We start from the raw sequence: 57,671 nt of genomic DNA on the forward strand, positions 1-57,671 counted from the left end.
CACGTCCGGGGCTGGGCCAGCACCGGGCGCACCGACATCAACGACCTCACCCTGGCTTGCGGGATCGACAACCGACTCGTCGAGAAAGGTTGGCGCACCCGCAAAAACGCCCACGGCGACACCGAATGGATACCCCCGGCGCACCTGGATCACGGACAGCCCCGCACCAACCCCTACCATCGCCCCGAAAGATTCCTACGCGGCGACGACAGCGACGATGACGAACCCGATTGACGCTTTACTGTAGATGCTGCGGCAGCATTTGGCGAGCACCGTCGCGCACAATCTCATTGAGCGCCGACCGACCCGCACCGCCGTCTTTACCGTCGGCCGATTCCGCACCGTGAATTATCGTGCGTAAGGGCGTACCTTCCCAACCAGCGCGCCAACGCCGGTCTTGATCAGAATACTTCGGACTTCAGATCATCCTCGGGAATGTGCGCCCGCTCACACCGCCTCGCCAAGGCTCATCCACGGGTTGTGAGCATTGCTCATTGGTGCCCAATTCGTGGGCACCGGTGTGGGATTCATATCGGCCAACAACCAGATCCTGTCGATCTGGCGACAAACCGGCTGACCTCTGCGGCTCAGAGTATTTCGCCATAGATCCGGGCCGTCTCCGCCGCGTTCTTGTCCCAGGAGAACGCCGGTAGCCGTGCGTAGCCACGCTGGCGCAGATCGGCGCGCAGGCTCTCCGTCGTCACCACGCGTTCCAGAACCCTACGCAGCTCCTCGGGGTTATCCGGATCGAAGAAGACGCCGGCATCCCCGACCACCTCTGGAATTCCGCCCGCATTGCTGCACACGACCGGGCAGCCCTGGCTCATCGCTTCGAGCGGGGGGATCCCGAAACCCTCGTACTGCGACGGATAGATGAATGCGGCGGCTGTCCGGTAGCGCGCCGCCAGCTCCTCGTCAGACCCGGACTCGAAGCGCACCCGGTCAGTGACTCCCAACCGGCTGATCTCTTTCTGCTCGTCGCGCAGGAACGGGGGGCCGCCGAAGGCGATCAGCTCGAAATCCCGCAGTACCGGCGAACTGCTGTAGGCGCGCAGCAGGGTGGCAAAGTTCTTGTATCCCCCGCGGCGCCCGACGTACAGGATCGTGGGCCGGCGCCCGCCGCTGTCGACTGTCGTGGTGTTTTCCTGCACGGGCAGCGAACAGGCAAGGTGCACAACGCTGGTGCGGGCCGGGTCGATGCCGTAGAGACGCACGAGGTCGTTGCGCGCGCTTTCGGAGACGCAGATCACATGGTCGGCACGATTGACGGACGCGCGTTTGGCGGCGATCGCGAGTTTGGCCATGGGCGGCTTGAACAGCTCGTGGATCATGTCGAAGATCGTCACCACCCGGCGTCGCGCCTTACCGACGGGCTTGAAGGGGTGCCAGGTCTCGTGCAGGATGTCCGCGTCCGACTTCGACCACGCGAACGGTGCCGCAACCTGGTTGGCAAGTTCGACGAGGACCGGCGCGCCTTTGAACGTATACGGCACATACTTGCCATGGGTGAAGCCGCGGGCGGACTCAGCGGCCAGATAGGCGTTGATGTACAACGGGGCGACGACGGACACCTCCGACACCGTGTCGGCAGGTAGGCGGCTTGCCAGCTCGAAAAAATAGCGCGACACGCCGCCGTATCGCTGGATGGCGAAGATTTGGTGATCGAATGCGACTTTCATACGCGCTCGGCGCCCACCATTGCCTCGACGACAGCGCTCATCCGGCACAGCACAGTATCAAACCTCCTGGATATCTCCCGCGGCATCGTCAAGCCCGGAAGAAGGACAATCAGAAGGTACGCCACGGTCGCCGCGATGAACGATCCAACCCACCCGGCCGCGGCACCCCCGGGCTTCACGTTGCCGGCCGCGTCTTCGAAAATTGTGCTGCCCTAAGGCAAATCGTTCTCCCACCGGCTCCCGATGCCGAGCCGCCGACATCCTCGAGCCAGGCCCAGATTGGTGCGGGAGGTGACCACCGGATGCCATCGCAGGTTTTTCTGCCGCAGCTGCCGCGTGCAGGCGACGGCGCTGCGGCAAGGCGGAACCACCCCGGGGCTCGCTGCGGCTAAGGCAGACGCACACCGAAGGTCAGTTACCATCTGCGGGTGGATCTGGATGCAAAGCTATGAGCTATCGCCTGTTGTTTAGGCAACTCGCACTGGAACTCTCCTACCGCACGGTTCGTCACTGGTTCGGCACGCGCGAGGTCATCCGCGATGTGCAAGGCGTTTCGCTGGCGATGCCGTGGTATCACCGGCTTCCGGACTATGCCCGCCTGTTCCCCACCTACGGCCAGAATCTGATCGACCTGGCGGTCGGCCTCGCCGAGACCGACAAGCCGTTGGGCGTCATCGACGTCGGAGCCAATATCGGTGACTCCGCCAGGCAGCTCCTCGCCAAAGTCGACGCGCGCATCCTCTGCATCGAGGGAGACCCGGAGTACCTGCCGTACCTGGAGCGCAACGTCGGGTCGGACGACCGCTGCGTGATCGAGTTCGGGTTGCTGCTCACCGACGCTGCCAAGGCCTCCGGTCTCGGCGCGGTCCGAAAGGGCGGCGACACCCGCTTCGCCCAGGGCGGCACCGGCGGGGCGGCCGCCGCGCTGACCGTGGCCGAGCTGCCGAACCGTCACCCCGAACTGCCGCCGATCAGGCTGGTCAAATCGGACACGGAAGGATACGACACGATTCTGGTCCCGGCGCTCGCACGGGCCTACGCGGATACCCGCCCGTTGCTGTTCTTCGAGTATTACCCGGAGCTGATCCGGATGGCCGGGGTGCCGGACCCGACCGTGGTGTGGGGGGAGCTGCAGACCGCCGGGTACTCGTATGTGGGCATCTGGGACAACTTCGGCAGGCCGGTTCAAGCGATGCCGATCGATGAGGTGCCGGCCACGGCCGCGGTGCTGGACAGGCGGTATGCCGAACGCGGATATCACTACTGGGACGTCGCGGTCGTGCACGCCGACGACCGCGCGGGCCGGGCCGTCCTGGACCGGCTCTTCGCCCCCGCCCGGTAAGGGACAGCCACAGTCACCGCCGCTACCGGCAGGCGTCGTCCTCAGAAACAGGGTTCTCCTCGGCGACTGACGTACCAAGCCCTTCCCGCTCCCTTCCCGCGCCCTTCCCGCATCGTCGGCCCGCGTCAGGTGCTAGCGTCGGTCCGTGTCTCGACAGGTCCGGATCGGTATCCTGGGCGCCGCTCGTATCGCACCGTTGGCGCTTGTCAAACCCGCCAAGGGAAATGCCGAAGTTGTGGTGGCTGCGGTGGCAGCACGCGATGCATCGCGTGCTCAGGCCTTCGCCGCCAAGCACGACATTGCCCGGGTGCATGAAAGCTACGACGCGCTGATCGCCGACCCGGACCTGGACGCGGTGTACAACCCCTTGCCGAACAGCCTGCACGGTCGGTGGACCCGGGCGGCCTTGGCCGCCGGCAAGCACGTGCTGTGCGAGAAGCCGTTCACCGCCAACGCCGCCGAAGCGCGCGAGATCGCCGAACTGGCCGCGAATTCCGGTCGCGTGGTGATGGAGGCATTCCACTATCGCTATCACCCGCTGACGCTGCGCGTTGAGGAAATCATCGCCTCGGGCGAACTCGGCAAGCTGACCCGGGTGGAGGGCAACCTGTGCTTCCCGCTGCCCAAGTTCTCCGACATCCGCTATAACTACTCGCTGGCCGGCGGTGCGACGATGGACGCCGGGTGCTATGCGGTCCACATGGTGCGCACCTTCGGCGGTTCGACCCCGGAAGTGGTTTCCGCGCAGGCGAAATTGCGCGATTCGCAGATCGACCGCGCCATGACGGCCGAGGTGCGGTTCGCCGACGGACACACCGGCCGGATGCGCTGCTCGATGTGGTCGACCGATCTGATGCAGATCAGTGCTCGCGTCGTCGGCGACAAAGGCGAGCTGCATGTGCTCAACCCGGTGTTGCCGCACTCTTACCATCGGCTCTCGGTTCGATCGGCCGACGGAAAACGGGTGGAGCGGTTCCCGCGCCGCGCCTCCTACGCGTATCAGCTCGACGCGTTCGCTGGCGCGGTGCTGCGCGGCGAACCGGTGAAGACCACCCCCGAAGACGCGATCGAGAACATGACCGTCATCGATGCGATCTACCGTTCCGCCGGCCTTCCGCTTCGCAAGCCGGCCTGACGCCTACCGTGCATCGGCCCGGATGAGGCTTTTATGATCGGCCCACGTCCGCGACCCAAGTACAACCCGTGGCAATACGTAAAGGAAACTCGCGACAGGTAGCCAGTAAGCATTCGCAGGCAGGTGCCAGCAATCAAGGTCGCGATCTATGGCTTGCGGCCCGAACCGTTTCTTGTCGCCAATTCAAGCCGGCTGTTAGCGTCTGGCCCGTGTCTCGACAGGTCCAGATCGGCATCCTGGGCGCAGCCCGTATCGCGCCCTTGGCGCTGATAAAGCCCGCCAAGCACAACGACGAGGTGGTGGTGGTGGTGGTGGCCGCGGTGGCCGCACGCGATGCCTCGCGCGCCCGGGCCTTCGCCGCCGCGCACCGCATCGCCCGGGTCCATGACAACTACGACGCGCTGATCGCCGACCCGGACCTCGACGCGGTCTACAACCCGTTGCCGATCAGCTTGCACGGCCGCTGGACCCGGGCCGCGCTGGCCGCCGGCAAGCATGTGCTGTGCGAAAAGCCGTTCACCGCCAACGCCGCAGAAGCACGCGAAATCGCCGAACTGGCCGCGCAATCGAATCGGGTGGTGATGGAGGCGCTCCACTATCCCTATCACCCGCTGGCCCTATCACCCGCTGGCGCAGCGCGTTGAGCAGATCATCGCCTCGGGCGAGCTGGGCACTCTGACAAGAGTGGAAGCCAACCTGTGCTTGCCGCTTCCCAAGTTCTCCGACATCCGCTACAACTACACGCTGGCCGGCGGCGCAACGATGGAAACCGGGTGCTATGCGGTCCACATGGTCTGCACCTTCGGCGGTTCAACTCCCGAAGTCGTTTCCGCACAGGCCAAACTGCGCGATCCCCGGATCGACCGGGCCATGACGGCCGAATTGCGGTTCGCCGACGGACACACCGGCCGGGTCCGCTGCTCCATGTGGTCGACCGAGCAGTTACGGATCAGCGCCCGAGTGGTCGGCGATCGGGGCGAGTTGCGGGTAGTCAATCTGGTATTGCCGCAGTCCTTCCATCGCCTCACGGTTCGATCGGCCGACGGGAAACGGGTGGAGCGGTTCCCGCGCCGAGCCTCGTACGCCTACCAGCTCGACGCGTTCGCCGCGGCGGTGCTGCGCGGTGAACCGGTGAAGACAACGCCGCAAGACGCCGTCGAGAACATGACGGTCATCGATGCGATCTACCAGGCTGCCGGCCTCCCGCTGCGTAAGCCGGCATGAACGCTCATCCGGGCCGCTCGAATTGGCGCCATTGTCGTCGCGCAGTGTACGTTGTGCGACGTGGTTGCGTCCCGGCTCGTTGACTCTTTCCTCAGATTTGTCCCGGTGCCTCTGCTGATCAAGGCCGGGCTATTCGTGCGGTATGCCCCAAGTGATGTGCTGGACAAGCTCAACGGCCGTAGCGACCCGCTGGTCCCACCACGCCGCATGGTGGGCGGCGGGTCTCGAAACCCCGCGGCACCCGGCCCATTTCGCGAATCCGGTGACGAGTTCTTGGGCCTGCTGCGCGACTACGGCCAGCTTGAACCGCACTACCGCGTCCTTGACATGGGTTGCGGAATGGGCCGCGTGGCTCGTCCGTTGACCACATTTCTCGACCCGGCCAAGGGGCGCTATGAGGGCTTCGACATCAATACCGCCGAAGTTCGCTGGTGTTCGGAGCACTACGCGTCGCATCCCAACTTCCGCTTCCAGCGCGCCGACATCTACAACAAGATGTACAACCCGAAGGGCACGGTACGGGCCGAGAAGTTCACCTTCCCCTACCCCGACGCGAGTTTCGAGCTGGCCTTCGCGTCGTCGCTGTTCACCCATATGCCCATACCGCAGGTGGCTCGCTACCTCGCGGAGACTGCACGAGTACTTGCCCCCGGCGGGCGCGCGCTGCTCACCCTGTATGTGTGGAATCAGGAATCGCGGGAGCTGGTTGCGCAGGGCAAGTCGGCTCTGCCGTTTCGTCCACACGACGACCTGATCGTGATCACCCCGTTCGTCCCCGAGGCCGCCATCGCGCTTCCGCAGGAAGACTGGGATCAAGCCGTCCGCGACGCCGGCCTCGAACAGGTTGGTGATGTGTTGTGGGGAAGCTGGTGCGGCAGAACGGCTTCCACCGCCTACCAAGACATGGTTGTGCTGCGTAGGCCGGAGTGACCTTCGTTCATCACAGCTGCTCTTCGGCGCCCGTCCGGGTGTTGACCACCGGCGCCCCGCGCAGCGCAGCCAGCCGCTGCTCCCCGCGGAGGTGGGTGCGCCGGCCCTTGGCGTCCCGGGAATCGACGAACTTCGACACCACGTAGCCTTCGGCGGCGGTGAGCGGCGTGAGACCGTGGGGCAGGTCGGATCGGAGGAAGTAGGCGTTGTTGCCCGCGCTGTTGCTGCCGACGAAGTCGTATCCCTTGGTCCGGGCCAGGTCGCACAGCGCCGGCAGGGACGCGCCGAAATACAGATTGCCGAATCGTCCCGCTCTGCTGAACTTCGGGTCGTACGGGACCGTGATCGCGCGCTCGGCCCCGAATACGCTGTTGTATTCGATGATGGTGATTCCGGGGCGCACCGCAGTCAGCCCGCGCCAGACCCAATAGTCGTTGCCGTCGATGTCGATGTGCAGAAGTCCGATGTCGCCTTCGAATCCGTGGTCCAGCATCAATTGGTCGATGTTCTCGGCGGTCACCACGGCACGGACGCTCTGCAGGTCGTGGAGCAGCGAAATCGGGTCGCGCCTGATGGCATGGATTTTACGTCTGGAGCTGTCCAGGACCAGCCCGCGCCAATTGTCGTTCAACAAAAGAAATCTCGTGTTGGCCTCCTGGTAGCACCCCACCCCGAACTCGACGAACGTCTCACTGAGGCCCGGCAGGCGGTGGATCAGCCATTGGATGATCCCGTCGTCGCCGAATTGGCTGAACACCGAGAATTCCACGTCGGCAAAGTCGTTGATCGATTCCAGCTCACGCACCCGCCAAGCCAATTGCCGTCCGATGAGCACGCGCTGCTTGGCCTCGCCGCTGCCTAACAACTCGGCCCACATAGCGAACTTGCTGAGAAGACTCACTTCTTCCTATCCGGGGCGTCGCCGAGATTGACGTTACCGCGGCAGTTTTCGGGGTGTCGTCGCGGTAACGTCGATGTCGCGGAGCGCAGGCTCAGCACATGAACACGGCGTCCCCAGGCACGCAGTCATTTCCGTACCGCGCCGGCGTTGGCCCGATACCACGCGACCGTGGAGTCGATGCCCTCGCGCAGCGTGATCCGGGATTGCCAACCCGCCCCCCGTAACACCGACACATCCAACAGTTTGCGGGGCGTTCCGTCCGGTTTGGTTGGATCCCAGTCGGTTTCGCCGTTGTAACCCACCGCGCTGGCCACCATCTGGGCGATCTCGCGCACGCTGTGGTCGACGCCGGTGCCCACGTTGACGGGATTGGGTCCGTCGAAGTGCTCCAGCAGGTACAGGCATGCGCTCGCCAGATCGTCGACATGCAACAGTTCGCGGCGTGGAGTTCCGGTGCCCCAGTTCGTCACCTTCGGCACGCCGCCGGCTCTGGCCTCCTCATACCTGCGGATGAGCGCCGGCAGCAGGTGCGACGTGGACGCCGAGAAGTTGTCACCGGGTCCATACAGGTTGGTTGCCATCGCAGAGATCCAGGCCAGGCCATGTTGGCTCCGCACCGCCTGGACCTGAAGGAGGCCGGCGATCTTGGCGATCGCGTAGGTGTTGTTCGTCGGCTCCAGCGGTCCGGTGAGCAGCGCGCTTTCCTTGATCGGCTGCGGGGCGAACTTCGGATAGATGCAGGAGGAGCCGAGGAACAGCAGCCGCGGCACCCGCGCGGCCACGGCGGCGTCGAGCAGGTTGACCTGGATTTGCAAGTTTTCGGACAGGAAATCCGCGGGATAGGTGCTGTTGGCCAGGATGCCCCCGACCTTGGCCGCGGCGTCGATGATGACCTGAGGACGCGACTCCACAATGAAGTCGAACGTCGCGGCCCGATCCGTCAGGTCGAGTTCCCGGTGTGAGCGCACCACGACATTGGTGAACCCCTCGGCCTGAAATCTGCGTAACAGCGCGGACCCGGCCAGCCCGCGGTGCCCGGCGATATACACCGGAGCGGCACGATCAAGGACGCCGGTGAAGGTGTTCATTCGCGTCCGCATGCCCGGTCGGTGAGCATCGGCTTGTCGATCCACGGCTTGCCTTCACACTCGAGGGCCGCGATGTCCGCGTCCACCATGATCCGTGCCAGTTCAGCGGTGTGTATCGACGCCTTCCAGCCCAGCGATTGGGCGGCCCTGGTCGCATCGCCGATCAGCGAATCCACCTCGGTGGGACGCAGATAGCGTTCGTCGAATCGCACATGCTTCTCCCAGTCGAGCCCGGCATGGTCGAAGGCGGTCTGGGCGAACTCGCGCACCGTGTAGCCGCGTCCGGTCGCCAGCACGAAGTCTTCCGGCTCGGCGGTCTGCAGCATCCCCCACATTCCGTCGACATACTCGGGTGCATACCCCCAGTCGCGAACGGCGTCGAGGTTACCCAGGTAGACGTGCGATTCGAGGCCGGCCTTGATCCGCGCCACGGCTCGGCTGATCTTTCGGGTCACGAACGTCTCGCCGCGGCGCGGTGATTCGTGGTTGAACAAGATGCCGTTCACCGCGAACAGTCCGTACGCCTCTCGGTAATTGCGCGTCACCCAGTACGAGTACACCTTTGCCGCGCCATAGGGCGATCGTGGACAGAACGGCGTCTGCTCACTCTGAGGCGGCGGCGACGCGCCGAACATCTCCGACGAGGACGCCTGATAGAAGCGGCATTCCACCCGGGAAAGCCGAATGGCTTCGAGCAGCCGGATGGATCCCATGCCGGTGGTGTCGCCGGTGTGCACCGGTTCGTCGAAGCTGACGCGCACGTGCGACTGGGCCGCCAGGTTATACACCTCGTCGGGGTCGATGGTGCTGAGCAACGTCACCAACCGGGTGCCGTCGGTGAGATCGCCATAGTGCAAGAACAATCGCGCGTCCGGGTCGTGCCGGTCGACGTAGAGGTGATCGATCCGCGCCGTGTTGAACGTCGAGGCCCGGCGGATCAGCCCGTGGACCTCATACCCCTTGCTGAGCAGCAATTCGGCGAGGTAGGAGCCGTCCTGGCCGGTGATTCCGGTGATCAGCGCCCGCTTCACCGGATTCCCGCTTCTGTTGGTGCCTGCTCGTCACCACATTTCCGGCATCCCATCGTGGCCGTCTCCACTCCTTGTTATGCCTTGGCCGCTGCGGCGGGGGTCGCCGTCAGCTTGATGCGGCGTGCGTTCGCAAGACCGTCTTCGTGCCCGCTTCAAAGTACAGGACATATTCGGCCGCGCGAATCAGGTTCTCGACCCTAGTTCTATCGACCGCGGCAGACAAGTTCTGACCGCGCCGGGCGGCTTCGTCTGTCACCTCGACAAACCACCATTGCCTTGGCGGATATTGGGCGTCATTGCCACACCACAATCCTTACTCACCCCGGCATCGACCAGCCGGGCCGTGGTTCGCCCGAAATCTGGAAACGGTTGACTGTCGAATCCGGTTGGGGCAGAACACAGTTGCCCCTACCGACCTTCGGTCGCGACGCCTCGGGCCGCGTTCTCGGGCCTGAGATGCAACGCGGTGTGGATGTGCTGGGAGAACCCGTCGAAGTCGCGCCCCAGGGCATCGGCGAGCCGCCGGGCGGCCTGCCGATAGCCTGCGTCACCGAGGACCTGCTGCACGACATCGGCCACCCGCCGGCGACTGAGCCGTTCGGTTCGCAGCAGCATCCCGGCGCCGGCGCGCTCGAGGGCCTCCATGTTCAGGTGCTGGTCGAGGTTGCTGGCGATCCCGACCACCGGCACCCCGGCCAGCAACGCCTGCTGCGTCGTCAGGCTGCCACCATTGCAGACCACCACCGCCGAACGGGCCGCGGCCGCCTCGCCCGGCAGGTAATCGGCCACCAACGCGTTGGCCGGCACGTTGGTCAGGTCGCTGCGATCGGCCGTGGCCGCGATCACCGTCACCGGCATGTCAGCCAGCGCGTCCAGCACCACCTGCAACAGATTCGTGCCGCCCGAACTGCCCAGGGTCGCATAGACGATCGGCCGGTCGGCCGGCAGCGAATCCCACCAGGGCGGCGGGCGCACCGCGGGCGACCACAGAACCGGACCCAGATACCGATGGTTAGCCGGCAGATCATAGGTCGGCACCAGCTCGGGCACGTCGGCGTACAGCGTGTAGTCACCGTCGGTGAAAATGCGGCACAGGTTCCACCCCAGCGTCGGCAACCCATGCCTACGGCGGACCCAGTTGAGCGGCAGGCAATAGAGGGCGAAGATCAGCGGGCGGTACAGCCAGAACAGGAATGTGACCAGCCGGACGCCGAGCAGGCGAGTCCACAGCGTGTCCGGCAGCGGAAACCGGCGGCGGGCGTAGGGACTCCAATAGGCGTTCGCGATGGCGATATAGGGGATGCCGGCCAGCCGGGCGCTGGCCGAGAGCGACAGACGATTGTCGCCGACGACTAGGTCCGGCGCGATCTCGGCCAGCACCTTGCGGTCCTCCTCGACATACCTGCGCAACGTTCGCGTGTTGTAGAAGAGTCGGCCCTGAGCGATCTTGGCCAGAACCCGCTCGCTGGGGATGGTGTAGATCGGATGGTGCTGAAAAGGCATCGGGCCCAGCAGCTTGTTGAATCGTGGGTCGCAGGCGAAGTGGACCTCGTAACGACTCGGGTCCAGCGACCGCGCCAGCGTGTACGGCCGCACGACATGGGACAGGGTCGCGGCTTCCCCGACGAACAGGATCCGCAACCTGCGGGCGCCGGGCTCAGAAGCGCTCGGTTCGGCGCTCACCGGTGCACCATCCTCATCGCGCCCTCCAGACACCGCTCAACGACCCGACGCAACTCATGTTCGCGTCCGTTCTCACGTCGATGACGACCGTTGATCGCTACCCCGGGGCCGCGGCCGTAGAGTACACGCCCGACGCATGCCCCGGAAAATCCGGGCGAACCGCGGACACCCGGTGGCCCGGGGCGGTCGGTGGCGCTAGCCGGTCCGCAGATGTCGCTGCCAGCCGGTCGGTGACGTCACGCTGTCGGGCCTGAGGTGCAACGCGGTGTGGATGTGGTGGGAGAACCCGTCGAAGTCGCGCCCCAGGGTATCGGCGAGCCGCCGGGCGGCCTGCCGATAGCCTGCGTCACCGAGGACCTGCTGCACGGCATCGGCCACCCGCCGGCGACTGAGCCGTTCGGTTCGCAGCAGCATCCCGGCGCCGGCGCGCTCGAGGGCCTCCATGTTCAGGTGCTGGTCGAGGTTGCTGGCGATCCCGACCACCGGCACCCCGGCCAGCAACGCCTGCTGCGTCGTCAGGCTGCCACCATTGCAGACCACCACCGCCGAACGGGCCGCGGCCGCCTCGCCCGGCAGGTAATCGGCCACCAACGCGTTGGCCGGCACGTTGGTCAGGTCGCTGCGATCGGCCGTGGCCGCGATCACCGTCACCGGCATGTCAGCCAGCGCGTCCAGCACCACCTGCAACAGATTCGTGCCGCCCGAACTGCCCAGGGTCGCATAGACGATCGGCCGGTCGGCCGGCAGCGAATCCCACCAGGGCGGCGGGCGCACCGCGGGCGACCACAGAACCGGACCCAGATACCGATGGTTAGCCGGCAGATCATAGGTCGGCACCAGCTCGGGCACGTCGGCGTACAGCGTGTAGTCACCGTCGGTGAAAATGCGGCACAGGTTCCACCCCAGCGTCGGCAACCCATGCCTGCGCCGGACCCAGTTGAGCGGCAGGCACTGAAGAGCGAACAGCAACGGGCGTTCCAGGCGGTACAGGATCCTGACCAGCCGGACGCCGAGCAGGCGAGTCCACAGCGTGTCCGGCAGCGGAAACCGGCGGCGGGCGTAGGGACTCCAATAGGCGTTCGCGATGGCGATATAGGGGATGCCGGCCAGCCGGGCACTGGCCGAGAGGGAAACGCGAAGGTCGCCGACGACTAGGTCCGGCGCGATCTCGGCCAGCACCTTGCGGTCCTCCTCGACGTATCTGCGCAACGTCCGTGCGGCGTAGAAACGGCCCTGAGTCAAGTTGCCGAGGAACCGCTCGCTGGGGATGGTATGGATCGGGTGGCACGGAAAAGGCATCGGCCCCAGCAGCGTGTTGTACCGCGGGTCGCAGGCGAAGTGGACCTCGTAACGGCTCGGGTCCAGCGAGCGGGCCAGCACGAACGGCCGCACGACATGAGCCAGGGTCACCGCCTCCGCGATGAACAGGATTCGCACCCTGCGGGCGGCAGGCTCGGGTGCGTTCGATGCGATGCTCATGCCCGCGTTCCTTCTCACGTCGCTGGCGACCGTTACACGTTACGCCGCACCCCGACGCCGTAGCGTACACGCACGATGCCTCCGCACTCGGGAAAATCCGAACAAATCCGAACAAAAGCGGCCCCGGGCGGTCGATCAGCGGGCGGGCCGGCGGGGCCGACCGCCATCTGCGTGATGGCGTTGCGAAATCCGAAAAATCCCGGCTGCGCCCGGCTAGGTGCGGGAACCCGGATCCGTCAGCTGTGTCGAAAAGCCATGGCGCCTGGCGTGTCGAGGGAGCCTATCTCGTTGCACGCCAACGGTTTAAGAACGGCGATGCAGTGTCGGAGCAGCGGTTCCGACGCGCCGGACCGGAACCTTGACATATACCCCATGGGGGTATAGGTTGCCCGGGTGGGTGCAGCCGCCCATATGATCGCCCGAATATGCAAACGAAGCGGAGGACCGGGTGGTGGACAAAGCGCTAGCAGCGGTGGGCCATGCATTGGCGCTGGCGGGGTCTATGACGTGGGAAATCTTGTGGGCGCTGATCCTGGGCTTCGCGTTATCGGCGATGGTGCAGGCCGTGGTGCGCCGCGAGACGATTGTGGGCCTCATGGGCGACGACAAGCCCCGCACCCTGGCGGTAGCCGCCGGACTGGGCGCCGCATCGTCATCGTGCTCGTATGCGGCAGTGGCGCTGGCCCGGTCGCTGTTTCGCAAAGGCGCGAACTTCACCGCCGCCATGGCATTCGAGATCAGTTCCACCAATCTCGTCGTGGAGTTGGGCATCATCCTGGCGTTGCTGATGGGCTGGCAGTTCACCGCCGCGGAGTTCGTCGGCGGCCCGTTGATGATCATCGTGCTGGCGCTGTTGTTCCGACTGTTCGTGCGCTCCCGGCTGATCGACGCCGCCCGTGAGCAAGCCGACCGGGGACTTGCCGGCTCCATGGAAGGTCACGCCGCCATGGATATGTCGGTCGGCGGAGAGGGCTCGTTTTGGCGGCGGCTGTCTTCCGGGCGGGCCTTCACCTCGGTATCGCATGTGTTCGTCATGGAATGGGCGGCGATTCTGCGGGACCTGATCATCGGACTGTTGATCGCCGGAGCCATCGCGGCCTGGGTGCCCGAAACGTTTTGGCAGCAATTCTTTTTGACTGACCATCCGGTCTGGTCGGCGCTGTGGGGACCGATCGTCGGCCCCTTCGTCGCGATCATTTCGTTCGTCTGCTCGATCGGCAACGTGCCGCTTGCCGCAGTGCTCTGGAACGGCGGCATCAGCTTCGGCGGCGTCATCGCGTTCATCTTCGCCGACCTGTTGATCCTGCCGATCTTGAACATCTATCGGAAGTACTACGGGACGAAGATGACGCTGACGCTGCTCGGCACCTTCTACGTCTCGATGGTCGTCGCCGGATACTTCGTCGAATTGCTTTTCGGCGCAGCCAATCTCATTCCCAGTCAGCGCAGCGCCACGGTCATGCACGCCGGGGTTTCGTGGAATTACACCAGCTGGCTCAACATCGTCTTCCTCGTCATCGCGGCGATCCTGGTGGTCCGGTTCGTCGCCACCGGCGGGATCCCAATGCTGCGCATGATGGGTGGCTCCCCCGACTCGCAAAGCCACCAGCACGACCACAGCCATCAGTGCCACTAGCGCTGCGGTCAGCGTATCCTGGCCTGCGGCAATGTCTGATACCTATCCGCCGCCGCCTGGCGGTTCGCCGCAGCCGGCCGATATCGGCCGGCTGTTGCTGCGTTGCCACGACCGCCCCGGAATCATCGCCGCGGTCAGCGGGTTCTTGGCCCGAGCCGGCGCGAACATCATCTCCCTGGACCAGCACTCCACAGCGCCGGAGGGCGGAACATTCTTGCAGCGCGCGATCTTCCACTTACCCGGCCTGACGGCGGCCATCGACGAGTTGCAACGCGACTTCGGCACCGCCGTAGCCGGCACGTTCAACATCGATTACCGGTTCAGCGAGGCCGCCAAGCCCAAACGGGTTGCCATCATGGCCTCCACGAGTGATCACTGCTTGTTAGACCTGTTGTGGCGCAACCGTCGCGGCGAGCTGGAGATGTCTGTCGTCATGGTGATCGCCAACCATCCCGACCTGGCCGACCACGTCCGCCCGTTCGGTGTGCCGTTCGTCCACATCCCCGCCACCCGTGACACCCGCACCGAAGCCGAGCAGCGGCAGCTTCAGTTGCTCAGTGGCAATGTTGATCTGGTGATACTCGCCCGGTATATGCAGATACTCAGCCCAGCATTCCTGGCCGCAATCGGCTGCCCGCTGATCAACATTCATCATTCGTTCCTTCCCGCCTTCACCGGCGCGGCCCCGTACAAACGCGCACGGGAACGCGGGGTCAAGCTGATCGGCGCGACGGCTCACTACGTGACCGAGGTTCTCGACGAAGGACCGATCATCGAACAAGACGTCGTTCGCGTCGATCACAACTACACCGTCGAAGACCTGGTGCGGGTCGGCGCCGACGTCGAACGCGCGGTGCTCTCCCGCGCCGTCCTCTGGCACTGCCAGGACCGGGTCATCGTGCACCACAACCAGACCATTGTCTTCTGACGCCGACTGGTCCCTGCGGTAGCCGTAGACACACCGGCCGGGCCTACCGCGGAACCGGCCGGCGGCGGTGTTGGTCGTACCCGCCAAGGATCCCCCAAGGTTTCGCCAAGCGCCGGCCGCCAGCCTTTGTGCAACGGCCACGGCCGCCCACCCGAAATCGCATTCAAGCAAAGACAACAACGCAAAGAGAGGTATCAATGTCGACCACCCGTCTTCGCGCCCTTGCCGGCATGTCCCTGCTGGCCTCGACGATCGGCCTGGCCGCCCTGGGAGCCAGTGTCGGCGCCGCCGATCCGGCCCCCAGCCACCAGGCATACGGCACCTACACCTGTTACGACTACGCAACGCAGACGTTCTACGAATGCTTTGACCCCAGCTAGTCATCGCCAGCCTGCCCGCCGATGGGCCTGGTCCGCTCCTCCGGACCAGGCCCATTTGGCTTCAGCCGGAGAGCTTTTCGCGCAGTCGCCGGTTCACCGGCTCGGGTAGCAACTCCGACACGTCGCCGCCCAGCATCGCCACCTCTTTGGCCAGCGACGAGGACACGAACGAATACCGCGGCGCGGTCGCGACGAAAAAGGTGTCGACGCCGGCGATGTGCTTGTTCATTTGCGCCATCTGCAACTCGTATTCGAAGTCGGTGCCGGTGCGCAGACCCTTCACGATGGCGTTCATCCCCCGGGACTTGACGAAGTCGACCACCAGGCCTTGTCCGGCCTCCACCCGCAAGTTGGGCAGGTGCGTCGTCGACTCGTTGATCATCGCGATCCGCTCGTCCAGGTCGAACATGCCCTTCTTGGTGGCGTTGGTCAGGATCGCGACCACCACCTCGTCGAACTGCGCCGCGGCACGTTCGAAAACGTCGATGTGGCCCAACGTAACCGGGTCGAACGACCCCGGGCATACGGCGCCGCTCATGACCCGCGCCGGCGACGATGCAGAACGAAGTGATGCTGAGGAGCGGCGCCCATCAGACGAGACCGGCGACGATGCAGAACGAAGTGATGCTGAGGAGCGGCGCCCATGAGACGAGACGCTAGCAGGCCAGTTCAGCACCACTCGGCCAACTCCAGCCTGGTGTCGCCGTAGACCCGCTCGGGCCACCGGGTCCAGCCCTCCGGCCAGGCCAACGGCGCACCCGTGACCGGTCGCTCCACCACGGCGACGGTGCCTTGCCGGACCCAGCCGTGGGCGCTCAACGCGGCCAGCACGGCATCGATATCCGCGGTGCCGACGTCATAGGGCGGGTCGGCCAGCACCAGGTCCACCGGAGCCGACGTCCCTGCCGCTAACACGGCGGCCACCATGCCCCGGCGCACCACGGCACCGGGAAGACCCAGGGCCTTGATGTTGCGCGCGATGACGGCCGCGGTGCGCCGGTCGGCCTCCACGAACAGCGCCGACGCGGCCCCGCGCGACAATGCCTCCAGCCCGAGTGCTCCCGAACCGGCATAAAGGTCCAGCACGGCCAGCCCGGTCAGCTGCCGGCGTGCGCTCACGATGTTGAACAGCGATTCGCGGACCCGATCGGTGGTGGGCCTGGTCCCCCGCGGGGGTACCCAGAGCCGCCGTCCCCCGGCGACTCCGCCGATGATCCGGGTCAGCTCACCACCGCCAGCAGATCCCCGCCCTCGACCTGGGCGGTATCCGAGACCGCCACCCGCTGCACGGTGCCGTCGTTGGGGACGGTGATCGGAGCCTCCATTTTCATCGCCTCGATGGTGGCGACGGTCTGGCCGGCCGTGACCTGGTCGCCGGCGGACACGGCGATGGTGACCACCCCGGCGAACGGCGCGGCGATGTGGGCCGGATTTCCGCGGTCGGCCTTCTCGGCGGCCGGGACCGCGCTGGCAATGCTGCGGTCGCGCACCAGCACCGGCCGCAACTGGCCGTTGATGATGCACATCACCGTTCGCATACCGCGTTCGTCGGGCTCGGAGATCGCTTCCAGACCGATCAACAGTTCCACGCCGCGTTCCAGCTTCACCCGGTGCTCTTCGCCCTGCCGCAACCCGTAGAAGAACTGGTTGGCCGACAACTGCGAGGTGTCCCCGTACGTCTCCCGGTGTTCCTCGAATTCCTTTGTGGGACCAGGGAAGAGCAACCGATTCAACGCGGCCTGCCGTTTGGGTCCCGGCACCGCCAGAGCCGCCTCGTCGTCGCTCGTCAGTTGTCCGGCGGGTTTGGCCGGCGCCCGGCCGGCCAGCGCCGTGCTGCGCAACGGCTCGGGCCACCCGCCGGGTGGATCGCCCAACTCACCCCGCAGGAATCCCAACACCGAATCCGGGATATCGAATCGTGCCGGGTCGGAGGCGAATTCATCGGCGCTTACCCCGGCACCGACCAGGGCGAGCGCCAGATCACCGACGACCTTCGACGACGGCGTGACCTTGATCAGCCGGCCCAGGATTCGGTCGGCGCCGGCGTATGCCTCCTCGACCTCCTCGAACCGGTCCCCCAAACCCAGGGCGATCGCCTGCTGGCGCAGGTTCGACAACTGACCGCCCGGAATCTCGTGATGGTAGACCCGCCCCGTCGGCCCGGGAAGGCCGGACTCAAAGGGCGCATACACTTTTCGCAGCGCCTCCCAAAACGGTTCCAGAGCGCAGGCCGCGGCAAGCGACAAACCGGTGTCGTAGTCGGTGTGTGCTGCGGCGGCCACGATCGAACTCAGCGCGGGCTGGCTGGTGGTGCCCGCCAGCGGCGCAGCGGCCCCGTCGACGGCGTCGGCCCCGGCGTGCCAAGCGGCAACATAGCTGGCCAGCTGACCGCCCGGAGTGTCGTGGGTATGCACGTGCACCGGCAGGTCGAAGCGACTTCGCAACGCGGTGACCAGCTTTCGGGCAGCCGGGGCCCGCAACAGCCCCGCCATATCCTTGATGGCCAGCACCTGGGCGCCGGCCTGCACGATGGACTCGGCCAGCCTCAGGTAGTAGTCGAGCGTGTACAGCCGCTCACCGGGGTCAGCCAGGTCGCCGGTGTAGCACATCGCGACTTCAGCTACCGCAGAACCGGTTTCGCGCACGGCGTCGATCGCCGGGCGCATCGACTCGAGATTGTTGAGCGCGTCGAAGATCCGGAAGATGTCGATGCCCGTGGCGGTGGCCTCGTCGATGAACGCCGACGTCACCACCTCGGGATAGGGGGTGTAACCCACGGTATTGCGGCCCCGCAGCAGCATCTGCAGGCAGATGTTGGGGATCGCCTGGCGCAGCGCGGCCAGCCGCTCCCACGGGTCTTCTTTGAGAAAGCGAAGTGCCACATCGTAAGTCGCACCGCCCCAGCACTCCACCGACAGCAGCTGCGGCATGCTGCGGGTCAGATACGGCGCCACCATCATCAGTCCGCTGGTGCGCACCCGGGTGGCCAGCAGCGACTGATGCGCGTCACGAAATGTCGTGTCGGTCACCCGCACCGCCGCCGATTCCCGCAGCCAGCGCGCGAAACCCTCCGGCCCCAATTCGGCCAGCCGTTGCTTGGAGCCCGCCGGCGGCGGGGTGTCCAGGTCGATGTCGGGCAGCTTGTCCTGCGGGTACACCTTCGACGGCCGGGTGCCGTGCGGTTTGTTGACGGTGACGTCGGCCAGATAGTTGAGGATCTTGGTGCCCCGGTCGGCCGACGATCGCGCGGTCAGCAGCTGGGGGCGCTCGTCGATGAACGACGTCGTGATGAGGCCGGCCTGGAAATCGGAATCATCCAGAACCGCTTGCAGGAAACCGATGTTCGTCGACACCCCGCGAATCCGGAACTCTGCCATGGCCCGGCGCGCCCGGTTCACCGCGGTCGGGAAGTCCCGGCCCCGGCAGGTGAGCTTGACCAGCATGGAATCGAAGTGGGCGCTGATCTCGGCGCCGAGGTTGGTGCTGCCGTCCAGCCGGATACCGGCGCCGCCGGGGGTGCGCAGCGCGCTGATCCGGCCGGTGTCGGGCCGGAATCCGTTGGCCGGATCCTCGGTGGTGATCCGGCACTGCAGCGCCGCGCCGTGCGGCCGGATGGCCTGCTGCTCAAGACCCAGGTCGTCAAGCGTCTCCCCCGCGGCGATGCGCAGTTGGCTGGAGACCAGGTCCACGTCGGTGATCTCCTCGGTGACGGTGTGTTCCACCTGAATCCGCGGATTCATCTCGATGAAGACGTAATCCCCGCTTTGGTCCAGCAGAAACTCGACCGTTCCGGCGCCGCTGTAGCCGATGTGGCGGGCGAACGCGACGGCGTCTGCACAGATCTGCGTCCGCAACTCGGCCGGCAGGTTCGGGGCGGGCGCCAGTTCGATGACCTTCTGATGGCGACGTTGCACACTGCAATCCCGCTCGTAAAGGTGGATCACGTTGCCGTTGGTATCCGCAAGGATCTGCACTTCGATGTGGCGTGGGCGCAACACCGCCTGTTCGAGATAGACCGTCGGGTCTCCGAACGCCGATTCGGCTTCGCGGCTGGCGACTTCGACGGCTTCGGGCAGCGCGGCGATCTCGCCGACCCGGCGCATACCGCGGCCGCCACCGCCGGCAACCGCCTTGACGAACAACGGAAACCGCATGCCCGCGGCGGCCGACACCAGCTCGTCGACCGAGGCCGACGGCGCCGACGACGTCAGCACCGGCAGTCCCGCTTCCCGGGCGGCGGCGACGGCCCGGGACTTATTTCCAGTCAGCTCAAGCACTTCGGCGCTGGGGCCGACGAAGGTGATGCCCGCTGCCGCACATGCCCTGGCCAACTCGGGGTTCTCCGACAAGAATCCGTAACCGGGGTAGATCGCGTCAGCGCCGGCGCGGCGGGCGGTTTCTACGATCTGGTCGACCGAAAGATAGGCACGTACCGGATGCCCGATTTCGCCGATCTGATATGACTCGTCGGCCTTGGACCGATGCAGCGAATTGCGGTCCTCGTAGGCGTAGACGGCCACCGTGCCGATACCGAGTTCGTAGGCCGCGCGAAATGCCCGTATCGCAATCTCCCCGCGATTGGCCACCAGCACTTTGGCGATCACGCTCGACCCTTCTCAGATCAGTGTCGACCAATATTTCCAGAAACGGATCATGATCTGCAGGAACACCGCGGTGAACCACAGCGTCGCGATCGACCATCGCCATTGGAAGAGCACCCGCACGACGGCGTTGTCGCGCTGTTCGAGCACCGGACGAAACGCGATCGACGCCACCACCACCAGCAGTGTGATGGTGACGACCCAGACCAGCATGCAGTACGGGCACAACGCCCCGATGCGGTACAGACTTTGGAAGATCAACCAGTGCACGAAACCCGTACCGACCAGGATCCCCGTCATCAGCCCGGTCCAATACCAGCGCGGCAGAGGCACTTTCGTCACCGCCAGCACACCGGTGACCACCACCACGGTGAACCCCACAATGCCGACCACCGGGTTGGGCAGGCCCAGCAGTGTTGCCTGCGGGGTTCCCATCACCGAGCCGCACGACATGATCGGGTTGAGGTTGCACGACGGCACGTAATCCCGGTCGAGCAGAACCCTGATCTTCTCCACCGTCAGCGTCATCGAGGCCAGCAGGCCGAACGCGCCGGCGATCAACACCCACCACGCACTGAGTGCGGGTACCCGCACTCCGCCCGCTGGGTCCGAAGTCAGATCGGCGGGTTCGGCTGAGACCATCGTCGTCAAGCTGCCGGGGCGGTTGCCGCCGTGTCCATACCCGGAATGTCGCCGACGATCTCTTTGATCTTGGCCACCAGCGCCTCCGGCGTCGACCATTCGTATTCGGTGCCGTTGATCTTGACGGTCGGTGTCGCGTGGATGTTCGCGGCGGCCGCCAGCCCATCGACCTTGGAGAGGTACTTTCCGCTGTTGATGCAGTCGGGCACCTTGCCGACGACACCGGCTTCGCGGGCGAGTTCGATCAGCTTTGCGTTGTCCGGGAAGGTCTTGCCGACTTCGGACGGCTGGAAGTCTTTGCTGAACAACGCGGTGTGGAACCGGCGGAACGCATCGATGGACTCGTCGGCGACGCAGTACGCCGCGGCCGCCGCCCGCGACGAATAATTGTCGTTGCGCGGGCTGGAAAGGATATCCACCATCGTGTAATCGGCCGCGATAGCGCCGATGTCAATGAGCCTGGATACGGTCGGACCGAATCCGCGCTCGAAGTTCCCGCAGGCCGGACACAGGAAATCCTCGTAGAGCGACACCACAGCCTTGGGGTTGCTGGTTCCGGGCTGGGTGACCAGCTTGCTGGACGTCACCCGGATCGCATCAGCCGTGGCACCGCCCTTCTTGTCGTGCGAGGTGACGATGTAGAACACCAGGGCAACGGCAAAGAGCACGACGATCGCGGTGCCACCGATTTGCACCAGCCGGCCGAATTTCCCGTCGGGCGACTTCAGGTCGATCCGCGGAGGGCGTTTGTTTTTGTCGGCCACGGGTTCGCGATCCTCACTTGGTGAATAGCCTGTGCTGCTGGCGCCTCTAGAGTACCGGCGGCCGCCCGGATACGGCTCAGACCCGGCTCAGGTGTGCCCGCAACGCCGAAATCAGCTCGCTCGTCGCGGTGGCACTGGCACCGCCGAGCGGAAACAGATTGAGGAAGCCGTGCGTCAGCGAACCCTCGCAACGCAGATCCACCGCGGTCCCGGCGGCCCGCAACGCCGCCGCATACTGCTCGCCCTCATCGCGCAGCGGGTCGAATCCGGCGACCACGATCAGCGCCGGCGGCAGACCGGACAGCGACTCGGCCCGCAACGGCGACACCCGCGGATCGGTGGGGTCGATCCCGCAGCCGCGCAGGTAGTTCGCTTGGAACCAGTCGATGTCTCGTTTGGTCAGCAAGAAACCACGGGCGAACAGACTCAGTGAGCGGGTCTGCGCGGTGAAGTCGGTGCGCGGGTAGATCAGCCACTGGAACACCGGAGCCGGGCCTCCGCTGTCTTTGGCCAGTTGGCACACGACGGCCGCCAGGTTGCCGCCTGCGCTGTCGCCGCCCACCGCAATCCGCCCGGGGACGGCACCGAGTTCGCCGGCGTGCTGGTAGGCCCACGTGAAGGCCGCAAACGCGTCGTCGATCCCGGCTGGGGCGCGATGTTCGGGAGCCAGCCGGTAGTCGATCGACAGCACATGGATGCCGGCATCGCGGCAGGTCAAGCGGCACACCCCGTCGTGGGTGTCCAGGTCGCCGATCACCCAGCCGCCGCCGTGATAGAAGACCAGCAGCGGTGCGGCGACGCCGCCGGGCGCATGATAGTGCCGTGCCCGGATGTCCCCGGCCGGCCCGGGCAGCGTGATTTCTTTGACCTCGACGTGAATCTGCGGACCGCCGAATCCCAGGGTCGCTTCCCGCATGTTGGCACGCGAGGCGTCCGGGTCGTCGTCGATCACCAGGCCGTCGAGGCCGACGGCGCGCATGCCCGACAGCATCAGCTGCAGCGTGGGATCAAGGGTGTTGCCGTCAATGACGACGGAACGACCGCGCGTGAGAAGCCGCTTAGCCGGGCCCGGAATCCACGGAATGACTTTGACGCCTACGCCGGTGACGGTGCTCTGGATGCGACGCGTCCACCGCATCGGTACGCAGGTCGCCTCGGGCTGCAGGTCCGGCGTGCCGGGCAGACTCTTGGTCATGGGTTTCTCCTATGTCAACCGCTTAGGAAAACGCGAGCTCACGCTGAACGACATTGATGCCTGTCGGACTCGGAGTCTTCCGGATTGAGCCGACGGACACCGAGTAGGCATTGGCTGCGCGCCGGGTGCCGGCATATCGACACCGCGGTGGCCTACCGCAACGAACGGGAGACCGGGCGAGCGGTTGCCAATTCCGGCGTGCCCCGCGACCAACTGTACGTGGTGACTGAATTGGCGAATCCCGACCAGGTGGCGTTCGTTGTCGGACCATCCGATTGGTGACACGGCAGTCGCGCGACACCGCGCGCGGACACCGGCGCAGGCGTTGATTAGGTGGCGTATTCAACTCGGTAATATCGTGATCCCCAAGTCGGTGAACCCAAAACGGATTGTGAGCAACTTCGACGTGTTCGACTTCGAGATCCGCGCCTCGACTCAGCGGCGCCATGGCCTCGATCTCGTCGCCAGATGGCGGAACCCGGCTTGGCCCTGATCCGAGATCCTTCAATTTCACAGGCAGGTGAGATGCGTTGACCGGCGAGTCGGGCGCCATGATTCCCTCAATAGCCCTAAACGACGAGAACACGATGCCGGTTCTCGGCCTCGGCGTCGCGGAGTTGTCCGAGGACGAAACCGAACGGGCGGTGTCGGCGGCGTTAGAGGTCGGCTGCCGGCTCATCGACACCGCCGCGGCGTACGGCAACGAGGCAGCCGTCGGCCGCGCGATCGCCGCGTCCGGCATTCCGCGCGCGGAATTGTTCGTCACCACCAAGCTGGCCACCGCCGATCACGGTTTCACCATGGCGCAGGAGGCTTGCAAAGCCAGCTTGGAGCGACTCGGCCTGGATTACGTCGACCTGTACCTGATTCACTGGCCGGCCCCCGCTGTGGGTAAGTACGTGGATGCCTTCGGCGGCATGATCCAATCGCGCGGCGAAGGCCATGCCCGCTCGATCGGGGTCTCCAACTTCACCGAGGAACATGTGTCGAACATCATCGACCTCACGTTCGTCACACCCGCGGTCAACCAGATCGAGCTGCACCCGCTGCTGAACCAGGCCGAGCTGCGCAAATCGAATGCGCAGCACAACGTCGTCACCCAGTCCTACACTCCGCTGGCTCTCGGCCGGCTGATGGACAACCCGACCGTGACGTCGATCGGCGGTGAATACGGCAAGACGCCCGCACAGGTGCTGCTGCGCTGGAATCTGCAACTGGGTAATGCGGTCGTCTTCCGCTCATCGCGGCCCGAGCACATCACCGGCAACCTCGACGTGTTCGACTTGGAATTGGCCGCCGAGCACATGGATGCGCTCAACGGGCTCAACGACGGCACCCGCCTTCGCGAAGACCCGCTGACCTACAACGGCACATAATCTCCGGGTCGCTTGCCGACCGTGAAGGTGACGACGGCTCGTCGGCGTGTCGCGTCGCCGGATGCACAGTCGCCGGGGTTATCCCGTCGGGCAGGTGCCCGCGGCGTTGCGCAATACGCCGGCCGACGCCTCGTCTACCGGCAACGAGTAGCCGCGCAGCACCGCGATGAACTGCATGGCGTACTGACAGGCGAATGCGGCGTTGGGCGGCATCCACTGGGCCGGGGGTGAATCCCCTTTGTCCTGGTTGGCCTGTCCCTGCACCGCCAGCAAGTTGGCCGGATCGTTGGCGAACCGCAGCCGCTGCGGAGCCGGCCAGTCGTAGGCGCCCATGTCCCAGGCATAGGACAGCGGAACGATGTGGTCGATCTGCACCGACTCGCCGACCTTGGCGCCGCGCTGGAAGGTGATGGTGGTGTTGGTGTACGGGTCGTGCAGGGTGCCGGTGGCCACGGCATTAGGGCACCGCTTGGTCGGCACGTACGTCTTGTCGACGAGGTCGCGGTTGAGGATGTCGTCGCGGGTGTCGCAGCCGTTGTGCCCGCCAGGCGCGTCGTTGTCGTCGTCCCAGGCGTCGCCGAAGGCCGCCCTGCGATAGTCGTAACGGTGGGCGCGCCGCGGCAGCACGGCGACCCCGGCGAGCACATCGGTACCGGGCTGAACCGTCGGGACATCGGCGCGCGCGGCGAACTGCTCAGCGTGCCTGGCCGCCGACGAGCCCAGCGTCTGGTAGGCGACCATCAGGGCCAGCAGCGCTACCGCCGCCAGCCCCAGCAGCGTCTTGCGGTTCATGATTTGTCCAGGTATTCGATGCGGTCGGTGTCGGTGAATCGCGCTGCCAGCAGCGCCAGTCCGGGGTGCTTGCCGGCGTCCTCGTAGGCGCGGACGCAGAAGTCCCGGGCCGCCTCGAGGTACTCCCGGTGCTCGGCCAGCGACAGCAGCCGCAGGGTGATCGCCTTGCCGGACTGGTTGCGGCCCAGCACGTCTCCTTCCTTGCGTTCCTTGAGGTCGAGGTCGGCCAGGGCGAACCCGTCCATGGTCTCGGCGACCGCGCGCAGCCGCCGCCCGGCCGGGGATGCCGGCGGCATCCAGCTGGCCAGCAGACACAGGCTCGGATGTGCGCCACGCCCGATGCGGCCGCGCAGCTGGTGTAACTGGCTGATGCCGAACCGGTCGGCATCCATCACCAGCATCACGGTGGCATTGGGGACGTCGACGCCTACCTCGATGACGGTGGTGCACACCAGCACATCGATCCGGCCGGCCCGGAAGGCCGCCATCGCGGTGTCCTTCTCGTCGGCCGACAATCGCCCGTGCATGAGTCCTAACCGCAGGTTGGCCAGCTCGCGGGAACGCAATCGCGCGTACAGACCCTCGGCGGTCTCTGAAGGCCTCGAGCCGGCCGGCTCTTTCTCCGGCTCATCGCTCTCGTCGATGCGGGGCGCCACCACGTAAGCCTGGCGGCCGGCCGCGACCTCCTCGATGATGCGTTGCCAGGCCCGGTCCAGCCAGGCGGGCTTGTCCTTGACGAAGATGACATTGGTGGTGATCGGCTGGCGCCCGCGCGGAAGTTCGCGCAGCGTCGAGGTTTCCAGGTCGCCGTAGACGGTGAGCGCGACCGTGCGCGGTATCGGCGTGGCGGTCATGACCAACAGATGCGGGGTGATTCCGGCAGGCGCCTTGCCGCGCAATTGATCTCGCTGTTCGACACCGAACCGGTGTTGCTCGTCGACCACCACCATGCCCAGGTTGTGAAACTCCACCGCATCCTGCAACAGCGCATGGGTGCCGACGACGATGCCGGCCTGACCGCCGGCCACCTCGGCCCGGACTTGCTTCTTTTGCCCCGCGGTCATCGAGCCGGTCAGCAGCGTCACCCGGGTGGCGTTATCCGCCCCACCCAGCTGGCCGGCCATCGCCAGCGGGCCCAGGATATCGCGAATGGACGTAAGATGTTGTGCGGCAAGCACTTCGGTGGGGGCCAGCAGGGCACACTGATAGCCGGCGTCGACCATCTGCAGCATGGCCAGCACCGCGACGATCGTCTTGCCCGAACCGACCTCGCCCTGCAGCAAGCGGTTCATCGGACGCGTCGCCGAGATCTCGTCGGAAAGCACGGCGAGCACCTCGCGCTGGCCTGGGGTCAGCTCGAAGGGCAGCTGGCCCAGCAACTCAGCCGCCAGGCCATCGGACCGCGGCGGCGCCGAAGGGCCGGACTCCGACAGCTCACCGTGCCGGCGCGCGACCAGCGCCCACTGCAGGCCGACGGCTTCGTCGAAGGTCAGGCGTTCGCGGGCACGTTGGCGTTCGGATTCGTTCTCGCCGAGGTGAATGGCCCGCAGTGCCTCGTCCTCGGAGACCAGGCCATGCTCGGCGCGCACTCCGGCGGGCAGCGGATCATCCACCGGGTCAAGGACTTCGAGCACCTGGCGGACGCATTTGAAGATGTCCCAGCTCTGCACTTTGGTGCTGGCCGGATAGATCGGGAAGAAGCGCCGTTCGAACTCCTCCATGGCCAATTCGCCGCTGATGGCCTTGGAGGCGTCGGCGATGCTTTTCAGTGACCTGGTGCCGCGGTTCTTTCCGTCCGGCGAGTCCAGGATCAGAAACGCCGGATGCGTGAGCTGCATGACCCCGTTGAAGAACCCGACTTCCCCGGAGAGCATCACCCTGGTGTTCTTGGTGAGGTCCTTCTTGATGTAGTCCGCGTTGAAGAACGTGGCAGTCACCTTGGTGCGGCCGGCGCCGAGGGTGATGCGCAGGCATTGGCGCTTCGGCGTCTTCTTCATGGGAAACGTCTTGGTTTCGGTGATGACGTCGACGATCGTGATGTGCTCACCCGGTTCGGGCCGCTCGTCACCGGCGCCGCGCCTGGCCCCGCCTTCGACGTAGCTGCGCGGGTAGTGGCGCAACAGGTCGTCGACGGTCCTCATGCCGAACTCCTCGTCGAGCGGCTTTGCCGACGGGGCGCCGAGAACGAAGTCCAGCCGGTCGCTCAGCGACACCATGGTTACTCGACCCCGATCAGCAGCACGTCGCCGCGGTGACCGGTGCGATAGGTCACCAGCTCGGTGCCCGGATGACGGTCGTGCATGTGCTTTTCCAACAGGTCAGCCAGGGCGGCGGCATCCTCCTCGGCGACCGCGGCGCCAAACAGCACCGTCACCAGGTCGCCCCCGGAGGCCAACAGCAGATCGAGCAGCCCGATCGCCGCCGCGGCGATGTCGCCGGCGACGATCAGCACCTCGTCGCCGGCGATGCCCAGCCCGTCGCCCGGCTCACAGGTCCCGGCCCAGGTCAACGCCCGCTCGGTGGCCGTGCGCACCGAGCCGTGCCGGGCAGCACCGGCGGCGCGGGCCATGGTGTAGCCGTCGTCGACGGCCTGGCTGACCGGGTCGTGTACGGCCAGGGCAGCCAACCCCTGCACCATTGACCCGGTCGGCACCGGCACCACGTCGACACCCCAGCCCAGGGCCGCGGTGCAGCCGGCGACCAGTTCCTCGGCGGCCACGTAGCCGTTGGGCAGCACCATCACCTGGGCGGCACCGGTGTCCACCACCGCCCGCACCAATTGATGGGCGGTGATATCAGCGGCAGGTGCTGAGCCATCCGGGCCGGGTCGCAGCACGCAGGCCCCTTCTCCGGCGAACAGCTCGGCGGCGCCGTCGCCGTCGACGACGGCCAGGACGGCCCGTTCCCGTGTCCAGCTGCCCGCCGGCAGCCCGTTGGCACCGGAGCTCAGCGCCGAGATCACGATCCTGCTCAGCTGCCCGGCCGCCAGTCCTGCCTCCACGGCCGCGCCCGCGTCGTCGGTGTGCACGTGCACCGAATAGCTCTGCGATGGGGCGGCCGCGATTGCCACCGAATCCCCCAGCTCCACGAGCCGGTCACGCAGGGTGTCCGCCGCCGCCGCATGACAGCCGGTCAGCAGGTACATCACCTCGAACTGCGGCGCCGGCCGTGCGGCGGGGGCCTCGGCGAACAGCGCGCGCGGCGCCGGCTCGTACACCGAGCGGGCGGGTGTGTGCCCGGTGAGCGTCGCGCGCAACGCGTCCAGCATGACCAACAGGCCCCGGCCGCCGGCGTCCACCACACCCGCGTCGGCGAGCACGTGGAGCTGCTCGGGCGTCTTTTCCAGCGCGACGACGGCGGCATCACCGGCGGCGGCCACGGCTTGGTCCAGGGTTTCGCCGGCGTCGGCGCACTGCTCGACCGCGGCGGCTGCGGCCCGCAGCACCGAAACGATGGTTCCCCGGACTTCCTCGCCGCCCATCGAGGCGATGACCAGCTCGACACCACGCCACAAAGCGGCGGCCAGCAGGGCCGCATCGATGGCCGGCAATGCACCGGCCGAGTCGGCTGCCGCGCTCGCGGTGATGTCGGCGATGCCGCGCAGAATCTGCGACACGATCACCCCGGAGTTCCCCCGGGCCCCGTTGAGCGCGCCGGACGACAGTGCGGCAGCGACCCGGGCGACGTTACCCGCGTTGCGGCCGTCGTCGGCCCGGGCCACCGCGTCCGCCTCGGCGAGCGCCGCGCGCATGGTGAACAGCATGTTCGCGCCGGTGTCGGAATCGGCGACCGGGAATACGTTCAGCCGGTTGATTTCGTCGATGTGGGTGATCAGGTCGCTGACGACGGTGTGCGCCCAATCCCGCAGCGCCGATGCGTCCAGCCGACGACCTGGCGTGTCCACCGTGACCCCACCTCCTCTGCGCCAGCTCCCGGTGGGCGCCAGCGTAGCCCGGCGACAGTGTGGACAGCTGGCGTCGGCTGCTGTTCGGAGCAGGCCGCCAAGCCGGGACGACAAAGCTGCATCGAGCCTAGCCAGCGGGGGTGACAGCACTGGCCACGGGCGGATGGCGTTTTGGCGCTCGCCGACGACCCCGGCTATCCTGGGACGGCCTGGGCCAGCCGGGCCGTTCCGCCCGGGTCGCCGGACCCCCAGCAACCGACTTGAGGAGTTTGAACAATGGCCGCTGTGTGCGATATCTGCGGGAAAGGCCCCGGCTTCGGCAAGTCGGTGTCACACTCCCACCGCCGCACCAGCCGTCGGTGGGACCCCAACGTCCAGACCGTGCGGGCGGTGAGCCGTCCCGGGGGCAACAAGAAGCGCATCAACGTCTGCACATCCTGCATCAAGGCGGGCAAGGTCAGCCGCGGCTGACCTTGTTGCGGCGCGGGTGCCGCTAGATTTCGGCCCGTCCCGATCGGCGCGATGGATTGCGCCTCGATGAATTGCGCCGCTGCCGAGACCTTCGGTAAGAGCCCGCGCCATCGGGTGACCCTTCAGGCGTCAGCCTTGGCGTGCCGCATGCGCTTTAGGCCCGGTGCCGGTGCCGGATGACGGCCCCCATCGTCAAAGAAATTGCGCCACAAAAGGACTGAGGTCGCGCCAGCGCCGAAAACCAGCGGCATCAAACAGGCCCCCTGTCAATCGCTTCTGCCCATTGATTGATAGCGGATAGCTATTTGACAACAACGCATGCCGCCGACATCTTTTTGGCGTGTCGGCGATCACATCTCAGCAACGCTGGGACGCGGTACACGAGACAACACCAGGCCTGTCCACCGGTAGCTGAACGGTGGTCAAACATGTCGTGCCCGTGCGTGATCAGCCCACTGAATGCCCGTCGCAAGTAGAGGTCCAGGAATGTTGTGGGAAGAGGTTCGGCGGTGACGCTAAGCGTGGATGAAACTTTGGCCGCCGTTGCGGGTGCACCGGTGTGGCTGGCTTCGCCGCCGGAGGTGCATTCGGCCTTGCTGAGCGCCGGCCCGGGAGCAGCCCCGTTGCTGACGGCCGCCGCGGGATGGGCGTCGTTGGGCGTCGATTATGCGTCGGTGGCTGAAGAACTCACCGCGGTGTTGGGCGCGATGCGAACCGGGGCGTGGCAGGGCCCCACCGCGGAGATCTGTGCGGGGGCCTATGGGCCGTATGTGGCGTGGCTGGCTCAGGCCAGTAGCGATAGCGCCGCAGTCTCGGCAGCACATCAGGCGGTGGCGGCTGCCTATGTCAGCGCGGTCGCAGCGATGCCGACACTGCCGGAGTTGGCCGCCAACCACGCCACCCACGCGGTGTTGCTGGCAACGAATTTCTTTGGCATCAATACCATACCGATAGCACTCAACGAGGCCGACTATGCGCGGATGTGGATTCAGGCCGCGACCACGATGAGCGTCTATGACGCAGTCACTGCAGCCGCAATGGCGTCGATGCCGCACACCCCACCGGCACCAATCATCATCAAACCCGGCACCGGTCTGGCCGGCGAGATCGTAGCCGGCGCTGCGCACAACATCAGCTACGAGCCCTTTCCGATATGGCAGATCCTGTGGGACATGATCAAAGTCGTTGGCACGGAGATTCTCGCCGTTCCGGCCCATGCAATTTTTACCCTCATGATGGCTTTCTACACACCAATAGTCTTATTGTTTGTTGGATACTTGGTCTTGATCGGCAACACGCATTTGGCGCTTGAAGCTCTTGCATACCTAGAGCTCGCGTGGCTAACTGTTGGAATCGAAACGTTCGCTACTGTATTTCTTCCTTTCGTCTTCGGTTATGAAGTCGGCAATCTGGTGATCCAATGGATCAGTCAATGGATCTTGGGGCTGAACCTTGGGATGCTCCCCACTCTGGTGGGTCCGGTAGCCGCAGCGACGGCACTGCCGGTTTTGGCTGCTTCCGCCAGCTCGAGCGCTGTGGCGGGCATGGTTGCCACACCTGTGGCGGGGGTAGCGGTCGGCGCTGTTGAGCCGTCGGCAGTGTTGCCACAGGCGCAGTTGGTGTCGGTCGCAACGGCCTGCAGTTGCTCGCAGTCGCCGGTGCCGCTGGCGGCTTCGGATCACGGTGCGGGCGCGCCGGGGTTTGCCGGCACCGGGCCATCAGGAGGCGCCGCGCACGCTGCCGGGTTGGCCACGCGAGGCGGTAGCGAGTCGGGGAGCGGCCCGCGGCTGCCGATGTTGCCGAATTGTTGGAATGCAAGCCTGGCTGGCCTGACCCATGTGGGATGTGTTTAGCGCGGGAAAAGGCGGCCGAGACGGTCATTGAGATTTCGCGGCGGATTCACGACAGCTTCACGCTCGGCGGAAGTCGCAGTCGGTCGACACATCCTCACCGATGCGCCCGCAGCCCCCTCACCTCGGTCACGGCAGCCGCCAATCGATCGGGTCGGCACCCATCCCCGCCAGCAGCTGGTTGGCACGGCTGAACGGCCGCGAGCCGAAGAACCCCCGCGACGCCGACAGCGGCGACGGATGCGGCGATTCGATGGCGACACATTTCCCGGCGGCCAACATCGGTTTGAGCGTCGACGCGTCACGCCCCCACAGGACGGCCACCAGCGGCTGCGACCGCGAGACCAGCGCTCGAATCGCGCATTCGGTCACCACTTCCCAGCCCTTACCCCGGTGCGACGCCGGATTACTCGGGCGCACGGTCAGCACTCTGTTCAACAACATCACGCCGCGCTGTGCCCAGGGCGTCAGATCACCGCACGAGGGCTGCGGATAGCCGAGGTCGGCTGCGTACTCCTCGAAGATATTGGCCAGGCTGCGCGGTAGCGGACGCACCTCGGGGGCTACCGAAAAGCTCAGTCCCACCGCATGTCCGGGTGTCGGATACGGATCCTGCCCGACGATCAGGACCCGCACCTGGTCGAATGGAAAAGTGAAGGCGCGCAATATGTTCGGCCCCGCCGGCAGGTATTTGCGGCCGGCTGCGATCTCGGCGCGCAGAAACCGCCCCATCTGGGCCACCTGGTCGGCCACCGGGTGCAACGCGGCGGCCCAGCCCTGCTCGACGAGTTCGCTCAGTGGACGTGCGCTCACTGCAGGCCTTGTGCCAGGAGCACCACCGTATCGGCGCCCGCCCGACGGTCTTTCGAAATCTCTTGGTACTCAGGCGATTGTGCCCAGCCACGGAATGCCGGCTCGTCGGGAAACGACATCAGCACCACTTTCTGATGGTCCCACTGCCCCTCGATCACCTGGGGTGACTCTTCGGCAGCCAGCAACCTTCCCGGATGGCGACGAAATACTTCCATGAACCTGGTCTGGTACCGGTCATATGCTGCCCGATCGGTGAATCTCAGCTGGGCGATCACGTAGACGGTCACCGCGTCACCCTACTCATTGGGTGGTCAATCGAATGACTGCCAACCCGCATATCCGCCCCATTCGTTGCCGTCGACCAGCACCCGGGGCGGACCGTCGACCACTCGCCCGATGACACGCCAGCCGGCCGGCACCGCGTCGACGAAACACGCGACCAGGGCGTGGTCTTCGCCGCCACCGAGCACCCAGTGCCACGGATCGGCGCCCACGGCGTCGGCGGCCGCGGTCAGCGCGGCGCGGTCGTGAGCCAGCGCCGCGGTCGACACGTCGATACCGACCGCGGATGCCTGCGCTACATGGCGCAGGTCGGCGACCAGGCCGTCGGAGATGTCGATCATTGCCTGGGCCCCTGCGGCGGCGGCCGCCACGCCCTGCCGATACGGCGGCTGCGGCACCAGATGACGCCGCCGTAGCTCGTCGAATCCGTCAATCCCGTTGAGCCACAACTGATATCCGGCCGCCGAGCGGCCCAAGTCACCGGCCACCGCGACGACCAAGCCGGGTTTGGCGCCGGAGCGCCGCACCGGTGCGCGTCCCTCGAGGTCCCCCAGCGCCGTCACCGACACCACCCACTGCGGGCAGCGAACCAGATCGCCTCCGACGATGCCGGCGCCGGTTCGGTCCGCCTCGTCCCACATCCCGTCGACCAGGGCGCTCACCTGGGCCGCGGCTGTGTCGGTGGGTGCCCCGAAGCTCACCACGAACGCGGTACAGCGCGCGCCCATGGCCGCGATGTCGGCAGCGTTCTGGGCGATCGCCTTGCGGCCGACGTCGTGGGGTGTCGACCAGTCCAGCCGAAAGTGCCGGTCCTGGACCAGCATGTCGGTCGACATCACGACGCGGCCGTCGCGGGCGGCGACCACCGCGGCGTCGTCGCCCGGCCCGAGCTCGACGACAGGAGGCTGACGGCGACCGGCCACCAACCGGTCGATCATGGCGAACTCCCCGAGCTGTTGCAGCGTCGGAGACTCCCCCGATGCGTCCTCGCGCACGCCACCTCCTGCGGGACGTCTCACCCGGGTCCCCTGCCTGCCCGGGTGGACCGCGTTAGTGTATGAGCTCGGGCGACTCGAACATCCGGGCGGGATGTCGGTGGCCCTGGGACAACCGGGCAGTCAAGGTGAGTCGGAGGTGGCCGGCCAGGTGACGGGCGACGCCCTTCGCAACCCCGACCCCGAAGCAGACGGTCCGCCACGCATCCTGATCATTGCGGCTGTGGCACTGGCCGTGGCGGCGGTTGCGGTGATCCTGGTGATCGCGGCGATCCGCCACCCCCGGCAACAACCGGTCACCGTCGCGGCAGTGCCGGCCCCCCACGCCGGCAGTCCGGCCTGCCAGGCGCTGACGGCAGCGCTGCCGCAGCGCCTGGGTGACTATCAGCGGGTGCCGATTGCGCAACCGGCCCCGGAAGGCGCGAGCGCCTGGAGCTCCGGGCCCTCCCGCGAGCCGGTCATCGCGCGTTGCGGCCTCGACCGCCCGGCCGACTTCGTCGTGGGCGCGCCGATCCAGATCGTCGACCGGGTGCAGTGGTTCCGGGTGACCGACGAAACCTCATCGGACGGCAGGTCCACCTGGTACACGGTCGACCGTCCGGTGTACCTAGCTCTGACGTTGCCGGCAGGGTCGGGGCCGACGCCGATCCAGGAGCTGTCCGAGGTCATCGACCGCACCATCGCGGCGGTGCCGATCGACCCGGCGCCGACCGGTTAGCGCAGGCCCACTCCCCGGGCCAGCGCCGTCTCCACCATGGTCCCCAGCAGCGTGGGATAGTCGACGCCGCTGGCCGCCCACATCCTGGGGTACATCGAGATCGTGGTGAACCCCGGCATGGTGTTGATCTCGTTGATCACCGGGCCCTCCTCGGTGAGGAAGAAGTCCACCCGGGCCAGGCCCTGGCAGTCGATGGCGTGAAACGCGCGGATCGCCAGGTCCCGCACCGCGTCGGCGACGTCGTCGTCGACCTTGGCGGGCACGTCCAGCTCGGCTGCGTCGTCGAGGTATTTGGTCGCGAAGTCATAGAAGGCGTCCTCGCGTCCGCGAACCCCGGCCACCCGGATCTCCCCCAGCGTGCTTGCCTGCACCGTGCCGTCCGGGAATTCGAGCACACCGCATTCCAGCTCACGGCCGTTGACGGCAGCCTCGACGATCACCTTCGGATCGTGGCGGCGCGCCTCGGCGACCGCGGTGGGCAACTCATCCCAGCTCGACACCCGGCTGACGCCGATCGACGAGCCGCCGCGCGCGGGCTTGACGTATGCCGGCAGCCCGAGCCGCTCGCATTCGTCGCGACTCAATGCCGGCCGGGACGGGCGCAGCACCACGTGCGGTCCGACCGGTAGCCCGTCAGCGGCCAGCAGCTTCTTGGTGAATTCCTTGTCCATCCCGGCGGCACTGGCCAGCACACCGGCCCCGACGTAGGGCACCCCGGCAAGCTCGAGCAGTCCCTGGATGGTGCCGTCCTCCCCATAGGGGCCGTGCAGTACCGGGAACACCACGTCGACGGAGGCCAACACCTCACCGGCACCCGGCGGCAACGACACCAGTCGGCCGCCCCACTGCGGGTCGGCGGGCAACGCCAGCAACGTGCCCGATTCGGAGCTGACCGCGGGCAGTTGCCGGTCGGCGATGGCCAGCGCCTCGGGATTGCCGTCGGTGAGCACCCACGAGCCTTGCGGCGTGATGCCGATCGCGATCACCTCGAACCGCTGCGGGTCCAGGTTGCGCAGGATGCTGCCCGCCGACACGCAGGAGATGGCGTGCTCGTTGCTGCGGCCGCCGAACACGACGGCAACCCGGGCACGCCGGTCGCTGGCACTCACAACCTTCAGAGGTTACCGGGTGGGACGCCACGGCACCCGGCTCCCGCGCTCCGCGTGCTCGATGACGACGCGCCGAGCCTGTAATTTCGCAGCGGAAGTTCGAGTAGCGGCCTGCACAATTACAGGCTCGACAACATGCGGCGGCCTGCTTACTCGGGTTTGGTGCTGCGACCCAACAACAGCGCAATCGCCTCGTTCACCGACAGCCCCTTATGACAGACCCGGTGCACGGCGTCGGTCAGCGGCATCTCGACGTCGTAACTGGACGCCAGCGCGAGCACCGCCTCACACGACGTCACCCCCTCGACGACATGGCCGTCGCGGTGCTGCAACGCCGATTCCATGGTCTCGCCCCGGCCCAGTCGCTCCCCGAACGACCTATTGCGGGAATGCGGTGAGGTGCAGGTGGCCACCAGGTCCCCCACCCCGGCCAGCCCGGCCAGTGTCGCGCCTTTGGCGCCCAGCGCGATCCCGAGCCGCATGATTTCGGCCAGCCCGCGGGTGATGATGGCCGCCGCGGTGTTTTCGCCCAACCCGACGCCGACGGCCATCCCGCACGCCAGCGCAATGACGTTCTTGCAGGCGCCGCCGATCTCGGTGCCGATGACATCGCTGTTGGTGTACGGACGGAAGTAGCCACTGTTCAGCGCACGCTGCAAGGCGACCGCCCGGCCGGAGTCGCTGCATGCGACGACGGTGGCCGCCGGCTGACACTCGGCGATCTCACTGGCCAGGTTGGGCCCGGAGATCACCGCGACGTGTGCCGGATCTACTCCGGTCACCGCGGTGATCACCTGGCTCATCCGCATCAGGGTGCCGAGCTCGATGCCCTTGGCCAAACTGACCAGGGTCGCGTCCTCGGGCAACAAGCCGGCCCACCGCCCCAGATTGGCGCGCAGCGTCTGTGCCGGAACGCCCAGCAGGACCGTAGCTGCGCCGCTGAGCGCCTCCTCGGCCTCGGGCGTGGCGCGGATGCCGGGCGGCAGCAACGTGCCGGGCAGATAGTCGGGGTTGTATCGGGTGCTGTTGATTTGCTCGGCGACGTCGGCTCGTCGGGCCCACAGGATGACCTCACCACCGGCGTCGGCCAGCACCTTGGCCAGCGCGGTGCCCCACGCGCCGGCTCCCATCACCGCAACGGTTCCCGTGCCGGCCATCCGCACCCCCTTTTGTCCGTTATGGCAGCTGTAGCCGCTACACAGTAGACCCGGCAGCTGGCCGCCGCCATGTCCAGCCCGACGCTCACCGTTCACCCGGAAACCGGCGCTGGCAGGATGACCTTCATGAGCGGCACACGGGCCGACGGTAGCGGTGATGTCGGCTTGATCATCGCCGTCAAGCGGTTGGCGGCCGCCAAGACTCGGCTGGCCCCGGTGTTCTCGGCGCGAACGCGGGAGAATGTGGTGCTGGCCATGCTGGTCGACACGTTGACCGCGGCAGCTCGCGTGCGTGCATTGCACTCGATTACCGTCATCACGCCCGACGACGCTGCCGCGGCTGCGGCAGCCCGGCTCGGCGCCAAGGTGCTGGCCGACCCGACGCCGCAAGACGATGCCGACCCGCTCAATAACGCCATCGCCGTCGCCGAACGCACGATGGCCGGGTCTTTGGCGAATCTAGTGGTGCTGCAAGGTGATTTGCCGGCACTACAGCCGCAGGAGCTTGCCGAGGCGATCTCTGCGGCACGCCAGCACCAGCGCAGCTTCGTCGCCGACCGGTGCGGCACCGGAACGGCCGCGTTGTGTGCCTTCGGCGCCGGACTCGACCCGCAGTTCGGGGCGGGTTCGTCCGCGCGGCACCGCCGTTCGGGTGCGGTCGAGCTCACCGGCGCCTGGCCCGGCCTGCGGTGCGATGTCGACACACCGGCGGACTTGGCGGCCGCGCGCCGCCTGGGCGTCGGGCCGGCGACGGCGCGAGCCATCGGTCACCGGTAGCCCGGTCCGGGCCCGTCCGAAGGTGAACGGCACACCAACGCCAGATTGATGTCGACCGGGTGGTGGCAACGTCACCCGGTGATAAGCAATGATCGCTGGGTGACCGAAACCGAAACCAGTCCAGTCACAGAGGCGCAGCCGGACGAGAATGCATGGCATCAAGGCGACTCGGCACTGACGGCACCCCCGGCTGCGACGCCCGCGGCGATCACCGACCAGCTGCCCGAAGACCGCTACCTCAACCGCGAGCTGAGCTGGCTGGATTTCAATGCTCGGGTGCTGGCGCTTGCCGCCGACAACTCCATGCCGTTGTTGGAGCGAGCCAAGTTCCTGGCGATCTTCGCGTCCAACCTCGACGAGTTCTACATGGTTCGGGTGGCCGGTCTCAAACGCCGCAACGAAATGGGGCTGTCGGTGCGTTCAGCCGACGGTCTGACACCGCGTGAGCAGCTGGGCCGCATCGGCGAGCAGACCCAGCAGATCGCCGGCCGGCACGCGCGGGTGTTCCTCGATTCGGTGCTGCCGGCGCTCGGTGAAGAAGGTATTTACATCATCACCTGGGCCGATCTGAATGAGACTGAGCGCGAGCAACTGTCGATCTACTTCAACGAGCAGGTCTTCCCCGTCCTGACCCCGCTGGCTGTGGACCCCGCGCACCCGTTCCCGTTCGTCAGCGGGCTCAGCCTGAACCTGGCGGTCACCGTGCGCCAACCCGACGACGGCGGTCAACACTTCGCCCGGGTCAAGGTGCCCGACAACGTCGACCGCTTTGTCGAGCTGGTCGGCCACAGCGATGCGGACGGGACAGAGGGGCAAAGGGTCCACCGGTTCCTGCCGGTGGAGGAGCTCATCGCGGCCTTCCTTCCGGTGCTGTTCCCGGGAATGGAAATCGTCGAGCATCACGCGTTCCGGATCACCCGCAACGCCGACTTCGAGGTCGAAGAGGACCGCGACGAGGATCTGCTGCAGGCGCTCGAACGGGAACTGGCGCGCCGCCGGTTCGGATCGCCGGTGCGGCTCGAAGTCGCCGACGACATGACCGAAGGCATGCTGGAGTTGCTGCTGCGCGAACTCGACGTCCATCCCGGTGACGTCATCGAGGTACCGGGGCTCCTAGACCTGTCGTCGTTGTGGCAGATTTACGGCCTGGACCGTCCGGCGCTCAAAGACCGGACTTTCGTTCCGGCCACCCATCCCGCGTTCGCCGAGCGGGAAACACCCAAGAGCATCTTCGCGACGCTGCGCGAAGGCGACGTGCTGGTGCACCATCCCTATGATTCGTTCTCCACCAGCGTGCAGCGGTTCATCGAGCAGGCCGCCGCTGATCCCGACGTGCTGGCGATCAAGCAGACGCTGTACCGCACCTCCGGGGATTCCCCGATTGTCCGGGCTTTGATTGACGCGGCCGAAGCGGGCAAGCAGGTGGTCGCGCTGGTCGAGATCAAGGCCCGCTTCGACGAGCAGGCCAACATTCGGTGGGCACGGCAACTCGAGCAGGCCGGCGTGCACGTGGCTTACGGGATCGTCGGACTCAAGACCCACTGCAAGACCGCGTTGGTCGTTCGCCGCGAGGGCCCGTTGATCCGGCGGTATTGCCATGTCGGGACCGGCAATTACAACAGCAAGACCGCCCGGCTGTACGAGGACGTCGGCCTGTTGACGGCCGCGCCCGATATCGGAGCCGACCTGACCGACTTGTTCAATTCGCTGACCGGTTACTCACGCAAGGTCTCCTACCGCAATCTGTTGGTGGCTCCGCATGGGATTCGCACCGGCATCATCGACCGCGTCGAGCGGGAAGTGGCTGCACACCGGGAAAGCGGTAACGGGCGCATCCGGCTCAAGATGAACGCCCTTGTCGACGAACAGGTCATCGACGCGCTCTACCGCGCATCGCGGGCGGGAGTGCCCACCGAGGTGGTGGTGCGCGGTATCTGCGCGTTACGCCCCGGCGCGGAAGGTTTCTCGGAAAACGTCACCGTGCGTTCCATTCTCGGCCGCTTCCTGGAACACTCGCGAATCCTGCATTTCCGCGCCATCGACGAGTTCTGGATCGGCAGCGCCGACATGATGCACCGCAATCTTGACCGGCGTGTTGAGGTGATGGCTCAGGTCAAGGATCCGCGGCTGACCGCACAGCTGGATGATTTGTTCGAGTCCGCGCTGGACCCGGCCACCCGCTGTTGGGAGCTGGGCCCGGACGGACAATGGACGGCGGCGCCCCAGGACGGCCGCAGTGTGCGCGACCACCAGGTATCGCTGATGGAGCGGCACCGCAGTCCCTGACACCGGTTGGCGACTCCCGCTGATTTGTGCCACATCCACGACCGCGAGCGGCCCAGGCCGAATTGACCTGCAGGAGTTAACGTGTCGATCCCTAGCACGTCCGCCCGCCGATGCACGGAGGGCAGGATCGTGTATGCCGCCGGCGCGGTGTTGTGGCGTCCGGGAAAGGCCGAGGGAGCAGTCGAGATTGCCGTGATCCACCGTCCCCGTTACGACGATTGGTCACTACCCAAGGGCAAGGTGGATCCCGGGGAAACGACAGCGGTGGCGGCGGTGCGTGAGGTGTTCGAGGAGACCGGCCAGCAGGTGCACCTGAGCCGGCGTCTGACCATGACTAGCTACCCAATCGACCAAGGTGTCAAGAAGGTCTACTACTGGGCTGCGCGCCGCATCGGCGGGGAATTCGTTCCCGGTAGCGAAGTCGACGATCTGGTCTGGTTGCCGATCGCCAGCGCCATGGCGCGGCTTGACTATGCACAAGATCGAAAGGTCTTGCGCCGGTTCGCCAAACAGCCGGCGGATACCAAGACGGTGCTGGTGGTCCGGCACGGCACCGCCGGCAGCAAGTCCCGCTTCCGCGGCGACGACACCAAACGACCGCTGGACAAGAAAGGACGTGCGCAGGCGGAGGCGCTTGTCGGGCAGTTACTGGCCTTCGGCGCCAGCACCATCTACGCCGCCGACCGGCTGCGCTGCCATCAGACGGTGCAGCCGCTCGCCGAGGAACTGGGCGTGAGCATTCACAACGAACGTGCGCTCACCGAGGAGTCCTACGCCAAGAACCCCAAACGTGGCCGACATCGGGTGCTGCGGATCGCCGCGCAGCCGGGGACGCCGGTGATCTGCACGCAGGGCAAGGTAATTCCGGATCTCATCGCGTGGTGGTGCGAGCGCGACGGCGTGCGCCCGGACAAGTCCCGCAACCACAAAGGCAGCACCTGGGTGCTTTCGCTCTCCCGCGGGCGGCTCATTGCGGCCGACCATATCGGCGGCGCGCTGGCCGCCAACGTGCGGGCCTAACGCACAGATACCCTTTGGGCGGCGTCGCTGCCACCCAAAGGGTATCGGCGATGTACTGACTTACTTGCGACCGCGCCTGGTGCTCGTCGTCTTCTTGGCCGGTGCCTTGGTGGCCGGCCGCTTCGCCGCCGCCTTCTTCGCCGGTGCCTTGGTGGCCGCCTTGCGCACCGGCGCCTTGGCGGCGGTCTTCTTCGCCGTTGCCTTGGTCGCCTTGGCGGGCGCCTTGGCGGGCGCCTTGGTCGCGGCCTTCTTGGCGGGCGCCTTGGTCGCGGCCTTCTTGGCGGGCGCCTTGGTCGCAGCCTTCTTGGCGGGCGCCTTGGTCGCAGCCTTCTTGGCGGGCGCCTTGGTCGCAGCCTTGCGCGCGGGTGCCTTCTTCGCCGCCTTCTTGGCGGCACTCGTCCCCACACCACGCTTCACGGCAGGGCCTTCCGCCGGGAGCTTTTGTGCGCCAGCCACAACCGCTTTGAATTGCGCGCCGGGCCGGAACGCCGGGACTGAAGTCGGCTTCACCTTTACCGTCTCGCCGGTCCGGGGATTGCGAGCCACGCGGGCCGCGCGGCGGCGCTGTTCGAAGACGCCAAATCCGGTAATGGTTACGCTGTCGCCCTTGTGCACGGCGCGCACAATGGTGTCGACGACATTCTCGACGGCGGCGGTCGCCTGGCGACGGTCCGAGCCCAATTTCTGTGTGAGCACGTCAATGAGCTCTGCTTTGTTCATCCAACCCTCCGAAGCTAGTGGTCCTCGTTAATGGAACCGACTAGTGGACACGGTAAACCTTTACCTGGCAAATTGCCAAGAGCCACGCGCAATTTCGGGACCCCGGAACGGCAATTTTCGCAATCCGATTGCCGCCCTTGACCGGTGGCGCGGCCTCCAAATGAACCCGGCTTGCCCGCCTTACCCAGGGTTGCGGCCGCCGAAATTCCGTATCGATGGGCCCTTCACGAGCCGGGCAGAGTGCGCGGTTTCCACGCCGGGTAAGCCGCTTCATAAGACTCGATTTCGTCGAGTTTTCGCAGCGTAAGGGCTATATCGTCAAGGCCTTCAAGCAGTCGCCACGCGGTGTGGTCGTCAATCTTGAACGGCAGCACCACTGTTCCGGCGGTGATATTTCGATCTTGAAGATTGACAGTAATTTCCAACCCGGGACTCTGCTCGATGAGCTTCCAGAGAAGTTCGACGCCGTTTTGGTCGACTTCGGCCGCCAGCAGCCCCGCCTTGCCGGCGTTGCCGCGGAAAATGTCACCGAATCGAGACGAGATAACCACCCGGAATCCGTAGTCCATGAGCGCCCAGACCGCATGCTCGCGCGAGGATCCCGTGCCGAAGTCCGGCCCGGCGACCAAGACCGAGCCGCGGTCAAAGGGACTGAGGTTCAGCACGAACGACGGATCCGAACGCCAACTCGCAAACAAGCCGTCCTCGAAACCGGCTCGGGTGACGCGCTTCAGGAAGACCGCGGGGATGATCTGGTCGGTATCGACGTTGGACCGTCGCAGCGGCACACCAATGCCGGTGTGAGTGTGAAAGGCTTCCATGCTGTTCCCCTAACCCGTTGAGTTCAATTCAAATCGACCGGCGCGGAAAGGGTGCCGCGAACAGCGGTCGCGGCGGCAACGGCCGGTGAAACCAAATGCGTACGGCCCCCTTTTCCCTGTCGCCCTTCGAAGTTGCGGTTGGACGTCGCGGCGCAGCGCTCCCCGGGAGCGAGCTGATCGGGATTCATTCCTAGGCACATCGAGCATCCCGCCTGGCGCCATTCGGCGCCTGCGGTGGCAAAGATCTCACCCAGGCCTTCTGCTTCGGCCTGCGCGCGAACCCGCATGGACCCCGGAACGATGAGCATCCGAACGCCCGGCGCCACCGTGCGGCCGCGCAGGACATCGGCCACCACCCGCAGGTCTTCAATGCGGCCGTTGGTACACGACCCGACGAACACGGCGTCGACGGCGATGTCGCGCATTGCCGTTCCGGGCCGAAGGTCCATATAGGCCAATGCTTTCTCGGCAGCCTGCCGCTCCGCGTCATCGGTCATCAGCTCCGGGTCTGGCACCGCGCCGGCCAGCGGCACTCCTTGTCCGGGGTTGGTTCCCCAGGTGACATAGGGACTCAACGAGGTGGCATCGAGGTACACCTCGGTATCGAAGACGGCCCCGGGGTCGGTCCGCAATTGTCGCCAATAGGCCACAGCGGCGTCCCACCGGTCACCGGTCGGCGCGTGCGGACGGCCGCGCAAGAACTCGTAGGTGGTTTCGTCCGGTGCCACCATGCCGGCTCGGGCACCGGCTTCGATGCTCATGTTGCAGATCGTCATGCGAGCTTCCATGGACAGCGATTCGATGGCGGCGCCCCGGTATTCGATGACATGACCCTGTCCGCCGCCGGTGCCGATCTTGGCGATCAGCGCCAGAATGATGTCCTTGGCCGATACGCCCGGCGGCAGTTGCCCTTCGACATTGACCGCCATGGTCTTGAACGGCCGCAGCGGCAGCGTCTGAGTTGCCAGCACGTGCTCGACTTCGGAAGTGCCGATACCCATTGCCAACGCGCCGAATGCGCCGTGGGTCGAGGTATGGCTATCGCCGCAGACGATCGTCATTCCCGGTTGGGTGAGGCCCAATTGCGGTCCGACGACGTGCACGATGCCCTGCTCGATGTCGCCCATCGGATGCAGCCGGATGCCGAATTCGGCGCAGTTGCGCCGCAACGTCTCCACCTGGGTGCGCGAAACCGGGTCGGCGATCGGCTTGTCGATGTCGACGGTGGGCACGTTGTGGTCCTCGGTGGCAATGGTCAGGTCGGGACGCCGCACTCGGCGACCGGCCAGCCGTAGACCGTCGAACGCCTGCGGGCTGGTCACCTCGTGCACCAGATGCAGATCGATGTAGATCAGGTCGGGCCCGTCTCCTTGTTCAGAGGCGCCACCGGACACCACAACGTGGTCGTCCCAAACCTTCTCCGCCAACGTACGGGGCCTGCGAGTCTGAACTGCCATCTCGGATTGCCTCGATTCACTCAATAGCGGCTCACTGAACCACCGGGCTTTGTTCTCAGAATATGAGACGCTAGTATCTTGATGTGAGACAGCATAGCGGCATCGGCGTGCTCGACAAAGCCGTGCGCCTGTTGCACGCGATCGCGGAATCTCCGTGCGGACTGGCCGAACTCTGTGACCGAACCGGCCTGCCGAGGGCCACCGCATACCGCCTGGCAGCCGCTCTCGAGGTGCATCGCCTGCTGGGACGCGACGAGGAAGGCCGGTGGCGTCTTGGTCCCGCGGTGTCCGAACTCGCGGCCCAAGTCAACGATTCGCTGCTCGCCGCGAGCAACGGTGTGCTGCCGAAATTGCGCGAGACCACCGGCGAGAGCGTGCAGTTGTATCGCCGCGAGGGCACGACACGGGTCTGCGTGGCTGCGCTGGAACCGGCTGCGGGCCTTCGCGATACGGTTCCGGTTGGAGCGAGATTGCCGATGACGGCTGGCTCGGGGGCCAAAGTGCTGCTGGCCCACAGTGACGCGGCGATCCAACAGGCGGTGTTGCCGAATGCGAAATTCGGCGAACGGGTGCTGGCCGACGTCCGCCGGCGCGGTTGGGCGCAAAGCGTGGCCGAACGGGAACCTGGGGTGGCAAGCGTTTCGGCGCCGGTGCGCGATCGCCGCGGCGTTGTGGTCGCCGCGATCTCGGTTTCCGGCCCCGTCGACCGGATGGGGCGGCGCCCGGGTGCGCGTTGGGCCGCCGACCTGTTGGCGGCGGCGGAGGAGATCACTCGCCGGCTCTAGCGGCCTTAACTCCGGAACGCCCACAACCGACTGACGCCGCCGCGTGGGCGTCACGACCACCTGACACACTGACGCCATGGGTACCAACCAGCGCGCGCAGATCGTCATGACCGAGGCAGAAATCACCGACTTCGTCAACAAGAGCCGCACCGGCACGCTGGCCACCATCGGCCCGGATGGCCAGCCACACCTGACGGCCATGTGGTACGCGGTGGTCGACGGCGAAATCTGGCTGGAAACCAAGGCAAAGTCACAGAAGGCCGTCAACCTCAAGCGGGATCCTCGGGTGAGCTTCCTGCTCGAGGACGGCAACACCTATGACACGCTGCGCGGGGTGTCCTTCGAGGGCGTCGCGGAGATCGTCGACGAGCCCGACGCCCTGTTCCGCGTCGGAGTCAGTGTGTGGGAGCGTTACACCGGGCCCTATAGCGACGAACTGAGGCCCATGGTCGACCAGATGATGAACAAGCGCGTCGGCGTCCGCATCGTCAGTCACCGCACCCGCTCGTGGGACCACCGCAAACTGGGACTGCCGCACATGCCGGTGGGTGGTTCAACCGCACCGACCGTGCTGGGGACCGGTGCGGCTGAAAAGTGACTCCTGTAGCCCCGATGGGATTCGAACCCACGCTACCGCCGTGAGAGGGCGGCGTCCTAGGCCGCTAGACGACGGGGCCAGAACCGATCCGAGCTGTCAGCATAGCTCACCGCGGTAAGCCCACCTAATCACTCGGTGTCCGCTTCGTGTCAGTGAGACTTTGCTGGGGTACCAGGACTCGAACCTAGAATGGCTGAACCAGAATCAGCTGTGTTGCCAATTACACCATACCCCATCTGCCGCCTAAAACCGCTGGTCAGCGTGGTTTCTGGGAACCATAGCCAGGTCTCCGCGGACCGCTGCTGCCAGCCGTTGTAGGCCGACGTGCAGACTACCAAAAACTAGCCCGGCCAGTCGCACGCCCGGGTTCTATTCTGCGCGACGCCGCATTCTAGGTGACCCGATCGCGCGCTGAACGAAGCCGCGCCAGGCTGCGGTCGCGGCCGAGCAGCTCCAATGATTCGAACAGCGGGGGGCTGACCGTGGTGCCGGTGGCGGCCACTCGGATCGGTCCGAATGCCTTGCGGGGTTTGAGATCCAGGCCTTCGATCAGCGCAGCCTTGAGGGCCTCCTCGATGTGGGCGGCGGTCCAGCCGGACACATCTTCGAGCGCGGCCACAGCCGTGGCGAGAACCGGAGCCGCGTCGGGACCCAGTTCCTTGGCGGCGGCTTTGGGGTCGATGGCGTACTGGTCGTCGCTGAGGAACTTCAGCAGATCCCACGCATCGCCGAGCACCACGATTCGGGTCTGCACCAGCTCGGCGGCCGTGGCGAACGCGGCGTCGTTCAATTCGATCCGATGGCCGTGCGCGTCCAGGTAATCGCGGAGCCGACGGGTGAAGTCTTCGACATCGAGCATCCGGATGTGCTCGGCGTTGAGGGCGTCGGCCTTCTTCTGGTCGAACCGCGCCGGATTCGAGTTCACGTCGGCCACGTCGAACGCCGCCACCATCTCGTCGAGGCTGAACAGATCGCGGTCGTCGGCGATCGACCAGCCGAGCAGCGCGAGGTAATTCAACAACCCTTCGGGAATGAAGCCGCGGTCGCGCTGCGCGAACAGGTTCGACTGCGGGTCGCGTTTCGACAGCTTCTTGGTCCCCTCTCCCAATACCGTTGGCAGATGGGCGAATTCAGGAACGCGTTCGGCTACCCCGATCCGGATCAGCGATTGGTACAGCGCGAGCTGTCGCGGCGTCGACGGCAGCAGGTCCTCACCGCGCAGCACGTGCGTGATCTTCATCAACGCGTCGTCGCACGGGTTGACCAAGGTGTACAGCGGATCTCCGTTGGCGCGGGTCAACGCGAAGTCGGGCACCGAGCCGGCCGCGAATGTGGTGGGCCCGCGGACCAAGTCGCTCCAGCTGAGATCGGTGTCGGGCATCCGCAGTCGCACCACCGGCTGACGACCCTCCGCCAGATATGCCGCGCGCTGGGGATCGGTGAGGTAACGGTCGAAATTGTCGTAGCCCAGCTTGGGGTTGCGGCCGGCGGCGATATGGCGGGCCTCGACCTCTTCGGGCGTCGAAAAGGCGTAGTAGGCCTCGTCTGCCGTGAGCAGCTGGGCGATGACATCGCGGTAGATTTCGGTGCGCTGTGACTGGCGGTATGGGCCGTAGGGTCCGCCGACCTCGGGCCCCTCGTCCCAGTTCAGGCCGAGCCAGCGCAACGCGTCGAGCAGTGCCAGATAGCTTTCCTCGCTGTCGCGCTGAGCGTCGGTGTCTTCGATGCGAAAGACGAAGGTGCCGCCCGTGTGACGAGCGTAGGCCCAGTTGAACAGCGCGGTGCGGACCATGCCGACGTGCGGAATACCGGTGGGCGACGGGCAGAATCGGACCCGAACGCGGGTTCCTTCTTCTTCAGGAGCAGCTGCAGTCACGACTTTCCTTTGCGCACTACGGGATTGGTAAGGGTGCCGATGCCTTCTACGGTGATGGAGACGGTGTCACCGTCTCCGATGGGACCGACTCCGGCCGGCGTCCCGGTGAGAATGAGGTCTCCGGGCAGCAACGTCATGACCGCCGAGATCCATTCCACGATGGCGCCGATGTCGTGGATCATCAGCGACGTGCGGGCGTGCTGTTTGACTTCGCCGTTGACTTCGGTGCGCAGTTCGAGGTCGGCGGGATTCACGTCAGTGACGATCCACGGGCCGACCGGGCAAAATGTGTCGTGGCCTTTCGCCCGGGTCCATTGGCCGTCGGCCTTCTGCTGATCGCGGGCGGATACGTCGTTGGCGATGGTGTAGCCGAGGATGTTGTCAGCGGACTGGGCGGCTGGGACGTCCTTGCACGGCCGGCCGATCACTATCGCGAGCTCACCCTCGAAGTGAACCGGTGATGCATTGGCGGGCAACCGAATCGGTACATTGGGACCGACGATTGCGGTGTTGGGTTTGAGGAATATGACCGGGTCGGCCGGAGCGGGGCCGGTTTGGCCGCCCATTTCGGCGATGTGGTCGGCGTAATTCTTGCCGACGCATACCACCTTGCTGGCAAGTATCGGAGCCAGCAGCCGGACATCGGCCAACGGCCAGGAGCGGCCGGTGAAGGTCGGCGTACCGAAGGGGTGTTCCGCAATCTCCCGGACGGTCATCCCCCCTGGGTCGTCTAGGGAGCCTTCGATGCTGACGAACGCGACTCCGTCAGGACTGGCGATTCGACCAAGGCGCATTCGGATGAGCCTAACGACGGTCGCGAGCCCGGCGCAGCCGGGCGCTGCGGGCCGTCGTCATCGGACCCAGACGGTCGCGAGCCCGGCGCAGCCGGGCGCTGCGGGCCCGGCTGACCGCTGGTCTGCACAAGCCCGTGAATCCCCGGGTAATTGCTCGACAACAGAAGGCACCCGAGCAATGACATCTGTGCGAGCATGGCTTGATGGCCACGGAGCCGGCCAGCGCAGCGCTGCGCCGGTCGATGGTCGCGATTGCGCTGACGGTAACCGCCAGTGCGTTCTCCTTTATCAACGCCGTTCCGTTCATGATTCCCGCACTGGAAGCCGCGCGTGGAACCGCATTGCCGAGGCGGGTCTGCTGTCGGCGATGCCGAGCCTGGGCATGGTGGTCACGCTGATCGCCTGGGGTTATGTGGCGGACCGCATCGGCGAACGCACCGTACTCGCCACGGGTTCGGCGCTGACTGCGGTCAGCGCGTTTGCCGCGGCGTCGGTTAGCTCGCTGGTGGTGATGGGCGCACTGTTGTTCTTGGGCGAGATGGCGGCGGCCAGCTGCAATCCCGCCTGCGGCCGCCTGGTGGCGGGTTGTTTCCGGCGCATCAGCGGGGGCTGGCCATGGGAGTCCGCCAGACTACGCAACCGTTGGGAATCGCCATGGGCGCCTTGGTGATTCCGCGGCTCGCTGAGCACCGTCCAAGCTTGGGACTGCTGTTTCCGGCGTCGGCGTGCGCGGTGTCGGCCGTAGTCGGCGCCCTGATCGCACACGACCCGCCGCGCAAGCCACGGACCGCGGCCGCCGAAACCGAGCTCGTGCACCCCTATCGCGGCAGCGCCGTGCTGTGGCGGATCCACGCGATCTCAGCACTCATGGTGATGCCGCTGTCGATGACGGTGACCTTCATGCTGGTGTGGTTGACCGGCAACCACGGCTGGTCGGTGCGAGCTGCCGGTGCGCTGGTGACCATCACTCAACTACTCGCTGCCCTGACCCGCATTGCGGCCGGCCGCTGGTCCGATTATGTGGTTCCCCCCAAATCGTGGAGGTTTCCTCTATGCGGCTTCCCGGTTGGTGGCCGCAGCGTTCTCCTAGTTGATGGGGCTGACCATCCCGATCGTGCTGTGCCGCCGGACGTGGTTGTAGAAGCCGTAGCACCAGTCAAGCACGCCAGCACGTGCTTGCACAATACCGGACAGCCCCCTCACGGAACTCCCGGTCGTACTTCATCCGCTTCTCTGGCATCGTGCTCCTCATTGTCGATGCCTCTACGGTTTGGGGGGAACCTCAATTATGCGGGATCGCGCATGCGCCCGGTCCGCATCGTCGCGCTCGCCACCAGCGTCACGTTGCTGATGCTGTCCCTGGCCAATCAGCTCGACTCGCCGCTTGCGGTGGCGTTCATGGTGTCCGTGTCGGTCATCACGGTGATGGACAACGGGCTCGAGGCCACTGCGATCACCGAATTCGCCGGACAATTCTGGAGTGGGCGCGCGCTGGGCGTTCAGAACACGACGCAGCGGCTGATGACCTTGGCCGGCCCGCCGGCATTCGGAGCGATGATCACAGTCGGCGGCTATCCGCTGGCGTTCGCACTGTGTGGGCTGTTCCCACTAGCCGCGGTACCCCTGGTGCCCGTCGGCTTGCTTCCGCCCGGCGCGGAAGACCGCCCGGCCGCACATCCTGTTGGCCAACTTCAACCGAAACCAGTTCGTGCCCGTGGTTAACAGGCGCGGGGGGCGGTCGGGCCGGCAACCTTTCCGGGCAGCCGATCGGCGCGTGCTTGTGCGAGCATGAGCCAATGCCGCGTCAACCGAGCGACCCCGGCGAATTGAGCTTGTTTGCGCGCTGGTCGATCGTGGTCGTCTCGCTGCTGGTGACGGCGAGTTCATTTCTTTTCATCAACGGCGTTGCCTTCCTGATCCCCCGGCTGGAAGCCGCGCGCGGAACCCCACTGACACAAGCTGGTCTGTTGGCGTCGATGCCCAGCTGGGGCATGGTGGTAACGCTGGTGGCGTGGGGCTACGTCCTGGACCGCGTGGGTGAGCGGATTGTGATGACGGTGGGCTCGGCTCTCACCGCCGCAGCCGCCTATGCCGCCGCGTCGGTGCACTCGCTGACGCTGATGGGCATCTACCTGTTTCTGGGCGGCATGGCGGCCGCCAGCTGCAACAGTGCCGGTGGTCGGCTGGTATCGGGCTGGTTTCCGCCGCATCAGCGAGGACTGGCGATGGGCGTCCGTCAGACCGCGCAGCCGCTGGGAATCGCGCTGGGCGCGCTGGTCATACCCGAGCTGGCCGAACGTGGCACCCGTGCCGGGCTGATGTTTCCCGCCGTCGCGTGCACGGTGGCTGCGGTGGCCAGCCTGATCGGAGTAGCCGATGCGCCGCGCAAGTCCCGCAAGGTCGCCACTGACGAAGAGCTGGCCAGCCCGTATCGGGGGTCGTCGGTGTTGTGGCGCATCCACGCGGTATCCGCGCTGCTGATGATGCCGCAGACGGTGACCGTGACGTTCATGTTGGTCTGGCTGATGAACCATCACGGTTGGTCGGTCGCGGCGGCCGGTGGTTTGGTGACCGTTTCGCAGCTGCTGGGGGCGCTGGGTCGGATCGCGGTTGGGCGCTGGTCAGACCACGTCGGCTCACGCATGCGGCCCGTCCGCGTTATCGCCGTCGCCGCCGCATCGGCGCTGTTCCTATTGGCGCTCGCCGACAAGATCGGTTCGCGCTATGACGTGTTATTCATGATCGCCATCTCGGTGATCGCGGTACTCGACAACGGGTTGGAGGCAACGGCGATCACCGAGTTCGCCGGTCCCTATTGGAGTGGACGCGCACTGGGGACCCAGAACACCACCCAGCGCCTGATGGCGGCCGCCGGGCCCCCGCTGTTCGGTGCGCTTATCACGACGGCGGCCTATCCGCTGGCATGGGCGCTGTGCGGGTTGTTTCCGTTGGCGGCGGTGCCGTTGGTGCCGACTCGCCTGCTGCCGCCCGGCTTGGAGACCCGAGCGCGGCGGCAATCGGTTCGCCGGCATCGCTGGCGACAAGCCGTCCGCGCCCGCGAGCTGCCAAGTAGGCCTCGGCTGGCCGGCCCGCCCGGGTCGTCCAGGCCCGGCCGAGGCGGACGAGCACCGACGCCACCGACGTGATCGCCCGGTGGCGGCGCCTCGGTGAGTTTTGCCAAAGTGCCGCAACGAGAACTATCAATTAGGTGCAGACAACATCGACGCGGCGTTGGTCGCTGCTCGCAGTCGCGCTCATCGCGACGTTGTGCGCCACCATCTTCATCAATGGCATCGCTTTTCTGATTCCCGCACTCAATGACGTGCGCGGCATCAGCCTGTCCGAAGCCGCCCTGCTCTCGGCGCAGCTTCGGCATGGTCGTTACCGTTCCTAAACAGTGAGTGAAACTGAGTTTTGCTCAGTGGGGCGGCCCGAACGGTGTTGGCCGCTGACAGTGGGTGTTTTCTGGTGGACCGGCACGCCTCGTCGGCGTTGCGGGCGTAGCGGTGGGCCAGAACTGTCACAGCGTCGTGTGGTGCCCGGTGGCTGGTCAGGTCTGGCCGGTGGAGTGCCCGCGCTCATCCGCTGTTGGGTGCGGGGTCCTGCCGGCCGACGCCTGATCGGCTTGCCTGGGTTGGATGAACTACTACGGCCGGTTTTACCGGTCGCGGTTGTATCCACTGTTGCAGCGCTTCAACACCTACTTGATGCGTTGCGTCCCTACCGCGGCACGGCGGTGCTGTGGCGAATCCACCTCGCGTCTGCCCTGCTCATCGTTCCGCAGACGGTGGTCTTGGCGTTCATGCTGGTCTGGTTGATCAAGGGCCACGGCTGGTCGATCGCGGCAGCCGGCACCTTGGTGAGCGTCTCGCAACTGCTGGGTGCGCTCGGCCTGATCGCCGCCGGGCGGTGATCGGACCACGTCGGGTCCCGAATGCGGCCCATCCGGATGATCGCCGTCGCCGCCGCCCTGGTGATGATGTTGCTGGCGCTGGCCGATCACTTGCACTCGGCTGTCGCGGTGGCGCTGATGGTCGCCGCATCAGTGATCACGGTGCTCGACAAAGGCTTGGCGTTCACCGCTATCACCGAGCTGGCCGGAGCGCTTCTGGAGCGGACGGGCGATGGGCGCCCAGAACACCACCCAGCGACTCACCGCGGCAATCGGACCGCCGGTGTTCGGCGAGGTGATCGAGGTGTCCGGCTATCCGCTGGCTTTTGCGGTGTGCGGACTGTTTCCGCTGCTGGCGTGGCCGATTGTGCCGCAGCACGCGCGCGCGCACGCCCGAGCGGGCTAGAGCGCCGCGGCAATCCGGTCGCCCACGGCGGTGGTGGCCAGTCGTTCGTCCCCCCGAGTCGCCAAGTAGGCCTCGACCGCCCGGTCCACCCGGCCGGCGGCGTCGTGCTCGCCGACGTGGGCAAGCAGCAGCGCCACCGACATGATCGCCGCGGTCGGATCGGCGATGCCCTGACCGGCGATGTCGGGCGCGCTGCCATGCACCGGCTCGAACATCGACGGGTTGGTCCGGGTCGCGTCGATATTTCCACTGGCGGCCAAGCCGATTCCGCCGCACACCGCCGCCGCCAGGTCGGTGATGATGTCGCCGAACAGGTTGTCGGTGACGATGACGTCGAAGCGGCCGGGGTCGGTGATCATGTGGATGGTGGCGGCGTCGACGTGCTGATACGCCAGGTCGATGTCGGGGTACTTCTCGCCGGTCTCCTGCACGGTTCGCCACCAGAGTGCGCCGGCGAAGGTCAGCACGTTGGTCTTGTGCACCAGTGTCAGGTGCTTGCGACGCCGCTGGGCTCGCTCGAACGCGTCTTGGACGACTCGGCGCACCCCGAATGCGGTGTTCACGCTGACCTCGGTCGCCACCTCGTGGGGCGTGCGGACCCGAATCGCACCGCCGTTACCGGTGTAGGGACCCTCGGTCCCCTCGCGCACCATCAAGAAGTCGATGTTGGGATTGCCGGCCAGCGGGCTCTTGACGCCCGGATACAGCCGAGCCGGTCGCAGGTTGATGTGGTGGTCCAGCTCGAAACGCAGTCGCAGCAACAAGCCGCGCTCCAGGACACCGCTGGGCACCGACGGGTCGCCGATCGCGCCCAGCAGGATGGCATCGTGCTCGCGCAGTTCGGCGAGCACCGTGTCCGGCAATAGCTCGCCGGTGGCGTGGAACCGCCTGGCGCCGAGGTCGTAGCCGGTCTTCTGCACGCCCGGCAGTACCGCGTCGAGGACTTTGACCGCTTCGGCAACCACCTCGGGACCGATCCCGTCGCCTGCGATGACCGCGAGCTTCACGACAGGTCAACCACTTCGAGCTTGTCCGCGCCGACTGCAGCCACGATCGCCGACCGGACCTCGTTCGGCACATCCCGGTCCAACCGCAGCAGGATCGTCGCGCCCGGACCCTCGACGTCCTCGGACAGCTGCGCGGCGTGGATGTTCACTGCGACCCCGCCGAGCAAAGTGCCGATCTTGCCCAGAGCTCCCGGCTGGTCGACGTAGTGGACGACGAGGTTGATCCCTTCGGCACGCATGTCGAAGTGGCGACCGTTGATCTGCACAATCTTCTGGGTCAGTTGCGGGCCATACAGCGTGCCCGAGACGTCCACGACGGAGCCGTCCGCGCCGACCGCACGAACGTCGACGACACTGCGGTGGTTCGGGCTTTCCGAGGCCTTCCTGATCTCCGCGGAGACCCCGCGCTCGGCGGCCAGCGCCGGGACGTTGACAAAGGTCACCGGATCCTCGATCACCGCCGAGAACAGCCCGCGCAGCGCCGATAGTTTCAGCACCTCAACGTCTTCGGAGGACAGCTCACCGCGGACCTGTACCGACAATGACACCGGCATGCCGTCGGAGAGGGCCGCCGCCAGCACGCCGAGCTTGCGCACCAGGTCCAGCCAGGGCGCCACCTCTTCGTTGACCACTCCCCCGCCGACGTTGACCGCGTCGGGAACGAACTCCCCGGCCAGCGCCAGCCGGACGCTTTCGGCAACATCGGTTCCCGCCCGGTCCTGGGCTTCCACGGTGGACGCCCCCAGGTGCGGTGTGACGACGACCTGCGGCAGCTCGAACAGCGGGCTGTCGGTGCACGGCTCGCTGGCGAACACGTCGAGACCGGCCGCACGCACGTGACCACTGGTGACCGCGTCGGTGAGCGCCGCCTCGTCCACCAGCCCGCCGCGGGCGGCGTTGACGATGATGACGCCGGGTTTGGTCTTGGCCAATGCTGCTTTGTCGATCAGACCTGCGGTCTCCGGCGTCTTGGGCAGGTGCACTGAGATGAAGTCGGCGCGCGCCAGCAGCTCGTCCAGGGGCAGCAGTTCGATTCCGAGCTGCGCAGCGCGGGCGGGCGAGACATACGGGTCGTAGGCGACGACGTGGGCGTCGAACGCGGCGACCCGCTGCGCGACCAACTGTCCGATGCGGCCCAAACCGACGACGCCGACGGTCTTTCCGAAGATCTCGGTGCCGGAGAACGAGGACCGCTTCCAGGTGCGCTCGCGCAGCGTGGCGTCGGCGGCCGGGATCTGCCGGGCCGCGGCCAGCAGCAACGCCAACGCGTGCTCGGCGGCGCTGTGGATGTTCGACGTCGGGGCGTTGACCACCAGCACGCCGCGCGCGGTGGCGGCGTCTACGTCGACGTTGTCCAGGCCGACGCCGGCGCGTGCCACGATCTTGAGCTTGGGAGCCGCGGCCAGCACTTCGGCGTCCACGGTGGTGGCCGACCGTACCAACAGCGCGTCGGCCTCGGGCACCGCGGCCAGCAGCTTTTCGCGATCCGGACCGTCTACCCAGCGCACCTCGACCTGGTCTCCCAGGGCGGCGACCGTCGATTGGGCAAGTTTGTCGGCGATTAACACAACAGGCAGGTTCACCCGGACAGCGTAGCGGCGACCGCGAGCACGGCGGAGCCGGGCGCTGCGGGTCGACGCCATCAGCCCAGCGGCGACCGCGAGCACGGCGGAGCCGGGCGCTGCGGGTCGACGCCATCAGCCCAGCGGCGACCGCGAGCACGGCGGAGCCGGGCGCTGCGGGTCGACGCCATCAGCCCAGCGGCGACCGCGAGCACGGCGGAGCCGGGCGCTGCGGGTCGACGCCATCAGCCCAGCGGCGACCGCGAGCACGGCGGAGCCGGGCGCTGCGGGTCGACGCCATCAGCCCAGCGGCGACCGCGAGCACGGCGGAGCCGGGCGCTGCGGGTCGACGCCATCAGCTCGGTCGGTTGTAATCAACGGGTGGACGTCACGGTCGTCGGCAGCGGGCCCAACGGGCTGGCTGCGGCCGTCATCTGCGCCCGAGCCGGCCTGAAAGTACAGGTACTCGAGGCCCAGCCGACCTTTGGAGGCGGCGCGCGCAGCGCGGCCGACGTCGAATATCCCGGAGTCCTGCACGACGTGTGTTCGGCGGTGCATCCCCTGGCGCTGGCGTCGCCGTTTTTCGCCGAGTTCGATTTGCCCGCACGCGGTGTGACACTGGCCGTACCGGAGATCGCGTATGCCAACCCGCTGCCGGATCGGCCGGCGGCGATCGCCTACCGCGACCTGACCCGTACCTGTGCCGAGTTGGACGACGGTGCGTCCTGGCGACGCCTGCTCGGGCCGCTGGTGACGAATTCCGGTGCCGTCGTGGACGTTATGCTCGGCGACAAACGTTCGGTGCCCACTTCGCTGATGCCGACCGTGCATCTCGGGTTGCGAATGCTGGCCCAGGGCACGCCCGCGTGGCGATCGCTGGTGGGCGACGATGCCCGGGCGCTGTTCACCGGCGTTGCAGCCCATGCCATTTCGCGGTTGCCGTCGCTGGTGTCGGCGGGTGCGGGGCTGATGCTGGCCACCCTCGCGCATTCGGTCGGCTGGCCGATCCCGGTGGGCGGCAGCCAGGTGATCGCCTACGCGCTGATCGCCGATCTGCGGGCACATGGCGGTGAGCTGGCGTCAGGCGTCGAGATCACCTCTCCGCCTTGCCCTCCGGGCGAAATCGTCGTTTTCGATACGGCACCGACCACACTGTTACGTATTTACCGTGACACGATTTCGGCTCGGTACGCTAAAGCGTTGCGCCGGTATCGGTTTGGATCGGGAGTGGCAAAGGTCGACTTCGTGCTCGGCGACGAGATTCCCTGGTCGGATACCCGGCTCAGACAGGCGCCGACACTTCACCTCGGGGGCACCCGCGAGCAAATGGCGCGAGCCGAGGCGGCCATCGCGGCAGGGCACCACGCCGACTGGCCGATGGTGCTGGCCGCAAGTCCGCACCTCGCCGACCATGGCCGCATCGATTCCGCCGGTCGCCGGCCACTCTGGACGTACGCCCACGTGCCGTCGGGCTCGCGGGTCGCCGCGACCGAGGCGGTCACGCGGGTCGTCGAGCGGTTCGCACCCGGCTTCCGCGACGTCGTCGTCGCAGCCCGTTCAGTGCCCGCCGCACAGCTGGCCGACCACAACGCCAACTACGTCGGCGGCGATATCGCGGTGGGCGGCAACTCTGTCTGGCGTGCGATCGCCGGGCCTACGCTACGCGTTAACCCTTGGCGCACACCGATTCCCAAGGTGTACCTGTGTTCGGCGGCCACTCCGCCCGGCGCGGGCGTGCATGGCATGTCCGGTTATTACGCCGCGCGCACCCTGCTGCGGCACGAATTCGGCATCACTGACATGCCTAAGCTGACCCCATGACGAAACTCGCGGTCATCTACTACTCAGCTACCGGCCATGGAACGACGATGGCCAAACGAGTCGCCGCGGCCGCCGAGGTAGCCGGTGCCGAAGTCCGGTTGCGACACGTGACCGAGACCCGCGACCCGGCCTCGTTTGCGCACAACCCGGCCTGGACGGCGAATTACGAAGCCACCAAGGAGCTACCCGCGGCCACCGGCGAGGACATCGTTTGGGCCGACGCGGTGATTTTCGGCTCACCCACCCGTTTCGGCTGCGTTGCGGCGCAATTGCGGGATTTCCTGGACTCGCTGGGCGGTCTGTGGGCTGAGGGCAAGCTCGCCGACAAAGTGTATGCGGGCTTCACCTCGTCTAACACCCTGCACGGCGGTCAGGAGACCACGCTGCTGACCCTGTATGTCACGCTGATGCATTTCGGTGGCATCATCGTGCCGCCCGGCTACACTGACCCGCTGAAGTTCGTCGACGGCAATCCCTATGGGGCAAGCCTGGTTTCGACTCACGACAATATCAACGAGTTCGACGGGGCGACCGGTGACGCGTTGGAGCACCTGGCGCGCCGGGCAGTCCAGGTCGCGGACCGGCTCAGGTCGTCGGGCTCCTCCTCATCGCCCCTCAAGAGGTAGCCATGCGCGAAAGCGAATTGATCGGTACGGCACCGTAAATCGGATCCGTGCCGAACACTGTGGCGCCGGTGTTCGCCAAGGGCGACATTGAGCTGTACGAAGTAGACCCGCCGCTGTGTGGTTTCCGAGTGATCGCGGCCTCACAAACGCTTTGGGCGATCCGTATCCATACGCCACCGACTCCACCCGAGGATCCGGTCTCGACGGCACTGTATGGGGTGACCGGTGGCGAAGCCCTGAACATCCTGTCGGAGCAAAAGCTACCGGGAAGTGCCGATGGCAGATCCCCAGCCCGAGCTCTCGCCGGGATCGGATACCGGGTGTTGTGATCATCGACTCGCCGGACGTGGACTCAGGACGAAAAGATGGCCGCGCGAGTTTGGTCTCGACCCACGACACAGCAACGAGTTCGACGACGCGACAGCGACCCACCGGACGACCTCGGGCGTCGGGTGGTCCAGACCGCCGACCGCCTGCGCCGACACTGAACCTACGCACGCGACACGCCGACGCGGGTGTGCGCAGATTCAGTCTCGACGCGTCGAAACTACGCCGTCTCGGTGATCGGCCGGTCCACCCAGCTCATCAGGTCGCGCAGCTTCTTGCCGACGACCTCGATGGGATGCTCAGCATTCTCCTTGCGCAGCTGCTCGAGTTCCTTGTTGCCGCCCTCGACGTTGGCCACCAGCTTCTTGACGAAGGTGCCGTCCTGGATCTCGCGCAGGATCTCGCGCATCCGCTCCTTGGTGCTGGCGTCGATCACCCGCGGACCTGACAGATAGCCGCCGAATTCCGCGGTGTCGGACACCGAGTAGTTCATCCGAGCTATCCCGCCTTCATACATCAGGTCGACGATCAGCTTGAGCTCGTGCAGCACCTCGAAGTAGGCCATCTCGGGCGGATAGCCCGCCTCGACCATCACGTCAAACCCGGCTTTGACCAATTCCTCTGTGCCGCCACACAAAACGGCCTGCTCACCGAAAAGATCGGTCTCGGTCTCGTCTTTGAACGTGGTCTTGATGACGCCGGCGCGGGTGCCGCCGATGGCCTTGGCGTAGGACAGCGCCAGCGCCTCGCCCTGACCGGTCGGGTCCTGGTCGACGGCGATCAGGCAGGGC

Annotated in this window: 47 protein-coding genes, 2 tRNA genes and 7 pseudogenes (1 of these 56 only partly in view); 26 read left to right on the forward strand and 30 right to left on the reverse strand. The window is 66.3% G+C overall.

The window, feature by feature from the left end:
• Positions 1-234: pseudogene (locus CDN38_RS05105) on the forward strand (hypothetical protein); the annotation flags it as partial.
• Positions 235-587: 353 nt separating this feature from the next.
• On the opposite strand, the gene CDN38_RS05110 reads toward CDN38_RS05105, so the two are convergent.
• Positions 588-1,679: a glycosyltransferase family 4 protein gene (locus CDN38_RS05110; RefSeq protein WP_075511714.1), complete on the reverse strand. Its 1,092-nt coding sequence runs from the start codon at positions 1,677-1,679 to the stop codon at positions 588-590.
• Between the two features lie 448 nt (positions 1,680-2,127).
• On the opposite strand from CDN38_RS05110, the gene CDN38_RS05120 reads away from it, so the two are divergent.
• From CDN38_RS05120 to CDN38_RS05135, 4 genes and pseudogenes are all read left to right on the forward strand, one after another.
• Positions 2,128-3,021: an FkbM family methyltransferase gene (locus tag CDN38_RS05120; protein ID WP_099318831.1), complete on the forward strand. Its 894-nt coding sequence runs from the start codon at positions 2,128-2,130 to the stop codon at positions 3,019-3,021.
• Positions 3,022-3,166: 145 nt separating this feature from the next.
• The gene (locus CDN38_RS05125) at positions 3,167-4,156 is read left to right on the forward strand and encodes a Gfo/Idh/MocA family protein (protein WP_075511711.1); all 990 of its coding nucleotides are present in this window, start codon (positions 3,167-3,169) and stop codon (positions 4,154-4,156) included.
• A gap of 209 nt (positions 4,157-4,365) precedes the next feature.
• Positions 4,366-5,380: pseudogene (locus CDN38_RS05130) on the forward strand (Gfo/Idh/MocA family protein).
• A 105-nt stretch (positions 5,381-5,485) separates the two neighbouring features.
• On the forward strand, positions 5,486-6,310 hold the full coding sequence (locus CDN38_RS05135) for a class I SAM-dependent methyltransferase (protein ID WP_082277226.1): 825 nt from the start codon (positions 5,486-5,488) through the stop codon (positions 6,308-6,310).
• A 10-nt stretch (positions 6,311-6,320) separates the two neighbouring features.
• Here the strand turns inward: CDN38_RS05135 and CDN38_RS05140 are convergent, their stop codons facing one another.
• The 5 genes and pseudogenes from CDN38_RS05140 to CDN38_RS05160 all read right to left on the reverse strand — a co-directional run bounded on the left by CDN38_RS05140 (position 6,321) and on the right by CDN38_RS05160 (position 12,589).
• On the reverse strand, positions 6,321-7,211 hold the full coding sequence (locus CDN38_RS05140) for a class I SAM-dependent methyltransferase (protein ID WP_075511710.1): 891 nt from the start codon (positions 7,209-7,211) through the stop codon (positions 6,321-6,323).
• 125 nt (positions 7,212-7,336) lie between these two features.
• On the reverse strand, positions 7,337-8,299 hold the full coding sequence (locus CDN38_RS05145) for a GDP-L-fucose synthase family protein (RefSeq protein ID WP_075511709.1): 963 nt from the start codon (positions 8,297-8,299) through the stop codon (positions 7,337-7,339).
• Entirely contained in the window at positions 8,296-9,330 is a 1,035-nt protein-coding gene (gene gmd / locus CDN38_RS05150) for a GDP-mannose 4,6-dehydratase (RefSeq protein ID WP_075511708.1), read from the reverse strand. The genes CDN38_RS05145 and gmd overlap by 4 nt, the downstream gene beginning before the upstream one ends.
• A 408-nt stretch (positions 9,331-9,738) precedes the next feature.
• Positions 9,739-11,013 carry a glycosyltransferase gene (locus CDN38_RS05155; RefSeq protein WP_099318832.1) on the reverse strand — a complete coding sequence of 425 codons (1,275 nt, stop codon included), beginning with the start codon at positions 11,011-11,013 and terminating at the stop codon, positions 9,739-9,741.
• A gap of 195 nt (positions 11,014-11,208) precedes the next feature.
• Positions 11,209-12,589 (reverse strand): annotated as a pseudogene (locus tag CDN38_RS05160) (glycosyltransferase).
• 351 nt (positions 12,590-12,940) lie between these two features.
• Here CDN38_RS05160 and CDN38_RS05165 point away from each other — a divergent pair.
• From CDN38_RS05165 to CDN38_RS05175, 3 genes are all read left to right on the forward strand, one after another.
• Positions 12,941-14,128: a permease gene (locus CDN38_RS05165; protein WP_420865958.1), complete on the forward strand. Its 1,188-nt coding sequence runs from the start codon at positions 12,941-12,943 to the stop codon at positions 14,126-14,128.
• A gap of 31 nt (positions 14,129-14,159) precedes the next feature.
• A complete protein-coding gene (gene purU, locus CDN38_RS05170) occupies positions 14,160-15,056 on the forward strand; it encodes a formyltetrahydrofolate deformylase (protein WP_075511704.1) in 897 nt (298 codons plus the stop codon).
• Positions 15,057-15,253: 197 nt separating this feature from the next.
• The gene (locus tag CDN38_RS05175) at positions 15,254-15,436 is read left to right on the forward strand and encodes a hypothetical protein (RefSeq protein ID WP_075511703.1); all 183 of its coding nucleotides are present in this window, start codon (positions 15,254-15,256) and stop codon (positions 15,434-15,436) included.
• A gap of 61 nt (positions 15,437-15,497) precedes the next feature.
• On the opposite strand, the gene coaD is transcribed toward CDN38_RS05175, so the two are convergent.
• The 6 genes from coaD to CDN38_RS05205 all read right to left on the reverse strand — a co-directional run bounded on the left by coaD (position 15,498) and on the right by CDN38_RS05205 (position 22,581).
• Positions 15,498-15,974 (reverse strand): pantetheine-phosphate adenylyltransferase, encoded by a 477-nt coding sequence (gene coaD, locus CDN38_RS05180; protein ID WP_075511702.1) that lies wholly within the window; start codon positions 15,972-15,974, stop codon positions 15,498-15,500.
• 131 nt (positions 15,975-16,105) lie between these two features.
• Positions 16,106-16,660, reverse strand: coding sequence for a 16S rRNA (guanine(966)-N(2))-methyltransferase RsmD (gene rsmD, locus CDN38_RS05185; protein ID WP_075511719.1), 555 nt, complete (start codon positions 16,658-16,660; stop codon positions 16,106-16,108).
• Positions 16,657-20,040: a pyruvate carboxylase gene (locus CDN38_RS05190; protein ID WP_075511701.1), complete on the reverse strand. Its 3,384-nt coding sequence runs from the start codon at positions 20,038-20,040 to the stop codon at positions 16,657-16,659. Before CDN38_RS05190 ends, rsmD begins: the two co-directional genes overlap by 4 nt.
• A 12-nt stretch (positions 20,041-20,052) precedes the next feature.
• Complete coding sequence (locus CDN38_RS05195) at positions 20,053-20,679, reverse strand: vitamin K epoxide reductase family protein (protein ID WP_075511700.1); 627 nt, start codon at positions 20,677-20,679, stop codon at positions 20,053-20,055.
• Positions 20,680-20,684: 5 nt separating this feature from the next.
• Positions 20,685-21,443, reverse strand: a complete 759-nt coding sequence (locus CDN38_RS05200; protein ID WP_075511699.1) for a DsbA family protein — start codon at positions 21,441-21,443, stop codon at positions 20,685-20,687.
• A gap of 76 nt (positions 21,444-21,519) precedes the next feature.
• On the reverse strand, positions 21,520-22,581 hold the full coding sequence (locus CDN38_RS05205) for an alpha/beta hydrolase (RefSeq protein WP_269821531.1): 1,062 nt from the start codon (positions 22,579-22,581) through the stop codon (positions 21,520-21,522).
• A gap of 204 nt (positions 22,582-22,785) precedes the next feature.
• Between CDN38_RS05205 and CDN38_RS32840 the strand changes: the two genes are divergently transcribed.
• From CDN38_RS32840 to CDN38_RS05215, 3 genes and pseudogenes are all read left to right on the forward strand, one after another.
• Positions 22,786-22,920, forward strand: a complete 135-nt coding sequence (locus tag CDN38_RS32840; RefSeq protein WP_438502286.1) for a hypothetical protein — start codon at positions 22,786-22,788, stop codon at positions 22,918-22,920.
• A pseudogene (locus CDN38_RS32845) lies at positions 22,895-23,162 on the forward strand (aldo/keto reductase); the annotation flags it as partial. The gene CDN38_RS32840 and the pseudogene CDN38_RS32845, both read left to right, overlap by 26 nt.
• A 6-nt stretch (positions 23,163-23,168) precedes the next feature.
• Entirely contained in the window at positions 23,169-24,014 is an 846-nt protein-coding gene (locus CDN38_RS05215; protein WP_099318834.1) for an aldo/keto reductase, read from the forward strand.
• A 78-nt stretch (positions 24,015-24,092) separates the two neighbouring features.
• Here CDN38_RS05215 and CDN38_RS05220 read toward each other — a convergent pair whose 3' ends face one another.
• The 3 genes from CDN38_RS05220 to CDN38_RS05230 are packed head-to-tail and all read right to left on the reverse strand — an operon-like array spanning position 24,093 to position 28,689.
• Positions 24,093-24,806: an HNH endonuclease family protein gene (locus CDN38_RS05220; protein WP_075511697.1), complete on the reverse strand. Its 714-nt coding sequence runs from the start codon at positions 24,804-24,806 to the stop codon at positions 24,093-24,095.
• The gene (gene recG / locus CDN38_RS05225) at positions 24,803-27,022 is read right to left on the reverse strand and encodes an ATP-dependent DNA helicase RecG (protein ID WP_075511696.1); all 2,220 of its coding nucleotides are present in this window, start codon (positions 27,020-27,022) and stop codon (positions 24,803-24,805) included. Before recG ends, CDN38_RS05220 begins: the two co-directional genes overlap by 4 nt.
• Positions 27,023-27,024: 2 nt before the next feature.
• A complete protein-coding gene (locus tag CDN38_RS05230; RefSeq protein ID WP_099319328.1) occupies positions 27,025-28,689 on the reverse strand; it encodes a DAK2 domain-containing protein in 1,665 nt (554 codons plus the stop codon).
• Between the two features lie 297 nt (positions 28,690-28,986).
• Here CDN38_RS05230 and rpmB point away from each other — a divergent pair, with 297 nt between their 5' ends.
• Together rpmB and CDN38_RS05240 are read left to right on the forward strand one after the other, a co-directional pair.
• Positions 28,987-29,181 (forward strand): 50S ribosomal protein L28, encoded by a 195-nt coding sequence (gene rpmB, locus CDN38_RS05235; protein WP_023372203.1) that lies wholly within the window; start codon positions 28,987-28,989, stop codon positions 29,179-29,181.
• 557 nt (positions 29,182-29,738) lie between these two features.
• Complete coding sequence (locus CDN38_RS05240) at positions 29,739-31,034, forward strand: PPE domain-containing protein (protein ID WP_408633056.1); 1,296 nt, start codon at positions 29,739-29,741, stop codon at positions 31,032-31,034.
• A 126-nt stretch (positions 31,035-31,160) separates the two neighbouring features.
• On the opposite strand, the gene CDN38_RS05245 is transcribed toward CDN38_RS05240, so the two are convergent.
• Genes CDN38_RS05245 through CDN38_RS05255 form a run of 3 tightly spaced genes read right to left on the reverse strand, consistent with a single transcriptional unit; the run spans position 31,161 to position 33,121 of the window.
• The gene (locus CDN38_RS05245) at positions 31,161-31,844 is read right to left on the reverse strand and encodes a uracil-DNA glycosylase (protein ID WP_075511694.1); all 684 of its coding nucleotides are present in this window, start codon (positions 31,842-31,844) and stop codon (positions 31,161-31,163) included.
• Entirely contained in the window at positions 31,841-32,131 is a 291-nt protein-coding gene (locus CDN38_RS05250; protein ID WP_075511693.1) for a DUF1330 domain-containing protein, read from the reverse strand. Before CDN38_RS05250 ends, CDN38_RS05245 begins: the two co-directional genes overlap by 4 nt.
• 24 nt (positions 32,132-32,155) lie before the next feature.
• Positions 32,156-33,121, reverse strand: a complete 966-nt coding sequence (locus CDN38_RS05255) for a thiamine-phosphate kinase (protein ID WP_075511692.1) — start codon at positions 33,119-33,121, stop codon at positions 32,156-32,158.
• Positions 33,122-33,215: 94 nt separating this feature from the next.
• Here CDN38_RS05255 and CDN38_RS05260 point away from each other — a divergent pair, with 94 nt between their 5' ends.
• Positions 33,216-33,839, forward strand: coding sequence for a DUF3515 domain-containing protein (locus tag CDN38_RS05260; RefSeq protein ID WP_099318836.1), 624 nt, complete (start codon positions 33,216-33,218; stop codon positions 33,837-33,839).
• Here CDN38_RS05260 and CDN38_RS05265 read toward each other — a convergent pair.
• Positions 33,836-34,948 carry a D-alanine--D-alanine ligase family protein gene (locus tag CDN38_RS05265; RefSeq protein ID WP_075511691.1) on the reverse strand — a complete coding sequence of 371 codons (1,113 nt, stop codon included), beginning with the start codon at positions 34,946-34,948 and terminating at the stop codon, positions 33,836-33,838. The genes CDN38_RS05260 and CDN38_RS05265 overlap by 4 nt on opposite strands.
• 149 nt (positions 34,949-35,097) lie before the next feature.
• On the reverse strand, positions 35,098-36,105 hold the full coding sequence (locus tag CDN38_RS05270; RefSeq protein WP_075511690.1) for an NAD(P)H-dependent glycerol-3-phosphate dehydrogenase: 1,008 nt from the start codon (positions 36,103-36,105) through the stop codon (positions 35,098-35,100).
• A 126-nt stretch (positions 36,106-36,231) separates the two neighbouring features.
• Here CDN38_RS05270 and cofC point away from each other — a divergent pair, with 126 nt between their 5' ends.
• The 3 genes from cofC (at position 36,232) to mutT1 (ending at position 40,188) form a co-directional block, all read left to right on the forward strand.
• Positions 36,232-36,882: a 2-phospho-L-lactate guanylyltransferase gene (gene cofC / locus CDN38_RS05275; protein ID WP_075511715.1), complete on the forward strand. Its 651-nt coding sequence runs from the start codon at positions 36,232-36,234 to the stop codon at positions 36,880-36,882.
• Between the two features lie 78 nt (positions 36,883-36,960).
• Positions 36,961-39,168, forward strand: coding sequence for an RNA degradosome polyphosphate kinase (locus CDN38_RS05280; RefSeq protein WP_075511689.1), 2,208 nt, complete (start codon positions 36,961-36,963; stop codon positions 39,166-39,168).
• A gap of 81 nt (positions 39,169-39,249) precedes the next feature.
• On the forward strand, positions 39,250-40,188 hold the full coding sequence (gene mutT1 / locus CDN38_RS05285) for an 8-oxo-(d)GTP phosphatase MutT1 (RefSeq protein ID WP_075511688.1): 939 nt from the start codon (positions 39,250-39,252) through the stop codon (positions 40,186-40,188).
• Positions 40,189-40,248: 60 nt separating this feature from the next.
• Here the strand turns inward: mutT1 and CDN38_RS05290 are convergent, their stop codons facing one another.
• The 3 genes from CDN38_RS05290 to leuC all read right to left on the reverse strand — a co-directional run bounded on the left by CDN38_RS05290 (position 40,249) and on the right by leuC (position 43,186).
• Positions 40,249-40,908, reverse strand: a complete 660-nt coding sequence (locus CDN38_RS05290) for an HU family DNA-binding protein (protein WP_075511687.1) — start codon at positions 40,906-40,908, stop codon at positions 40,249-40,251.
• Between the two features lie 224 nt (positions 40,909-41,132).
• On the reverse strand, positions 41,133-41,729 hold the full coding sequence (gene leuD, locus CDN38_RS05295) for a 3-isopropylmalate dehydratase small subunit (RefSeq protein ID WP_075511686.1): 597 nt from the start codon (positions 41,727-41,729) through the stop codon (positions 41,133-41,135).
• 23 nt (positions 41,730-41,752) lie between these two features.
• A complete protein-coding gene (leuC, locus tag CDN38_RS05300; protein WP_075511685.1) occupies positions 41,753-43,186 on the reverse strand; it encodes a 3-isopropylmalate dehydratase large subunit in 1,434 nt (477 codons plus the stop codon).
• 83 nt (positions 43,187-43,269) lie between these two features.
• Here leuC and CDN38_RS05305 point away from each other — a divergent pair, with 83 nt between their 5' ends.
• On the forward strand, positions 43,270-43,971 hold the full coding sequence (locus tag CDN38_RS05305; RefSeq protein WP_075511684.1) for an IclR family transcriptional regulator: 702 nt from the start codon (positions 43,270-43,272) through the stop codon (positions 43,969-43,971).
• A 76-nt stretch (positions 43,972-44,047) separates the two neighbouring features.
• Positions 44,048-44,569, forward strand: a complete 522-nt coding sequence (locus CDN38_RS05310) for a PPOX class F420-dependent oxidoreductase (protein ID WP_075511683.1) — start codon at positions 44,048-44,050, stop codon at positions 44,567-44,569.
• 6 nt (positions 44,570-44,575) lie between these two features.
• Here the strand turns inward: CDN38_RS05310 and CDN38_RS05315 are convergent.
• The 4 genes from CDN38_RS05315 to CDN38_RS05330 form a co-directional block, all read right to left on the reverse strand.
• Positions 44,576-44,648: transfer RNA gene (locus CDN38_RS05315), tRNA-Glu, on the reverse strand.
• Between the two features lie 84 nt (positions 44,649-44,732).
• Positions 44,733-44,804: transfer RNA gene (locus tag CDN38_RS05320), tRNA-Gln, on the reverse strand.
• 156 nt (positions 44,805-44,960) lie between these two features.
• Positions 44,961-46,445 (reverse strand): glutamate--tRNA ligase, encoded by a 1,485-nt coding sequence (gene gltX, locus CDN38_RS05325; RefSeq protein ID WP_082277223.1) that lies wholly within the window; start codon positions 46,443-46,445, stop codon positions 44,961-44,963.
• Positions 46,442-47,239, reverse strand: coding sequence for a fumarylacetoacetate hydrolase family protein (locus CDN38_RS05330; RefSeq protein ID WP_075511681.1), 798 nt, complete (start codon positions 47,237-47,239; stop codon positions 46,442-46,444). The genes gltX and CDN38_RS05330 overlap by 4 nt, the downstream gene beginning before the upstream one ends.
• Positions 47,240-47,442: 203 nt before the next feature.
• Between CDN38_RS05330 and CDN38_RS05335 the strand changes: the two are divergent.
• The 4 genes and pseudogenes from CDN38_RS05335 to CDN38_RS32850 form a co-directional block, all read left to right on the forward strand.
• Positions 47,443-48,262: pseudogene (locus CDN38_RS05335) on the forward strand (MFS transporter); the annotation flags it as partial.
• Between the two features lie 381 nt (positions 48,263-48,643).
• Positions 48,644-48,961, forward strand: a pseudogene (locus CDN38_RS29265) (MFS transporter); the annotation flags it as partial.
• Between the two features lie 74 nt (positions 48,962-49,035).
• Positions 49,036-50,385, forward strand: coding sequence for an MFS transporter (locus tag CDN38_RS05340; RefSeq protein ID WP_075512005.1), 1,350 nt, complete (start codon positions 49,036-49,038; stop codon positions 50,383-50,385).
• 62 nt (positions 50,386-50,447) lie between these two features.
• A pseudogene (locus tag CDN38_RS32850) lies at positions 50,448-51,537 on the forward strand (MFS transporter).
• Here CDN38_RS32850 and CDN38_RS05355 read toward each other — a convergent pair.
• Positions 51,534-52,544, reverse strand: coding sequence for a 3-isopropylmalate dehydrogenase (locus tag CDN38_RS05355; RefSeq protein ID WP_075512003.1), 1,011 nt, complete (start codon positions 52,542-52,544; stop codon positions 51,534-51,536). The pseudogene CDN38_RS32850 and the gene CDN38_RS05355 sit on opposite strands and share 4 nt — an antisense overlap.
• Positions 52,541-54,127: a phosphoglycerate dehydrogenase gene (serA, locus tag CDN38_RS05360; RefSeq protein WP_075512009.1), complete on the reverse strand. Its 1,587-nt coding sequence runs from the start codon at positions 54,125-54,127 to the stop codon at positions 52,541-52,543. The genes CDN38_RS05355 and serA overlap by 4 nt, the downstream gene beginning before the upstream one ends.
• Positions 54,128-54,487: 360 nt before the next feature.
• Here serA and CDN38_RS05370 point away from each other — a divergent pair, with 360 nt between their 5' ends.
• The 3 genes from CDN38_RS05370 to CDN38_RS05380 are packed head-to-tail and all read left to right on the forward strand — an operon-like array spanning position 54,488 to position 56,882.
• Positions 54,488-55,927, forward strand: a complete 1,440-nt coding sequence (locus CDN38_RS05370; RefSeq protein ID WP_075512002.1) for a phytoene desaturase family protein — start codon at positions 54,488-54,490, stop codon at positions 55,925-55,927.
• Entirely contained in the window at positions 55,924-56,553 is a 630-nt protein-coding gene (gene wrbA, locus CDN38_RS05375) for an NAD(P)H:quinone oxidoreductase (protein WP_075512001.1), read from the forward strand. Before CDN38_RS05370 ends, wrbA begins: the two co-directional genes overlap by 4 nt.
• A 47-nt stretch (positions 56,554-56,600) precedes the next feature.
• A complete protein-coding gene (locus tag CDN38_RS05380) occupies positions 56,601-56,882 on the forward strand; it encodes a hypothetical protein (protein ID WP_233026764.1) in 282 nt (93 codons plus the stop codon).
• 218 nt (positions 56,883-57,100) lie between these two features.
• Here the strand turns inward: CDN38_RS05380 and ilvC are convergent, their stop codons facing one another.
• On the reverse strand, positions 57,101-57,671 hold the 3' portion of the coding sequence (gene ilvC, locus CDN38_RS05385; protein WP_099319329.1) for a ketol-acid reductoisomerase. The gene runs 431 nt beyond the window's last position; 571 of the gene's 1,002 nt are visible here — the last part of the coding sequence; its start codon lies off the right edge, out of view; its stop codon occupies positions 57,101-57,103.

It is taken from the genome of Mycobacterium ostraviense (genome assembly GCF_002705925.1).
GTDB classification, from domain to species: domain Bacteria; phylum Actinomycetota; class Actinomycetes; order Mycobacteriales; family Mycobacteriaceae; genus Mycobacterium; species Mycobacterium ostraviense.

Coding starts and splice junctions, on each gene's coding strand:
- CDN38_RS05110 (WP_075511714.1), bottom strand. CDS start 1,679: ATGAAAGTCGCATTCGATCACCAAATCTTCGCCATCCAGCGATACGGC.
- CDN38_RS05120 (WP_099318831.1), top strand. CDS start 2,128: ATGAGCTATCGCCTGTTGTTTAGGCAACTCGCACTGGAACTCTCCTAC.
- CDN38_RS05145 (WP_075511709.1), bottom strand. CDS start 8,299: ATGAACACCTTCACCGGCGTCCTTGATCGTGCCGCTCCGGTGTATATC.
- purU (WP_075511704.1), top strand. CDS start 14,160: ATGTCTGATACCTATCCGCCGCCGCCTGGCGGTTCGCCGCAGCCGGCC.
- CDN38_RS05175 (WP_075511703.1), top strand. CDS start 15,254: ATGTCGACCACCCGTCTTCGCGCCCTTGCCGGCATGTCCCTGCTGGCC.
- coaD (WP_075511702.1), bottom strand. CDS start 15,974: ATGAGCGGCGCCGTATGCCCGGGGTCGTTCGACCCGGTTACGTTGGGC.
- CDN38_RS05195 (WP_075511700.1), bottom strand. CDS start 20,679: ATGGTCTCAGCCGAACCCGCCGATCTGACTTCGGACCCAGCGGGCGGA.
- CDN38_RS05205 (WP_269821531.1), bottom strand. CDS start 22,581: ATGCGGTGGACGCGTCGCATCCAGAGCACCGTCACCGGCGTAGGCGTC.
- CDN38_RS05220 (WP_075511697.1), bottom strand. CDS start 24,806: ATGAACCGCAAGACGCTGCTGGGGCTGGCGGCGGTAGCGCTGCTGGCC.
- recG (WP_075511696.1), bottom strand. CDS start 27,022: ATGGTGTCGCTGAGCGACCGGCTGGACTTCGTTCTCGGCGCCCCGTCG.
- rpmB (WP_023372203.1), top strand. CDS start 28,987: ATGGCCGCTGTGTGCGATATCTGCGGGAAAGGCCCCGGCTTCGGCAAG.
- CDN38_RS05260 (WP_099318836.1), top strand. CDS start 33,216: ATGTCGGTGGCCCTGGGACAACCGGGCAGTCAAGGTGAGTCGGAGGTG.
- CDN38_RS05270 (WP_075511690.1), bottom strand. CDS start 36,105: ATGGCCGGCACGGGAACCGTTGCGGTGATGGGAGCCGGCGCGTGGGGC.
- cofC (WP_075511715.1), top strand. CDS start 36,232: ATGAGCGGCACACGGGCCGACGGTAGCGGTGATGTCGGCTTGATCATC.
- CDN38_RS05290 (WP_075511687.1), bottom strand. CDS start 40,908: ATGAACAAAGCAGAGCTCATTGACGTGCTCACACAGAAATTGGGCTCG.
- leuD (WP_075511686.1), bottom strand. CDS start 41,729: ATGGAAGCCTTTCACACTCACACCGGCATTGGTGTGCCGCTGCGACGG.
- leuC (WP_075511685.1), bottom strand. CDS start 43,186: ATGGCAGTTCAGACTCGCAGGCCCCGTACGTTGGCGGAGAAGGTTTGG.
- CDN38_RS05310 (WP_075511683.1), top strand. CDS start 44,048: ATGGGTACCAACCAGCGCGCGCAGATCGTCATGACCGAGGCAGAAATC.
- CDN38_RS05330 (WP_075511681.1), bottom strand. CDS start 47,239: ATGCGCCTTGGTCGAATCGCCAGTCCTGACGGAGTCGCGTTCGTCAGC.
- CDN38_RS05340 (WP_075512005.1), top strand. CDS start 49,036: ATGCCGCGTCAACCGAGCGACCCCGGCGAATTGAGCTTGTTTGCGCGC.
- wrbA (WP_075512001.1), top strand. CDS start 55,924: ATGACGAAACTCGCGGTCATCTACTACTCAGCTACCGGCCATGGAACG.